This is a genomic window from Vibrio sp. RE88, from assembly GCF_013113835.1.
Classification (GTDB): domain Bacteria; phylum Pseudomonadota; class Gammaproteobacteria; order Enterobacterales; family Vibrionaceae; genus Vibrio.
Map to the genome: position 1 here is coordinate 115,343 of NZ_VTYQ01000003.1, position 54,616 is coordinate 169,958.

General features: G+C 42.0%; 79 protein-coding genes and 3 pseudogenes (2 of these 82 cut by a window edge). 7 read left to right on the forward strand and 75 right to left on the reverse strand.

Features of this window, described 5'->3' with window-relative positions; all coding sequences use genetic code 11:
- Together F0265_RS06430 and hppD are read right to left on the reverse strand one after the other, a co-directional pair.
- Nucleotides 1-548 carry the 5' portion of a homogentisate 1,2-dioxygenase gene (locus F0265_RS06430; protein WP_171748266.1) on the reverse strand. It extends 592 nt beyond the left edge of the window, so 548 of the gene's 1,140 nt are visible here — the first part of the coding sequence; the start codon lies at nt 546-548; the stop codon falls past the left edge of the window.
- Entirely contained in the window at nt 541-1,614 is a 1,074-nt protein-coding gene (hppD, locus tag F0265_RS06435) for a 4-hydroxyphenylpyruvate dioxygenase (RefSeq protein ID WP_019275649.1), read from the reverse strand. Before hppD ends, F0265_RS06430 begins: the two co-directional genes overlap by 8 nt.
- A gap of 481 nt (nt 1,615-2,095) precedes the next feature.
- Here hppD and F0265_RS06440 point away from each other — a divergent pair, with 481 nt between their 5' ends.
- On the forward strand, nt 2,096-3,202 hold the full coding sequence (locus F0265_RS06440) for a M20/M25/M40 family metallo-hydrolase (protein ID WP_171340883.1): 1,107 nt from the start codon (nt 2,096-2,098) through the stop codon (nt 3,200-3,202).
- A 200-nt stretch (nt 3,203-3,402) separates the two neighbouring features.
- The gene (locus F0265_RS06445; protein WP_171340882.1) at nt 3,403-3,924 is read left to right on the forward strand and encodes a hypothetical protein; all 522 of its coding nucleotides are present in this window, start codon (nt 3,403-3,405) and stop codon (nt 3,922-3,924) included.
- A gap of 214 nt (nt 3,925-4,138) precedes the next feature.
- On the opposite strand, the gene F0265_RS06450 is transcribed toward F0265_RS06445, so the two are convergent.
- The 21 genes from F0265_RS06450 to F0265_RS06550 form a co-directional block, all read right to left on the reverse strand.
- On the reverse strand, nt 4,139-4,768 hold the full coding sequence (locus F0265_RS06450) for a LysE family transporter (RefSeq protein WP_171748267.1): 630 nt from the start codon (nt 4,766-4,768) through the stop codon (nt 4,139-4,141).
- 89 nt (nt 4,769-4,857) lie between these two features.
- Nucleotides 4,858-5,712, reverse strand: a complete 855-nt coding sequence (locus F0265_RS06455) for a DMT family transporter (RefSeq protein ID WP_171748268.1) — start codon at nt 5,710-5,712, stop codon at nt 4,858-4,860.
- 127 nt (nt 5,713-5,839) lie between these two features.
- Complete coding sequence (locus F0265_RS06460; RefSeq protein ID WP_171748269.1) at nt 5,840-6,469, reverse strand: HAD family phosphatase; 630 nt, start codon at nt 6,467-6,469, stop codon at nt 5,840-5,842.
- A 20-nt stretch (nt 6,470-6,489) separates the two neighbouring features.
- Nucleotides 6,490-6,954, reverse strand: coding sequence for an acyltransferase (locus F0265_RS06465; protein WP_171748270.1), 465 nt, complete (start codon nt 6,952-6,954; stop codon nt 6,490-6,492).
- 102 nt (nt 6,955-7,056) lie between these two features.
- A complete protein-coding gene (locus F0265_RS06470) occupies nt 7,057-7,431 on the reverse strand; it encodes a nuclear transport factor 2 family protein (protein WP_171748271.1) in 375 nt (124 codons plus the stop codon).
- Nucleotides 7,432-7,474: 43 nt separating this feature from the next.
- Complete coding sequence (locus F0265_RS06475) at nt 7,475-7,924, reverse strand: GNAT family N-acetyltransferase (RefSeq protein WP_171748272.1); 450 nt, start codon at nt 7,922-7,924, stop codon at nt 7,475-7,477.
- A gap of 17 nt (nt 7,925-7,941) precedes the next feature.
- Nucleotides 7,942-8,457 carry a GNAT family N-acetyltransferase gene (locus tag F0265_RS06480; protein WP_171748273.1) on the reverse strand — a complete coding sequence of 172 codons (516 nt, stop codon included), beginning with the start codon at nt 8,455-8,457 and terminating at the stop codon, nt 7,942-7,944.
- Nucleotides 8,458-8,462: 5 nt separating this feature from the next.
- The gene (locus tag F0265_RS06485) at nt 8,463-8,972 is read right to left on the reverse strand and encodes a GNAT family N-acetyltransferase (RefSeq protein WP_171748274.1); all 510 of its coding nucleotides are present in this window, start codon (nt 8,970-8,972) and stop codon (nt 8,463-8,465) included.
- Between the two features lie 23 nt (nt 8,973-8,995).
- Nucleotides 8,996-9,220, reverse strand: coding sequence for a hypothetical protein (locus tag F0265_RS06490; RefSeq protein WP_171748275.1), 225 nt, complete (start codon nt 9,218-9,220; stop codon nt 8,996-8,998).
- Nucleotide 9,221: 1 nt separating this feature from the next.
- On the reverse strand, nt 9,222-10,001 hold the full coding sequence (locus tag F0265_RS06495; protein WP_253809363.1) for a nucleotidyltransferase domain-containing protein: 780 nt from the start codon (nt 9,999-10,001) through the stop codon (nt 9,222-9,224).
- Nucleotides 9,985-10,539, reverse strand: coding sequence for a GNAT family protein (locus F0265_RS06500; RefSeq protein WP_171748276.1), 555 nt, complete (start codon nt 10,537-10,539; stop codon nt 9,985-9,987). Before F0265_RS06500 ends, F0265_RS06495 begins: the two co-directional genes overlap by 17 nt.
- Before the next feature lie 9 nt (nt 10,540-10,548).
- Entirely contained in the window at nt 10,549-11,013 is a 465-nt protein-coding gene (locus F0265_RS06505) for a GNAT family N-acetyltransferase (protein ID WP_171748277.1), read from the reverse strand.
- Nucleotides 11,014-11,141: 128 nt separating this feature from the next.
- Nucleotides 11,142-11,660 (reverse strand): NAD(P)H-dependent oxidoreductase, encoded by a 519-nt coding sequence (locus F0265_RS06510; protein WP_171748278.1) that lies wholly within the window; start codon nt 11,658-11,660, stop codon nt 11,142-11,144.
- 24 nt (nt 11,661-11,684) lie between these two features.
- Entirely contained in the window at nt 11,685-12,086 is a 402-nt protein-coding gene (locus F0265_RS06515) for a DUF2007 domain-containing protein (protein ID WP_171748279.1), read from the reverse strand.
- 15 nt (nt 12,087-12,101) lie between these two features.
- The gene (locus F0265_RS06520) at nt 12,102-12,674 is read right to left on the reverse strand and encodes a DUF6817 domain-containing protein (RefSeq protein WP_171748280.1); all 573 of its coding nucleotides are present in this window, start codon (nt 12,672-12,674) and stop codon (nt 12,102-12,104) included.
- An 18-nt stretch (nt 12,675-12,692) separates the two neighbouring features.
- Complete coding sequence (locus tag F0265_RS06525; protein WP_171748281.1) at nt 12,693-13,169, reverse strand: GNAT family N-acetyltransferase; 477 nt, start codon at nt 13,167-13,169, stop codon at nt 12,693-12,695.
- Between the two features lie 9 nt (nt 13,170-13,178).
- Nucleotides 13,179-13,661 (reverse strand): GNAT family N-acetyltransferase, encoded by a 483-nt coding sequence (locus tag F0265_RS06530; protein ID WP_171748282.1) that lies wholly within the window; start codon nt 13,659-13,661, stop codon nt 13,179-13,181.
- Nucleotides 13,662-13,663: 2 nt separating this feature from the next.
- Complete coding sequence (locus F0265_RS06535) at nt 13,664-14,158, reverse strand: GNAT family N-acetyltransferase (protein WP_171748283.1); 495 nt, start codon at nt 14,156-14,158, stop codon at nt 13,664-13,666.
- The gene (locus F0265_RS06540) at nt 14,158-14,679 is read right to left on the reverse strand and encodes a GNAT family N-acetyltransferase (RefSeq protein ID WP_171748284.1); all 522 of its coding nucleotides are present in this window, start codon (nt 14,677-14,679) and stop codon (nt 14,158-14,160) included. Before F0265_RS06540 ends, F0265_RS06535 begins: the two co-directional genes overlap by 1 nt.
- Nucleotides 14,680-14,722: 43 nt before the next feature.
- Entirely contained in the window at nt 14,723-15,046 is a 324-nt protein-coding gene (locus F0265_RS06545) for a hypothetical protein (RefSeq protein WP_043007740.1), read from the reverse strand.
- A gap of 12 nt (nt 15,047-15,058) precedes the next feature.
- On the reverse strand, nt 15,059-15,445 hold the full coding sequence (locus F0265_RS06550) for a DUF4440 domain-containing protein (RefSeq protein WP_171748285.1): 387 nt from the start codon (nt 15,443-15,445) through the stop codon (nt 15,059-15,061).
- Nucleotides 15,446-15,617: 172 nt separating this feature from the next.
- Between F0265_RS06550 and F0265_RS06555 the strand changes: the two genes are divergently transcribed.
- Nucleotides 15,618-16,139 carry a DUF2058 domain-containing protein gene (locus F0265_RS06555; protein ID WP_171748286.1) on the forward strand — a complete coding sequence of 174 codons (522 nt, stop codon included), beginning with the start codon at nt 15,618-15,620 and terminating at the stop codon, nt 16,137-16,139.
- A gap of 55 nt (nt 16,140-16,194) precedes the next feature.
- Here F0265_RS06555 and F0265_RS06560 read toward each other — a convergent pair whose 3' ends face one another.
- The 8 genes from F0265_RS06560 to F0265_RS06590 all read right to left on the reverse strand — a co-directional run bounded on the left by F0265_RS06560 (nt 16,195) and on the right by F0265_RS06590 (nt 21,508).
- Nucleotides 16,195-17,223: a S66 peptidase family protein gene (locus tag F0265_RS06560; protein WP_171748287.1), complete on the reverse strand. Its 1,029-nt coding sequence runs from the start codon at nt 17,221-17,223 to the stop codon at nt 16,195-16,197.
- Nucleotides 17,224-17,282: 59 nt separating this feature from the next.
- Nucleotides 17,283-17,861 carry a pyridoxamine 5'-phosphate oxidase family protein gene (locus tag F0265_RS06565; protein WP_171748288.1) on the reverse strand — a complete coding sequence of 193 codons (579 nt, stop codon included), beginning with the start codon at nt 17,859-17,861 and terminating at the stop codon, nt 17,283-17,285.
- 201 nt (nt 17,862-18,062) lie between these two features.
- On the reverse strand, nt 18,063-18,272 hold the full coding sequence (locus F0265_RS06570) for a hypothetical protein (protein ID WP_171748289.1): 210 nt from the start codon (nt 18,270-18,272) through the stop codon (nt 18,063-18,065).
- 23 nt (nt 18,273-18,295) lie between these two features.
- Nucleotides 18,296-18,637, reverse strand: coding sequence for an aldehyde-activating protein (locus F0265_RS24565; protein ID WP_253809365.1), 342 nt, complete (start codon nt 18,635-18,637; stop codon nt 18,296-18,298).
- Nucleotides 18,638-18,666: 29 nt separating this feature from the next.
- Nucleotides 18,667-19,428 (reverse strand): SAM-dependent methyltransferase, encoded by a 762-nt coding sequence (locus F0265_RS06575; RefSeq protein WP_171748290.1) that lies wholly within the window; start codon nt 19,426-19,428, stop codon nt 18,667-18,669.
- A gap of 78 nt (nt 19,429-19,506) precedes the next feature.
- Nucleotides 19,507-20,346 (reverse strand): hypothetical protein, encoded by an 840-nt coding sequence (locus F0265_RS06580; protein WP_171748291.1) that lies wholly within the window; start codon nt 20,344-20,346, stop codon nt 19,507-19,509.
- A gap of 230 nt (nt 20,347-20,576) precedes the next feature.
- Complete coding sequence (locus F0265_RS06585) at nt 20,577-21,005, reverse strand: GNAT family N-acetyltransferase (RefSeq protein ID WP_216607804.1); 429 nt, start codon at nt 21,003-21,005, stop codon at nt 20,577-20,579.
- A gap of 77 nt (nt 21,006-21,082) precedes the next feature.
- Nucleotides 21,083-21,508: a hypothetical protein gene (locus F0265_RS06590; RefSeq protein WP_171748292.1), complete on the reverse strand. Its 426-nt coding sequence runs from the start codon at nt 21,506-21,508 to the stop codon at nt 21,083-21,085.
- Between the two features lie 187 nt (nt 21,509-21,695).
- On the opposite strand from F0265_RS06590, the gene F0265_RS06595 reads away from it, so the two are divergent.
- A complete protein-coding gene (locus tag F0265_RS06595; protein ID WP_171748293.1) occupies nt 21,696-22,148 on the forward strand; it encodes a YkgB family protein in 453 nt (150 codons plus the stop codon).
- 65 nt (nt 22,149-22,213) lie between these two features.
- Here F0265_RS06595 and F0265_RS06600 read toward each other — a convergent pair whose 3' ends face one another.
- The 7 genes and pseudogenes from F0265_RS06600 to F0265_RS06625 form a co-directional block, all read right to left on the reverse strand.
- Nucleotides 22,214-22,549: a zinc ribbon domain-containing protein YjdM gene (locus F0265_RS06600; RefSeq protein ID WP_006961967.1), complete on the reverse strand. Its 336-nt coding sequence runs from the start codon at nt 22,547-22,549 to the stop codon at nt 22,214-22,216.
- A gap of 102 nt (nt 22,550-22,651) precedes the next feature.
- Nucleotides 22,652-23,056, reverse strand: coding sequence for a DUF1801 domain-containing protein (locus F0265_RS06605; RefSeq protein WP_171748294.1), 405 nt, complete (start codon nt 23,054-23,056; stop codon nt 22,652-22,654).
- Nucleotides 23,057-23,114: 58 nt separating this feature from the next.
- The gene (locus tag F0265_RS24525; RefSeq protein ID WP_345775865.1) at nt 23,115-23,486 is read right to left on the reverse strand and encodes a DUF899 family protein; all 372 of its coding nucleotides are present in this window, start codon (nt 23,484-23,486) and stop codon (nt 23,115-23,117) included.
- Between the two features lie 23 nt (nt 23,487-23,509).
- Nucleotides 23,510-23,815: pseudogene (locus F0265_RS06610) on the reverse strand (DUF899 family protein); the annotation flags it as partial.
- Nucleotides 23,816-23,879: 64 nt separating this feature from the next.
- A complete protein-coding gene (locus tag F0265_RS06615) occupies nt 23,880-24,620 on the reverse strand; it encodes an SDR family oxidoreductase (protein WP_171748295.1) in 741 nt (246 codons plus the stop codon).
- Between the two features lie 109 nt (nt 24,621-24,729).
- A complete protein-coding gene (locus tag F0265_RS06620) occupies nt 24,730-25,140 on the reverse strand; it encodes a GNAT family N-acetyltransferase (RefSeq protein ID WP_171748296.1) in 411 nt (136 codons plus the stop codon).
- Nucleotides 25,141-25,231: 91 nt separating this feature from the next.
- On the reverse strand, nt 25,232-26,041 hold the full coding sequence (locus F0265_RS06625; RefSeq protein WP_171748297.1) for a TSUP family transporter: 810 nt from the start codon (nt 26,039-26,041) through the stop codon (nt 25,232-25,234).
- Between the two features lie 327 nt (nt 26,042-26,368).
- Here F0265_RS06625 and F0265_RS06630 point away from each other — a divergent pair, with 327 nt between their 5' ends.
- A complete protein-coding gene (locus tag F0265_RS06630) occupies nt 26,369-27,343 on the forward strand; it encodes a DUF1852 domain-containing protein (protein WP_171748298.1) in 975 nt (324 codons plus the stop codon).
- A gap of 28 nt (nt 27,344-27,371) precedes the next feature.
- Nucleotides 27,372-28,406: a methionine synthase gene (locus tag F0265_RS06635; RefSeq protein ID WP_171748299.1), complete on the forward strand. Its 1,035-nt coding sequence runs from the start codon at nt 27,372-27,374 to the stop codon at nt 28,404-28,406.
- A 136-nt stretch (nt 28,407-28,542) separates the two neighbouring features.
- On the opposite strand, the gene F0265_RS06640 is transcribed toward F0265_RS06635, so the two are convergent.
- The 8 genes from F0265_RS06640 to F0265_RS06675 all read right to left on the reverse strand — a co-directional run bounded on the left by F0265_RS06640 (nt 28,543) and on the right by F0265_RS06675 (nt 33,412).
- Nucleotides 28,543-29,007 (reverse strand): GNAT family N-acetyltransferase, encoded by a 465-nt coding sequence (locus tag F0265_RS06640; protein ID WP_171748300.1) that lies wholly within the window; start codon nt 29,005-29,007, stop codon nt 28,543-28,545.
- 100 nt (nt 29,008-29,107) lie between these two features.
- Complete coding sequence (locus F0265_RS06645) at nt 29,108-29,539, reverse strand: GNAT family N-acetyltransferase (RefSeq protein ID WP_171748301.1); 432 nt, start codon at nt 29,537-29,539, stop codon at nt 29,108-29,110.
- Nucleotides 29,540-29,666: 127 nt separating this feature from the next.
- Entirely contained in the window at nt 29,667-29,996 is a 330-nt protein-coding gene (locus F0265_RS06650; RefSeq protein ID WP_171748302.1) for a hypothetical protein, read from the reverse strand.
- Between the two features lie 125 nt (nt 29,997-30,121).
- Entirely contained in the window at nt 30,122-30,640 is a 519-nt protein-coding gene (locus F0265_RS06655; protein ID WP_171748303.1) for a GNAT family N-acetyltransferase, read from the reverse strand.
- A gap of 149 nt (nt 30,641-30,789) precedes the next feature.
- Nucleotides 30,790-31,011 carry a VF530 family protein gene (locus F0265_RS06660; RefSeq protein WP_005472135.1) on the reverse strand — a complete coding sequence of 74 codons (222 nt, stop codon included), beginning with the start codon at nt 31,009-31,011 and terminating at the stop codon, nt 30,790-30,792.
- A 113-nt stretch (nt 31,012-31,124) separates the two neighbouring features.
- On the reverse strand, nt 31,125-31,901 hold the full coding sequence (locus F0265_RS06665) for an aminoglycoside phosphotransferase family protein (protein WP_171748304.1): 777 nt from the start codon (nt 31,899-31,901) through the stop codon (nt 31,125-31,127).
- Nucleotides 31,902-31,929: 28 nt separating this feature from the next.
- Nucleotides 31,930-32,766, reverse strand: coding sequence for a rhombotarget lipoprotein (gene rhlP, locus F0265_RS06670; RefSeq protein WP_065740275.1), 837 nt, complete (start codon nt 32,764-32,766; stop codon nt 31,930-31,932).
- 211 nt (nt 32,767-32,977) lie between these two features.
- The gene (locus tag F0265_RS06675; protein ID WP_171748305.1) at nt 32,978-33,412 is read right to left on the reverse strand and encodes a hypothetical protein; all 435 of its coding nucleotides are present in this window, start codon (nt 33,410-33,412) and stop codon (nt 32,978-32,980) included.
- A 195-nt stretch (nt 33,413-33,607) separates the two neighbouring features.
- On the opposite strand from F0265_RS06675, the gene F0265_RS06680 reads away from it, so the two are divergent.
- The gene (locus F0265_RS06680; protein ID WP_171748306.1) at nt 33,608-34,000 is read left to right on the forward strand and encodes a hypothetical protein; all 393 of its coding nucleotides are present in this window, start codon (nt 33,608-33,610) and stop codon (nt 33,998-34,000) included.
- 131 nt (nt 34,001-34,131) lie between these two features.
- Here the strand turns inward: F0265_RS06680 and F0265_RS06685 are convergent, their stop codons facing one another.
- The 29 genes and pseudogenes from F0265_RS06685 to F0265_RS24710 form a co-directional block, all read right to left on the reverse strand.
- Nucleotides 34,132-34,755: an HAD-IA family hydrolase gene (locus F0265_RS06685; RefSeq protein WP_171748307.1), complete on the reverse strand. Its 624-nt coding sequence runs from the start codon at nt 34,753-34,755 to the stop codon at nt 34,132-34,134.
- A 134-nt stretch (nt 34,756-34,889) separates the two neighbouring features.
- Nucleotides 34,890-35,336, reverse strand: coding sequence for a GNAT family N-acetyltransferase (locus tag F0265_RS06690; protein WP_171748308.1), 447 nt, complete (start codon nt 35,334-35,336; stop codon nt 34,890-34,892).
- Between the two features lie 146 nt (nt 35,337-35,482).
- The gene (locus tag F0265_RS06695; RefSeq protein WP_171748309.1) at nt 35,483-36,040 is read right to left on the reverse strand and encodes a VOC family protein; all 558 of its coding nucleotides are present in this window, start codon (nt 36,038-36,040) and stop codon (nt 35,483-35,485) included.
- Between the two features lie 142 nt (nt 36,041-36,182).
- Nucleotides 36,183-36,608: a bifunctional diaminohydroxyphosphoribosylaminopyrimidine deaminase/5-amino-6-(5-phosphoribosylamino)uracil reductase RibD gene (locus F0265_RS06700; RefSeq protein WP_171748310.1), complete on the reverse strand. Its 426-nt coding sequence runs from the start codon at nt 36,606-36,608 to the stop codon at nt 36,183-36,185.
- Between the two features lie 153 nt (nt 36,609-36,761).
- Nucleotides 36,762-37,025 (reverse strand): hypothetical protein, encoded by a 264-nt coding sequence (locus tag F0265_RS06705; RefSeq protein ID WP_095663894.1) that lies wholly within the window; start codon nt 37,023-37,025, stop codon nt 36,762-36,764.
- 312 nt (nt 37,026-37,337) lie between these two features.
- Entirely contained in the window at nt 37,338-37,820 is a 483-nt protein-coding gene (locus F0265_RS06710) for a tetratricopeptide repeat protein (RefSeq protein WP_171748311.1), read from the reverse strand.
- Between the two features lie 154 nt (nt 37,821-37,974).
- Entirely contained in the window at nt 37,975-38,340 is a 366-nt protein-coding gene (locus tag F0265_RS06715; RefSeq protein ID WP_171748748.1) for an MAPEG family protein, read from the reverse strand.
- A 637-nt stretch (nt 38,341-38,977) separates the two neighbouring features.
- Nucleotides 38,978-39,961 (reverse strand): hypothetical protein, encoded by a 984-nt coding sequence (locus F0265_RS06720; RefSeq protein WP_171748312.1) that lies wholly within the window; start codon nt 39,959-39,961, stop codon nt 38,978-38,980.
- A gap of 623 nt (nt 39,962-40,584) precedes the next feature.
- Nucleotides 40,585-41,643: a hypothetical protein gene (locus tag F0265_RS06730; protein WP_171748313.1), complete on the reverse strand. Its 1,059-nt coding sequence runs from the start codon at nt 41,641-41,643 to the stop codon at nt 40,585-40,587.
- 155 nt (nt 41,644-41,798) lie between these two features.
- A complete protein-coding gene (locus F0265_RS06735) occupies nt 41,799-42,731 on the reverse strand; it encodes a DUF4238 domain-containing protein (RefSeq protein ID WP_171748314.1) in 933 nt (310 codons plus the stop codon).
- A gap of 203 nt (nt 42,732-42,934) precedes the next feature.
- On the reverse strand, nt 42,935-43,312 hold the full coding sequence (locus F0265_RS06745) for a VOC family protein (RefSeq protein ID WP_171748315.1): 378 nt from the start codon (nt 43,310-43,312) through the stop codon (nt 42,935-42,937).
- Nucleotides 43,313-43,516: 204 nt separating this feature from the next.
- Nucleotides 43,517-43,942: an SMI1/KNR4 family protein gene (locus F0265_RS06755; protein WP_171748317.1), complete on the reverse strand. Its 426-nt coding sequence runs from the start codon at nt 43,940-43,942 to the stop codon at nt 43,517-43,519.
- A gap of 152 nt (nt 43,943-44,094) precedes the next feature.
- Complete coding sequence (locus tag F0265_RS06760; protein ID WP_171748318.1) at nt 44,095-44,667, reverse strand: hypothetical protein; 573 nt, start codon at nt 44,665-44,667, stop codon at nt 44,095-44,097.
- 116 nt (nt 44,668-44,783) lie between these two features.
- The gene (locus F0265_RS06765; RefSeq protein WP_171748319.1) at nt 44,784-45,371 is read right to left on the reverse strand and encodes a hypothetical protein; all 588 of its coding nucleotides are present in this window, start codon (nt 45,369-45,371) and stop codon (nt 44,784-44,786) included.
- Between the two features lie 124 nt (nt 45,372-45,495).
- Entirely contained in the window at nt 45,496-45,771 is a 276-nt protein-coding gene (locus F0265_RS06770; RefSeq protein ID WP_039952315.1) for a hypothetical protein, read from the reverse strand.
- Between the two features lie 136 nt (nt 45,772-45,907).
- A complete protein-coding gene (locus F0265_RS06775; protein WP_171748320.1) occupies nt 45,908-46,405 on the reverse strand; it encodes a GNAT family N-acetyltransferase in 498 nt (165 codons plus the stop codon).
- 142 nt (nt 46,406-46,547) lie between these two features.
- Nucleotides 46,548-47,099 carry a GrpB family protein gene (locus F0265_RS06785; RefSeq protein ID WP_171748322.1) on the reverse strand — a complete coding sequence of 184 codons (552 nt, stop codon included), beginning with the start codon at nt 47,097-47,099 and terminating at the stop codon, nt 46,548-46,550.
- A 262-nt stretch (nt 47,100-47,361) separates the two neighbouring features.
- Nucleotides 47,362-47,559 carry a hypothetical protein gene (locus F0265_RS06790; protein WP_253809369.1) on the reverse strand — a complete coding sequence of 66 codons (198 nt, stop codon included), beginning with the start codon at nt 47,557-47,559 and terminating at the stop codon, nt 47,362-47,364.
- A 155-nt stretch (nt 47,560-47,714) separates the two neighbouring features.
- On the reverse strand, nt 47,715-48,215 hold the full coding sequence (locus F0265_RS06800) for a hypothetical protein (RefSeq protein ID WP_345775861.1): 501 nt from the start codon (nt 48,213-48,215) through the stop codon (nt 47,715-47,717).
- A 763-nt stretch (nt 48,216-48,978) separates the two neighbouring features.
- Complete coding sequence (locus F0265_RS06810) at nt 48,979-49,329, reverse strand: nucleotide pyrophosphohydrolase (protein WP_010448889.1); 351 nt, start codon at nt 49,327-49,329, stop codon at nt 48,979-48,981.
- A 166-nt stretch (nt 49,330-49,495) separates the two neighbouring features.
- The gene (locus F0265_RS06820; protein WP_238929556.1) at nt 49,496-50,035 is read right to left on the reverse strand and encodes a lysozyme inhibitor LprI family protein; all 540 of its coding nucleotides are present in this window, start codon (nt 50,033-50,035) and stop codon (nt 49,496-49,498) included.
- Nucleotides 50,036-50,235: 200 nt separating this feature from the next.
- Nucleotides 50,236-51,174, reverse strand: a complete 939-nt coding sequence (locus F0265_RS06830; protein ID WP_171748325.1) for a DUF1848 domain-containing protein — start codon at nt 51,172-51,174, stop codon at nt 50,236-50,238.
- Nucleotides 51,171-51,962, reverse strand: a complete 792-nt coding sequence (locus F0265_RS06835) for a small ribosomal subunit Rsm22 family protein (protein WP_171748326.1) — start codon at nt 51,960-51,962, stop codon at nt 51,171-51,173. Before F0265_RS06835 ends, F0265_RS06830 begins: the two co-directional genes overlap by 4 nt.
- Before the next feature lie 83 nt (nt 51,963-52,045).
- Nucleotides 52,046-52,148: pseudogene (locus F0265_RS06840) on the reverse strand (DUF3265 domain-containing protein).
- Nucleotides 52,149-52,152: 4 nt separating this feature from the next.
- Nucleotides 52,153-52,353 (reverse strand): hypothetical protein, encoded by a 201-nt coding sequence (locus F0265_RS06845; RefSeq protein WP_171748327.1) that lies wholly within the window; start codon nt 52,351-52,353, stop codon nt 52,153-52,155.
- Between the two features lie 81 nt (nt 52,354-52,434).
- Nucleotides 52,435-52,692: a hypothetical protein gene (locus F0265_RS06850; protein ID WP_171748328.1), complete on the reverse strand. Its 258-nt coding sequence runs from the start codon at nt 52,690-52,692 to the stop codon at nt 52,435-52,437.
- A gap of 134 nt (nt 52,693-52,826) precedes the next feature.
- The gene (locus F0265_RS06855; protein WP_171748329.1) at nt 52,827-53,252 is read right to left on the reverse strand and encodes a hypothetical protein; all 426 of its coding nucleotides are present in this window, start codon (nt 53,250-53,252) and stop codon (nt 52,827-52,829) included.
- A 615-nt stretch (nt 53,253-53,867) separates the two neighbouring features.
- The gene (locus tag F0265_RS06865; protein WP_161610295.1) at nt 53,868-54,500 is read right to left on the reverse strand and encodes a DUF1643 domain-containing protein; all 633 of its coding nucleotides are present in this window, start codon (nt 54,498-54,500) and stop codon (nt 53,868-53,870) included.
- Between the two features lie 62 nt (nt 54,501-54,562).
- Nucleotides 54,563-54,616, reverse strand: a pseudogene (locus F0265_RS24710) (DUF3265 domain-containing protein) (it continues 94 nt past the right edge of the window).

Genomic DNA, 54,616 nt, shown 5'->3' on the forward strand with positions numbered 1-54,616 from the left:
GCAGGATCAAACACCGCATGATTACCAACCATACCTTTTTCAGGCAATGAATAAGCGGCATCGGTATTCTCGACCATTAGAATGAACATTGGCTCAGAAGGCTCTAGGCGCCAGTTGGTCGAGCGAGGAATCATCACATAATCCCCTTCGCCGACCTCTAGATGACCATAGTCACAATACAGATCCGCTTTACCCTGATGGATAAACAGCAGTTCATCCCCATCGGCGTTTCGTACAAGAAAATCCATCTTGTCTTCCATACGCCAGATGCGAATTTTACAGTCATTGTTATGCAAAAGATTCGGCACGACCCATGGTGAAACCTGTGCCGCTTTCTCAACCAGATTAAAATTGAACGCGCGAGGTCTTAACTCCCCTTCCCATTCCGTCCAACCTGTTGGTGCATGTTGGTGGTGAAAGTGAGCCGCTGGGCCGAAGAATCCGCTTCGGCCTGCTTCGCGCTCATAAATTGCGTCTTTCGGGAAGTCGGCGTGTGCCTGCTTGGAGCACACTCCCTCCCGGTGAGGGAATGTAATCCATTTATGCATCGCTCAATACTCCTCGACGAATCTGATCTTCTTCAATCGATTCAAACAGGGCTTTGAAGTTACCTTCACCAAAACCTTCGTTTCCTTTACGCTGAATAATCTCAAAGAAAACCGGACCAATTACCGTTTGGGTAAAGATTTGCAACAAGATGCCATCTTTCATCGGCGCACCATCGATCAAGATCTGCAGATCTTTTAGTTTCTCAACATCTTCCGTGTGGCCTTCTACTCTCGAATCGATTTTTTCGTAGTAAGTGTCCGGCGTTGGCATAAAGTCCATACCACGGTCGCGCAATGTTTGTACGGTTTGATAGATATCATCCGTTGTCATTGCGATGTGCTGGATGCCTTCGCCATTGTATTCACGAATAAACTCTTCAATTTGTGATTTGTCGTCTGAAGACTCATTGATTGGGATGCGGATTTTGCCACATGGTGCCGTCATCGCGCGGCTGACTAGACCAGTCAGCTTACCTTCGATGTCGAAATAACGGATTTCACGGAAATTACCGATACGCTCATAGAAACCAGCCCATGTATCCATGTTGCCCTGTTTAACGTTATGAGTTAGGTGGTCAATTTCATACATGCCTACATCCGCTTCCTTCAAGCGAGCTTCAGCATCTTCATAAAAATTGAAATCAACATCATAAATGCTCTGTTTTCCGTAACGATCCACGAAATACAGTAAGCTTTCACCGATTCCGTATACCCCTGGAATACTCAATTCCATTGGGCCGACTTCAGTTTTATACTCTTCTGCCCCATTTTCTATCGCATGTGCCATTGCAACACCGGCATCTTTAACACGAAATGCCATGCCACAAACCGATGGTCCATGAATTTTGGCAAACTCTTCAGCCTGGCTATGGGGCTGAGCATTGACGATGAAACTGATATCTCCCTGGCGGTATAGCCACGCTTCTTTCGAACGGTGCTTGGCTATCTCCGCGAACCCTAGAGAAACAAACAACGCCTTCAATTGCCCGATCCCTTCATCTGTCGCAGCGGTGTACTCGACAAATTCAAATCCATCAGTTCCAAGTGGGTTATATGCTTGAGTCATTGTTCTTCCCTCAGTGATTGGTTACGTCCTTTCTTATTAACTTGAACCAACTTGATGACTAAGGGAATAAAGCTGCTCTAAATCGCTCTGGATGTACTTTTAAGTTATTTTGTAAATAAAACGTAACAGAGCCAGGCCAAATCGTTAAGAGACTGAATAATATAAATTTATCACAAAAATTAGTAACATTTATTTTACATTCAACATATCAATTAGCAACTTCGTTGCCCATATGCACCATTTACTCGGTCAGCACTGCTCCGATTTGATAGATAAAATTAAACACATTGCCTAGCAATAAGTATCAGATTTATCTGAAGAATGAATAGATAAACCGAACACGTATAAATAGTAGAAATCTCACTTTTAGGCTCCCGAGATTTAAGCCATATAACCCCTCATTTATTGATTTAACTCAGAGATCGGAATCTACGGGCAAGGATATGGTAACGGCCTCTGTTCCCAAAAAGGTCAAATAACAATGAGTGAGATAAACCGTGAACGTCTGATAGAGCATTTCTTTCAGCTTATAAAGATCGACAGTGAATCACGTAATGAAAAGCAGATAGCTGAAACACTCGCAGAGCAGCTTGGTGCAATGGGACTCGCGGTGCACAAGTTACCCGTACCGCATCAAGTTTCCAATGGCTTTAACGTATATGCGCGCCTCGAAGGTAGCCTTGATGGCAGCATTGTTCTAAGTAGTCACATGGACACTGTCACACCGGGTATTGGCATTGAGCCTGTCATTGAAGACGGCATTATTCGTTCCAAGGGCGATACTATTCTTGGCGGTGACGACAAGTCAGGCATCGCTGCAATCATGGAAGCTATCCGCTGTATTCAGTCTGACGGATTGCCGCACAAAACCATTGAACTTGCCTTTACGGTTCATGAAGAAGGTGGTTTGTTTGGTTCTCAGCACTTTGACATGTCATACATCACGTCGGACAAAGCGATTGTTCTTGATACAGGTGGGCCAATCGGCACTATCGTCAACGCAGCACCAGGCCAACAAAAGATAATTGCGAAAATTAAAGGTAAACCAGCCCACGCAGGTCTAGCACCTGAAGAAGGGATTAGTGCTATTCAGGTCGCAGCGGATGCTATCAGTAAAATGAAGTTGCTTCGTATCGACAGCGAAACCACTGCGAACATTGGTATTGTGGAAGGCGGAAACGCAACAAATATCGTTATGCCGGAACTTAAAGTCGTCGCAGAAGCCCGCTCTCTAAATAATGACAAATTGGTTCAACAAGTGTCTCATATGATCGAGACTTTTGAGCACACATGCCAGCAACACGGAGCTGAGGTAGAGATTGAATCCTCCCGTGCATACAATGCATTTGTTATCGCAGATGATCACCCGCACATTGAGTCCGTTAAAGCATCATTTGAAGCCATTGGCGCCAAACCTTACACCAAAGGCACAGGTGGTGGCAGCGATGCAAATAACTTTAATGCGAAGGGGCTAACAACGGTCAACGTCTCGACTGGTATGGCAAAAGTTCATACTACTGAAGAATTTATCGCCATCGATGATATGGTAAAAATTTCACAGTTTGTGAAACATTACCTGACTCATTAATAATACCTAAATTAGAGCCAGCTTATATTTCCTGGCTCTACAACAAGCTATTTTGCTCAAATAACGTTCAACTCAATATCGATTAATATCTGATTACTTATTCCTTCATTATTTCGTAAGTGATTTATAGTCAATAATATTGATAGCATAAATATAGATTGTTAAACTGCGCCGTCTCAATAACAATACATTGCATATTAATGTTTATAAGAACTGCATTACTCATCGTCACTTGTGCTTTTTCATCGTTGTCACTCGCCCAAGCTTCAGAGAAAGGTACCACAGAACAAATTTATCATTCTGGAAGTAATTACTTAGCGGAAAGTTATGATGTATTTTCACCGGATAACAAAACATTTGAATTGGTTTTGAAAGATCTCGATTCAGACAAATGCTTGGTGTTCCAAAAAAGTGAGAAGTCAGATTTAGTCCGTGTCTATGCCACTAACCTGAATAAGAGCCACTACGTTACGCGGCCTATATCAGGCAAGATTCAAATTCGCTTCAGCGAAGACCCGAACCTCTATGACCTTACAACAAACAGACATTACATCAGACCAACGCTTACGCGGTTGAGTAAAGAAAGAGATGCTGAGTTGTTTAAAAGTTTAAGCGTACAGGAGATCATGTTTGTAAAGCTCGATGTATTAGGCAAAGAGCATGTATTGAAAATAAATATCGAGGATTTAGAAGAATTACTGAACATGGGGAGTTTTATTTAGAAGATTATATTTCCATCATCTCAGTGAGCTTATATAAAACACCCTATCAAATATAAGCTCTTTATATGAATAGATCCCCACAACGCAATCGTTTTACATTTTAGGCCCTCGAGCATTAATTGATAAAACTATATGTAACTCCAAATAAAATTAAACAATTAAACGAATACGCGCCTCTAAACAAAACTCACTATACTTGCACGCTCTGCTAAAGCTATGAGGCCATGATTTTGATACCAAGGAAAGTAAATAGCCCTCCGGTCACATAATCCATCACCACTGATATTTTCTGATAGACGGATTTCGCAGAACGATGAGAAAAAGCAACGGCTAGAAACAGGTGCCAAACTAACGTAATCAACGACATCGTCATCATGATCACGACCATCATAAGAAGTGTTAATTCTTGTGGCATGGATACCGAAAACAAACTCACGACAAAAAAGCCTGTTTTGGGGTTCAAAATACTGGTTAAGAAAGCTGAAAAGAACACCTTTTTTTCGGAAGGCGGGATGGTGACACCACTATCCAGTTCTTTGCCGCCGCGCTTACGTTGCAATGACTTATATATCTGGCTAAAACCAAGGTATAGGAGATACATCCCACCGATGACTTTTAGCACTGTAAACAGTTGTGGGAAATGAGAAAGCAACAGTACGAGCCCAGATCCACCCATAAGTCCCCAGAGCATTACAGCAGCACTGACCCCTAACGCAGAAAACATTGCCAACTTACGCTCGTATTGCAAAGACGTATTGATGGTCAATAAAACATTGGCGCCCGGTGTGATGACTGCAAGCATCCAAATGACTGCGACATGAGCAATGACTAGCATGTATTCCATCGTTTATTCCTTTCTGTCCAATGCGCCGAATGGCCTCGTTATCCTACTCCCTTAACAACAAGGCCTCAAGGCGTTCAAACGATGCGATGTTAGGTTTTAACCATGGATTTGTTGGGAGAGTAGAGGTTTAGTAAATTCCCGCTCAACATCAATAGAGCACCTAGTAGCAGAGAAGTTTCAAACGATTCCGAGTAAAGCACAATACCGACTGCTGCGATGACTGGTAGCCTCAAGAAGTCCATCGTTACGACCACGCTGGCCTCAGCATGTTGCATCGCTTTCGTAATACAAAAATGGGCGGTCAACGCGGTGATGCCTACAACAGTAATCCATACCCATTGCCAACCTGACGGAAGCTGCCACTCCGAAAGAGACATACCTAGGCCAATAGGAAGCTGAATTAAACACATCAAAAACAGTATCGTTAGCGGATGCTCAGTTGATGATAAGGACTTCGTTGTCGCATGTGCAACGGAGTAACCTATCGCCGCCCCTAAAACAATAATGGCAGCGAGATTAACGATATCGGATCCAGGCTGAACAATCATCCACACGCCTGCGAAACCGAACGTTATTGCACTCACTTTCCGGACATTGAGCTTTTCACCCAGAAATAAACAAGCGATCAATAAGGTCCACAGAGGAACGGTAAATTCTATGGCAAATACTTCGGCTAAAGGTAGCAAGCCGATACCAAAAAACCAGCCATACTGACCGCCAAAATGGAAGATATTCCTCAGCATATGTAGGCCCATACGCTGAGTTCGAAACAACCTAAACTGCCCAGATTTAATAATTAATAAAGAGACAATAATCAAACCAATCAGGCTGCGAAAAAACAGGACTAGAAAAGTGTCAACGTGGCCACTTAATTCTCTGGCTCCAACTGCCATTAAGCTAAAAGAGACCAGAGCACCTGTCATCCAAATTGCAGCCATCGTCATTTGTTGATTCCTTAATCACTCGAGCACACTACCCGACGACAGCTATATCATACTTTCAGGAAGCTCAACAGGAGGAAAAATCTGGCCTTATCAGTCACTCTAGGACATTTGGATCGTCGACTAAGCCCTACATTTCTTGATAAGACTGAATAGTTTTCAGCGCTTTTGAAAGGTTGTTTTTGCCATTGAAGTCATGCACAACCGCGATAACATCACAGCCTGATGCGGTTCCTGCCTCAACGCCTGCACAGGAATCTTCAAACACTAACGTTCGCTCTGGAGAAGCATTGAGCTTGTTCAAGGCAAGTTGATAGGCTTCAGGGTCCGGCTTGTGCTTTGTTACGTGTTCTTGTGTTATCACCACATCAAACATCCCACCTAGCTGTAGGGACAGTAAAACATTATCCACCATCCAAGTGGCCGCAGAACTGACTACCGCACACTGCTTACCAGCTGATTTTAGATTTTCCAAATACGCTTTTGCTCCCGGGTTAAGGGTCAGATTCTCATCCAGCAATCTCTCATAATGAGCTCTAAAGTGCTGGTTAAACTCCTTCAACTCCGGCGCAATGTTCGCATGTGAGAAAAAATGCCCGGTTACTACTGGCCAACTTTCTCCCATCACATCTTTGTAGATATTAAAATCGACTTCGGCGCCGTAATCCTTACACGCTAGAGCTAAAGCTTGGCCTTTAAGTGGTTCTGAGTTGACTAAGGTACCGTCCATGTCGAACAGGTAAACATCGTAATCTTTCAAACGCTACTCCATGTTTGATTTTATGGTAAATCTCGTAATTTCCTCGCAGGGTTTCCTGCATAAATCCCTTTTTCTGTGATGTCTTTAGTCACGACACTACCCGCACCGATCACGGCTCCATCACATATGTTGACAGCAAGAATGGTCGCGTTTGACCCCACTGTCACATGGTTGCCGATGTTTATTCGCCCCCAACTATTAGGATCGGGGTCAGGCTGACCTTCTTTGAACAAGTCATTTGCGAACATCACACCATGCCCAATGAAGCAATCCTCACCAATCTTCACGTACTCGCAAATAAAACTGTGAGATTGAATCTTAGTGCGTGCCCCAATAACAGTATTCTTCTGTATTTCAACAAATGGCCCGACAAACACACCGTTTTTCAATGTGCATCCATATAAATTGGAGGATTCAACAATGGTGACATCGTCCCCAAACGTCACATCCACAACCTTGGCTTGTAATATTCTCGGCACGCTCAAGTTCCTTACTGAAATATCGCATCTTCAATAGGACACCAAAGTGATAGAAAAGGTTCGAACTGTTTGAAAGGAATAATTTTTTTAATTGGCCGGGAATAAGATCTACAAAGCCTCCACCCACTGAGAGCGCCACTCTGGTGCTGGATAATTGTCAGGCCAAAACTCGAGTTGTTTTGCAATAAGCCCGTTCACCACAGTATGAAATGTGATCGCTCTGGCGCTCTGAGTACCATCTGTTATCGACACGTCAGTAACGACCGTCTCACCTTCGCAAACTGTCGAGTGAATCTCAAAAGTCCAGATACCGTGACTTGGATAGTTCGTGTTGAGCGTGGCGAAGTTATCTCGTCCAACAATCTTTTCTGACGATTGCGGCCATACGCCTTCAAAATCTTCGCTTAACCATTCGCTGGCCTTGTAAAAATCATTACTTTGCATCGCTTGCCAAAAAGCGGTCACGACTTCTTTTGCATTCATTTTTTACTCCATTAAAACAAAGTGTGCTCGTGATATCAGGAGATTAGAGTTCGAGGTAGAGTCTCAACATATCCTTGTGTTGGATACCATCTTCAAAAATCGGCTCTGGGTAGTGGTTGAGAAAATGGTCTTTCCATACCGAATCCACGCGGAAACCGAGGCGTTGATAAAACTTGAGTTGATAGCCAAAACATCCTGTTCCCAACTCAACACGCTTTACACCTGAAGACTTAAGTTCTCTTAGAGCAAACGCTAGCAAGTGGCTGCCTATTCCTCTCCCATGGAAGGTTGGCAAAACAGAAGCATTCATTAACTCCACCAGCGATTGGCTGCGTGGCAGCATAACCATGACACCAATAAACTTTCCCTCATCATCCTCGGCAACAAAACATTGAGATTTGCTTAGATACGACTGAATGTTTTCTTCGCTTGGGTCCGCTTCAAATAATAGTGGAACTGGTACATGTTCAGACGCTATCTGTATGTATTTCATAACCGACTGCTCGCTCTCTACAACTGAATCCAATATCTTGCCAAAAGGTTGGGAAACACTTTACCCATAATAATGTTTTCTAATTGACCACCATTCGCTTCAATCACTTTTCGGGATGGCCAATTATCATCATCTGCAGTCACAAGTGCGCTAGATATCCCCAGTTTACGAGCTTCCGCCAAAGCTAACTTCAGCATCATTTTACCGTTACCTTGGCCTCGGAAATTAGGGGCGATGTCATACCCGATATGGCCAGCTTCTGAAGAAAGAAATTCATTTTCAATATGATGACGAATACGAATGGCTCCACGAATACTCTGATTTTCATCAATCAACCAGAAATGGCTACAAGGGACGTAACCCGGATTTAAATCAATGCCCAAGGATTCATTGGAAAGTCTATATACGTAGCGCTCGATATCACTCTCACCTTCCGCATAGTAATCTGCGTTCTCAGGATCATTGTGCTTGAAATCTTGGTAGAATCGAGAAAATGCCTCTTTGAACTGCGATGAAGGGGGGATTAATCTCATCAATTCTATTCCTCACTCTCAGAATTATTTTTTAGATCATATTGATAGAAAACCACTCGATGTTCATTCGTGGACTGTTTTACAAAGCCAAGCTTTTCTAAAAGTTTCAACGACGCAATGTTTGACTCATCAACACCAGCGACGAGCTCTCTCCAACCACTTTTGTTCGCAATGGAGTCAATAAACCCAGCAAGCAGCTCACTAGCCAACCCTTGCCCCCAGTACTCTTCTGCGAGTAAATAGCCGATATGAGCACTACCGCTGTCTTGATAGACAAATACGAAACCTGCTAACGCACCATCGTTAGCTCTCACTACATAAAGCACGCTTTCATCATTCATTTTGCTTAACCAGCTCTCTGCTGATTCATTAGACCTGACTTGGTGAAAGTACGGTGGTAAATTCTCAACGACCTTTTCTGTCAAGGTTGCTTGAATTTCAGATAGAAAATGAGCATTGCGGTCACCATCTTTAAACTGCTTTATGGTTAACCTGTTTGTACGATATGCTTCCACCGGAACCTCCCTTACTCTTAAGCTCATCTGTGTTTACGGTGCTTTTTAGCTAGCCTTTCGTTGCCCCGTTTGTAATTGCCAGTGACTCTCGCCATCAGTTGCTGTTGGTCATGATTTGAGAGCGTGCTGACCTTTGAAGCGAATTCAGATGCCTGTTTTCCACGCAATATGGTAACAATCTTTCCGTTACGCAAAATCCTCAGTTCAGTCCGAGTTTTCTCAAAGGAAAAGCCTAGGTCAGATTCCATATTAGTGCTCCTCAACTTCAAACTGGGAAGCGACTCGTCTACCCCACCCGTTTGCTAATTGCTGAATATCCTCAATACCATAGGGTTGACCTTCAATCATGCGTAGTGCAAGTTCTAAACTCTGTGATTCTTTTGGATAATGGCGTAATACGGCTTTTGCACACGACGTTATCTCCACGTGCCAACTGTTATCCTTTTCTGCGATCAAGGTGTAAGCGCTACGGAGAATCTTCTTAGCCAACATTTTACCGATATACTTTTTGTTTGACTCATTGAGCTCATTACATGCTTGGCTAATGAATGATGAGAGATCACTGTTGAGAGCAAAACCGATTTTCCGGCCTGGTTGTAACCGATTGAATTTCTGGGACAAGTCGTCACCTAACACACAACAACAGCAGTGTTTTAACCAAAACTGCCAGTGATAAATTTCATTTGGAGAAAGAATTGCTTCTAGATGGCCAGGATCGAAGTCTATCTTGCTGAAAATAGTTAACTCTAGCTCTAATTTTGATTTGGTGGCCTTAAGTTTTCGTTCGGTTTCTTGGTCCAAAGGCTTATTGAAAACAATAGATAAGTCTAAATCAGACTCAAGCTCAACCGCAGTGCCCCTAGCTACACTCCCATATAGATAAAGGCTATGAATTTTGTCTGAAAAAGTGTCACGTAAACAGCTAACTACATGGTCAACTGACTGCCTAAACGCGGGCTGAATATAGGCGACTGAACAATGATTAAGAATGTAACCTTGCTCGTCCAACCCGTTATTCATTGGTTTCATCAAGTTTGTCACGCCATTCTTGTTGTAATATTGCCATAACTACCGTGTCCCACCAGCGCCCTTTAAAATACCTGCTCTCTTTGAATACCGCTTCTCTGCGCATACCCAAGTCTGAGCAAAGCTTTAGTGCAGCACGGTTTTCCTTAATCGTTTCAGCGTATATCCGATGCACATTAAGCGTACTAAACCCATAATTTGCCAAAGCCGTCGCGGCTTCATAAATCAAACCACTTCCCTGAAATGAACGTGCTATTCCACATCCCATTGATGCATTATGCTCATCTTCCAATCTCAAGCATACCGTACCAATAAAGATACCTTGCTGTTTATGCTCTATTGCAAGTTGGTAACTGCTTCTTGGTATTTCAGCAGCCTGTTTAATAAACAATTTGGTCAATTGACGGTATTTTTCTGCTTTGCTGTCCGCTTCGTCATAGAAACGTTGATACTTTTCGTCTTGAGATATCGCCACAAACGCGGCTTCATCTTCTAGCGACATGTCTCTGACAACAAGTCTTGCTGTTTCTAGCCTAAACAATTGCTTTCCCTAAAGGTGCTTTTCCATAACAAAATTTGTCAGTACCTGACCACGCATCTCAACCTGTTGCTCTTTCACTACTTTAAACCCCATCCGCTCATAGAAAGGACGAGCAGTAATACTCACCTCCGAGTAGAGGCGGCTGATACCCTTGTCATTCGCAGCCTTTAACACATGCTCCATAAGCGCCCGACCAACGCCCTTACCCTGGAAAGCGTGATGACAAAAGAAATGATCCACTAACCCGGAATGTTGCAAATCGGTATACCCCGCGACTTGCCCGCTCATTTCAGCGATGTAAGGGTTAATTTGGGACATTTTGTTTTTCCACTTTTCAATGTCCCATCCTTCCGGAGCCCATGCTTCAACCTGTTCTTGAGTATAATGTTGGCGATTTACATTTCGGACGGTGTAGAAATACACCTCCCAAAGCGCTTTAGCATCTTCTGGCTGATATCGACGAATAGTAATCATAGCGCTCTCCTTAGGTTGCAGGTCTTTGTTATAACATAAAAAAAGCTCGCTAATCATTAGCGAGCTTGGATCAAACTTTTGCTCAGTTTGGCTAAAGGTAAGTCACAGATTACATAGACTTAGCTACGTCATGCCTTAGAAGGCTCTCGACAAATACTCTCACTAAACCATTCAGCGATGGCACGAGCTCGCCCAAGGTCTTCTTCTTCGCTAACAGGAAGATAAGCAAAGCCTCTAAACTCAAGCTGCATGTAGCGAGCAGTAAGCTTAAAAGGTTCAATAAAACAATCTGGTAATTCATGATTGTAGCCAGTCGAGATAACAGATATTCCCTTACCTTTCAGCTGGCGTCCAAGTTGCTTTTCTATGGTCAACAGATCTGACAAGCGATCGAAGAACACTTTCAGTTGTGCCGACATGGAATACCAATAGACAGGCGAAGCGAACACAATGTGATCATAGGTGGTAAGCATGCGAATCAAAGGAATAAAATCATCGCTGCGATTTTCGTGTAGATAGTCATAATAAGAGAGTTGGTAATCCGCTAAATCAAACACCGTAGCATTTGTCATCTCAACAAATTTATTCACTAAGTGACGCGTATTACCATCTGTTTTTGACGTACCCAAGACCACTGCTACCTTCATTAGAATTCCCTCTAGTTTAGTAAGCTAGGCCGTTTTTTCGGTGAAATGTCCGCAATCGCTACATTTATAACCGTGTTTATAGAAAAACAGCGGAAAGCCTAAAAGAATAAAGACTAAAAAAGCGGGTCGCTTACCTTTGGTAAACGGCTCTAGTTTTAGGCTACCACAGTTAGGGCAATGATCTTGTGAAGTGGAACTTTCTTCAGAGCATAAAGCATCAGAATAGTCGGTATTAATGATAATGGTCGCTTGCTCGGCATCCTCTTCCTGAACCATTAAACGAACTCCGCCAATCGCATTTGAATAGAGCCACTGGGTGTTAACGGTATATTCGTCAGCAATATTGCTTTCAATTCCAGCGGCTTCCAAGCTCGCTTTCGCAATATGAGCCTCATGAGGGAAAGAAAAACGAGCTACAACTACCATACAACCTCTCTTGTGCTAAACCATCACTCTTCGCATGCCATTTTTTTCGGACGTGTCACAGTCAGCTAACTCCAACTCGTACTCTGCTCTGGCACTTTCACTCAAATAGACCGCCATACCTTCAAATAGGTTCCATAGCTCTTGGCCATATTTCAACTTAAACTCTTCGCTTGCTAACACCAACTCAAGTTCATTGGCAACGGTCAACTCACAAAACTGGTGTAACTGCTCTTCCGTCATCTCGAATACCGAGCCCGTAAATCGGTCACGAAACTCGATGAACAATTTAGAATCAAACTGAGGAAACACATAGTCTCTGTCGCAAGAGCAATAGAGATAAACCAGATCTTCTGCTTCTCGACCAATAACCGCGGCGATTTCACTTCGCATTTCCAGTGAGACCATGCTCTCATCAAATCCAGCGGTTCCGTATGCTGCATGGAAGAGGCCAGCGCTCCTGACAGTTTCACTCGCCTGCCATTTTGCCAGCAAGGACTCTGTTCCAACCAAGTGGGATTCAAGCGAACCGTTTAAGTGCTGAAAGTCACCCGCCCCTAGAGATTTCAAACGATCAAAGTGTGTATTCATAATTGATTTCTTTTTAGTTTAATCAGTAATGACCTTAGACATGTTGTAACCAGTGACCACAAATCCCAACTCTTCATATAGCTTCCGAGCCCGCTCATTGTTGAAGGCAACGCGCAATTTAATCTGTTTAATACCGACATCTTTCATTTTCGCTTCCAAAAGCTCGATAGCCTTACTACCTAAACCTTGCCCTCGAAAGGCTTCCATAACGTAAAAGTCGTAGATAAATGTCGACCCTTCTTTTTGATTAACGCAATGCCACAAGTAACCTGCCAATATTGATTCGCCCTCTTTTTCAGCATCGATGCACAGCAGCGACTGGCCGTTTGTCTCAACACCATCGGGAAAACAACGCTTCAAAGCCTGATGAGCGAGCTCAAGAGACTTTTCAGCAGCGTGGCCTTGATTCTCTGCAATATCCTGCGCATAGGCCTCGGCAGCATATTGATAAAAATCCGCAAACTCTTCCGTTCGCATTTCTCTCAGCTTAACCATATTTATCTTTTAACCTCGACCACAAACTGGTGTCATCATGATGTGTTGAGGGCCAACAGGGCCACCTAAGTACAACTCGGTCGTATCAGTGAAACCACTACTCAAATAACATCGATAGGCGGGCTCGTTTCGACAGTTCACCGTGAGATAAAGCGAGTTGACTTGTGGATAGGTTTGACCAACGTACTGGGGAAGCAGTTTAAGTGCATCACGTGCAATACCTTGCCCCTGTAGATTACGATCAATCAACAATGCTCTGATTCCAATACCGCCTTCCGGGCAGAAACTGAATTTCTCAGCATAGCCTATATCAAGAAGAAAGAAGCCCACGGGCTGATCGCCTTTCATAATCACGTAGGGATGTTCACTTTCTTTCAATTCGGGGATCATTTCACCAATGTTATCAACGGTAAACTGAGCTTGTTCAGGTGTAACGCTTAATGCATGTATAAGGTGTGCTTTTTCAGCACTGTACTTTTCTATAGAAATCATAATTATCCGAATAATTTTTCCAACCAAACGGAGCTGATATAGCTTCCGTTTTTCTTTGCATAGGAATCAAAAACACCCACTTCTTGGAACCCAAATTTCTTATGCAAAGCAATTGAGGCCTCGTTTGGTAAAGCAATACCAGATAGCGCACGATGAACACCCTGCAGCTTTAACTCCTCCATAAGTGCTTGATATAATGCAGAGCCGGCACCTTTTCCTTTTGCGTCAGATGAAAGATATATCGTCACTTCTACTGTGTCTGCGAACGCCTCAGATGATCGGTATGGTTGCGAACAGGCAAATCCAACAATGTTTCCCAGATGCTCTGCTACCAATAATTGATGCTTAGTGTTTGGTGAAAATTGTTCAAACCAATTTAAACGGTTTTCTAATGTAAAAGGTCTTTCTTCGAAGCGAGCATTGGTGTTGGCAATGTAATAGTTGAAGACATCGGTGATTGACCGAACATCGCTGTGAAGTGCAGTTCTAATCTTCATTACTGAACCTCCATAGACTTTGCATCAATCGAGAAAGTTACCAAACCATCGCATTCTCCATACAGGTTGATACCAACCTCTCGCTGCATTCCAAGTTTGTTCAAAATGGTGGCCGAAGGTTTGTTCGCTTCCAGAGATACACCATATATTTTCTCATGCTTACCGAGTTTAAAGGTTTCTCGTATCAATGCCTCGGATGCTTCAATGATATACCCCTTCCCCTGATACTCTGGCAGTAGCGCGTATCGGATATCACTGAACTCTGGGTTTTCACATACTTCAACGCCTGCGTACCCCATCTTTCTAGTTGGATTTTCTCTGTAACAGATGATGTAGGAACCAAAACCATACTGCCTCCAGTGCTCTACTCTGTTGGCGTGATGCTGCAGAATTTCTGGTTCTGAATAAGCCGCTCCCTTTGGCAGGAACTTGGTTAAACTATCTGAACTTAGTACTTGCCTGTAGACATCAACATCTGTCTCTTCAACTGGCTTTAATATCAAGCGTTCCGTATACAACATATTCCCTTTACCCTGACATATTTGATTCGAGCGCTCAGCTCAATCAAAGATCAAATTCAGCATTGTGTAGTTTGAGCACATTCACCAGAGGTTCTTCCCACCCCAGACAAAGCTTAAGCTGTTCGACAATAGGCTTCACCTGAGCTTTATCAACATTTATCTCTATCTTAAGCAAGTCATAATTCTCTACTCGACCTTTATCGCCGAACACCGGGTTAGCACCGTCCAGTGCACGATGAGAGCCCGTCATGGCGCCAAACGCCCAACAGTGGTCGTAATCACCAATCTTATCGACACCAGATTCATGTAGTGTGCTCAGAACTTGTGCCTTTTGGGCAGGTTGGCAAAAGATTTCTAATTTATACATCTTGTCATTCTTTTAAATCGTGGATTCCACTTCAATCCTAAACGGCTCACAAGGCGTGCCTTGATGGTACTTCAACTGCCATTTTTCACCCGTAAACACCCAAATTGACGAACGTTTGGTATACAAACTTGCGCTTCCCTTAGAATCAACCCAAGCAGATTTATACAGCAGCAATTGAACAGAAGGTTCAAGCGCAATACATTCAAATGATTGTGAATGTATCTTGCCTGTTGAAGGCTCCTCGTTCTTCATCAGCTCTAAGATCGATTGCAGATCAAAGCTTCTGCCTGAGCGCCCCACTTCAACGAAATCAGGATGGAGTAAACGCATAACCTCATGTTCGTTCTGGCGGGTTTCATATTGTTGAAGCAAGAGTTCTTGTTCAATGAGGCATTTCATCTGCGTAGTACCTGTCATCACATGCCTTTCAATAGCCTGAAGATATCACTCCAGACTGCCATATGAAACACGTCAATTGATAAAGAAAACTTAACGCACATTCTTCACATACCTTTATTTGCAGGCCCCGTCCCTATAAAATACGCAAAACATTTATCAACACGGATACCCCATGGCAAAACTGACTCTGCAAGAACAAATGCTGAAAGCTGGTTTAGTGAATGAAAAGAAGCTAAAGAAGGCCAAAAAAGGTTCAAAAAAATCACGCGTACAAGCTCGTGAAGTAAAAGCCGCAGTCGAAGAACAAAAACGTCAACAGCAAGAGCGTGATAAAGAGCTAAGCAACCAACAAAATGAGCAGCGTCTGAACAAAGAAATTCAGTCGCAAATCAAACAGTTTATCGAGATGAACAAAATCGATCAGAAAGATGGTGATATTAAATACAACTTCACCGATGGAACGCTCGTCAAATCCCTTTACGTTGAATCGATTATCCGCGAACAACTTATCAAAGGTATTCTTGCTATCGCCCGTCATGAAGATGGTTATGCGGTGATCCCCGGGGTTGTTGCAAACAAAATTGCACAACGTGATGACCAGGTCATCATTGAGCTCAAAGAGCCAGAATCAGACGTGCCAGCCGAAGACGATCCATATGCAGACTATGTAGTCCCAGACGATCTGATGTGGTAAAGAAAAAAGCCACTCGGTAACCGAGTGGCTTTTTAACTGGCGTTATGCGAGCTATTTATCGCAGGGTTTGTACTATTTTCCCTTTGCCATCCTTAAAATGAACTTCTGCGTGCGCGCCGTTAAAGAGTGCCAAGTTAGGCGGTAGATGACCTATATCCACGTCATATAGAACAGGCACATTTAAGTCATTGGCAACAGAAAGGAAAGCTTCACTAGACGTTATTGCTTTTCCACAATTATCTAAAACCGCGTTTCTTCCAAACAACAGTCCACTAATCTGTTCAAAAACACCTTGGTACTTTAACCCTTGCAAAGCGCGCTTTAACACTGTCGGTGGCATCTCTGCATTCTCTAAATACAGAATCAAACCGTCATTTGGATAGCATTGTTTAAAGCGCTCAAGATCGAGATACTCTGTCCCAATCAGGTGAACCATAGTATCAAAGCAGCCTCCTATCAGACGGCCACTAAAACTCAACTCTTCAACATCACCTACCGCTTTCCACTGAGTTCTCTCTGTTTTATTTAAGCAGCAATTCGGCTGAGTTTCGAAAGACTCACCAGCAACCTGATAAAAATCAGAAGAGAGCTGCGTGATTTCAGCCCCAGCTTTGGCTGTCATAACATTCAAGGTGTTTGCGGTGAGCTCGTCAGTTTCAAGTGGGTTTAACTCCATTAAATTGGAGCCATGTAAAGTCGACCAACCTAATTGCGTGGTAAGCACTGAGCTGATAGTACTCACGTCAGAAAAGCCAAATACCCATTTTGGCTTAACCTGCTTCAATTTTTCAAAATCAAGGAGAGGCAGAAGATCCATCGCAAATTCACCCCCCCAAGGTGGAGCAACCGCCGAAATGGAGTCATCGCACAAGAACTTCATCAACTCTTCTGCTCTCATTGATGGAGTCGCACTCACATGCTTTTCGTTTTCTCTTAGGCAACGGCCTTCGATTACACTATATCCAAGGCTTCGAAGGTGTTCCAAGACGAGGTCTAAACGTTGGTGACACCCTGAAGGAACACCCGAAGAAAAAGCGGTAACAGCGATCTTATCCCCTTTCTGTAGAGGCTCTGGGTATTTCATAGTATTCCTATTTTATTATTTATTTTTTCTTGCCACTAAATATAAGAAAATTGATCAAACTAAAAAGACTCATCAGAGACTTCACTCAAACCTGAGCGACTGGCGATCTCCGATGCAAAACCGTCGATGCTCTTTTGGTTCTTCTTCAGCCAATACTTTTCAATCCCCTCAGTCCCCTGCTTTTCGGACCATTTTGCCAAATCTTCTCTGTCCCCTTCGTAACTAAAATATGGCACGGACATACCGCACGAAGATTGAACCATATTGATATCAAGGATAAATATCTGTCGAGCAGCAACGCTTTCGGGAAACAAACTGGCGTACTTTTCCCAATCCGCATCTTTGTTATGCAGCACACTTGCTTGGCCGTAGGCTCTTAAGATTAATGGAGCGCCTTCAAATGCACAAAACATGAGGGTCATGCGTGGATTATTCAGCACATGTGCAGCCGACTCATTACCGCTGCCGGTGAGATTAAGCCAAGCGATTTGGGTTGGGCTGATGACTCGAAGTGAATCACCGCCTTTTGGCGACAAGTTCACACTGCCACTATCCGCTGCAGTGCCAACAAAATAGAGTTTTTGTTGCTCAATAAACGCGATGTGTTTATCCGATAACTCTGAAAACTGTTTTCCCATGTGCTTCATCTCCAATACGTGCGTTCGACATCAGAATACACTAATGTGATAAAGCACTGGAAACAAGAGAATATCGAGCACAATCAGCTCAATACCTTATATATTGAGCGCTGATAGTAGGACGTGTTTTCGCGTTTAATATGGGGAGTAAAAAGTAACCGCTACAAGTTTATCATCACTTCTTTGGCATCTTAACTAACGCTATTTAAGATACTCGATCACTTCTGTTTTGATTTGTTCCAGAATTGCCATTCCCCCTTCTGACTCAGTGTTTATTTCGACCCAGCCATCTGTACCCATAAACTCAGCTTCTTCATAGTTAATTTTTTCATCGCTGTTATAGGCAATAAGCTCACCACGTAATCGAAAAGTACCTAGTGACGTTTTTAACCGCTTAATCGCAAATTCCATTTCACTTCCTTTTCTGTAGACGTCTAATAAGACGAACCGTCGATTTTTCTTATTGGAATGTCTTGGAGTATAACACCTTCCGCCATACACATATTGATGGCAATGATTGCCTTATCGCATTTCGGCGTTGTCACATAGTGTGTTATACATCCGCAAAGTTGACAGCGATGAAACTCGACACATTTATCTCCCCAAATATAGTAAATGGTCGGCTCTTCAACACATGTAACGGCTACCTCAGAAGGTGAATAGTAAGCCCACAGTGCAGCGTAACGACGACAGATTGAGCAATTACACTCTCCCATTTCCGATGGGACGCTCTGGGTAGCTAATTTCACATTCCCACAATGACAACTGACTTCCATAATTTCGCCCTTTCCAATTCAGTGTGTATTTATAAGCGCTGATAAATGACGGTATGCGACAAAAATAGCATTGAATAACGTTCATTAATTCTAAAACGATATTCAAATTCTTGATCATCAAGCTTTTGCCACCTTTGGTCGAAGTAGCCATTAATGTCATCAATACCTTCTGACGGTGTTTTTAGATGTTTGTCGTTCCACTGATAAGTGCAAGACAGAACCAGCACACCGCCATTTGAGACTCTCGACATCAGATAATCCACCACTTGCTTGGGGGATTCACATTGATCAAGCACATTTAGGCAGACCACCAATTCGCATTGAGGGATAGCTAACTCATCAGAAGCTGGGGTGTTAAAGGTTTCAACAACCAATGGTAAATACTTGTTAGATAAAGAGGTGGTATCAAGCTCCAAGTCAACACCTTCAGTCGCCAACGCCCTAAATCGACTTACCCCTGGCGTCAGCAGAATATCCGTGAAGGCATCAAGCAAGCGACGAGATGGCTCAACAAGATAAACTCGCTTTAACTCTTCACATGATGAAACCAGCTCATAATTAGCGCGCCCACACGCTGGCCCCACTTCCAATAAACTTTCTGGGGTTATATTGTGTTTAGATAGTTGTTTGACGACGGCCTGCGCTGCCTGAATGCTGTAATTCGATTGAATGAATTGCGTAGGTACATTTTGACTTTTTGGCCTCTTAGCCTCTGCGCCTAAACACTTGTCTATCCATGAAGCTTCGATATAGGAAGCCAGCCATTTTTCCGTAAGATAAAAATCGTCCATTATTTCACTTATTCTTCGACTTAATATGAGATGCACCTGACCGTACCATGCGATTCAAATACTCAGTTTTTTATAGTATTAGGCGAGTTCGAGGTCTCTTTGCGAAATGTATTGGTCATGTATGTCGATCACGGTTTGCACATCGTCATGTGGCCTGTGCTCTCCGTACGAGGTGAGATATTTCGCCGAGGTCGCATTAGCAGAGGCAGCATTGTATTTTCCAAGCCATTGTTGGAATTCATTAATACTGGATTGCTCTGATCGTGGAAAGCGACTCGCTGGTCTAGGCATACCAATTCGCCATGGCTTTGGTGTCAGCCGCGCTCTAAAACACTCTTGTTTCTTGCATAGACGCGTATACAAAGGGTCTACATGCAGGTCACTAAACAGAGTGTCGACAAACGTGTCTTTCGGTGCATAGGTTTTGTTTGTCAGAATGAATCGCAGGCCTGAATGCGTTTCGTAGACTCTAAAAGAAAGATCTGGGTGGCTTCTCTGGTAGGCTTCTATCGTCGCCAAATAGTAGTTTTTGTCCTTTTTTTCACGACCGAACATCTGCAAAAATCGATCAACAAAACTTGGAGCGAAGACATCAATATCACCGAAAACAACATTACTGGTATTTAGAACGGCAGCACCGTATCCGTTACGGCTGATGATCGCTAAAGGCTCCCCATTCTTACCTTGGCGCTCTTCTAAGATTTCTTCTTTAACCACTCCCGTCCAGTATTCGTAATCGTCCCCTTTTTCATGATGACCTTCGAAAAAATCACTCATTGAACGCAGTCGATCTTCTGCGTTAATCGCTGCTTGCTCTGGGCTCTCATTAGATGAACCCCAAACGGAAAGCTTCTTTTGCCAAAAGATGCCCGTCTCATTGATGACTTCTTTTTTTTCCCAATATCTAGCGAACTTCATCTTTGCTCCGTTGATAAATATCTACACCTACATGACGTCACTCTCTTCGTCTTTCTGCTGAAAAAAGCCAAGAGTGATTGGTCCTTTGCTAGACACTTATATGAAACTAAAGCTTTCTCTACAAGTAGTTATATTGATTTATAGGCTTGAATCTCAAATTATCTATCGGACTGAAAAGACAAATACGTATTTTTGAAAAGGCCTAGCTTCAAAGGAGTTATCCCACTGTATTACTGCAAAGTGAGTAGGTAGTAACCTCCGAGAGAATCTTCGGCTTTTGATTGACGGACAAATCCTTGGGACTGATAAAATTGCAGCGCAGACTCATTGCGTGACATGCATTTTAGACTAAGTGTGGGGTAGCGGGTTTTAGCCAGTTGCAATAGATGAAAGCCAACACCTTTTCGGATATGCTCTGGTGAGACATAGAGGTGGTGAATAAAATTTTCGGGTTCCCATATTGAAATAAAACCTGCGATATCTTCCCCGATTATCGCGACCCAGATTTGCTCGCCTTCGACATCATTGTCGAAATCTGACAATTGATAGCCATCGGTGGCTAACCAAGTGAAACTGGCTTGTCGTGATTTAAGATAAAGGTTTCGAAGTGCAGGAAGAAACGCGTCCTGATAGGGCTCAATTAAGATAGGGTCTAACAAACATTCTCTCCAATCCCCAGAGGCTATGTACAAATAGTAGACACAGTTCTCCAACCGCGCCTACTCGATTAACGTGGTTACATTACACATTCTTGAGCTGTTTTCGCTTGCTCAATGCCTTTTTCAATCAAGGATACCGCGCCTTCACTATTCACTGACGATATCAACTTATCCATCAACTCAGACGCAGTAGACTCCGATGATGCTTCGACTAAACAGCTGTATGCATTCGCGATATGCTCTTTGGCATCAACCAATGCTTGTGGGTTGCTGAAGTCAACTGTCATTGCTTCTTCGACAGACACCGCCATTGCCTTTGCTGATTCTGTTGCGTCACCAAATTGCTCTAGATTGAGCTGTTCTAAATCGAAAGACTCGACTTGCTGCTGAATATCGTCCACCGCTTTATTCGCAGCTTTTTGCGCCTGATCGATCGCTTTAGTTGCGTCATCACATCCAGCTAGGGCACCAAGCATCATCATTACGGTCAGCGTTTTTTTCATGTTTTACCTTTAAGAATATTCAGTTACAGGGCAATTTTAAAACAGTGATATTCGACTGCAAATAACAATAAAGTAACGGATTGTTGATGAACCTAATCTGAATTAAAAACGGGTGAGCGCCACTTCGGCGAAATTTTCTCTACAGATGCTCGGTCATATCCACGCATTGTTATTTTGGAGTCCTATCATGCATGTAGAAAATAAAGAATTAAAACAAAGTAATATTGGTTACAATCTTGGCGTTATTGGCGTCGCATTAGTGTTGGCTTGGATTGGTATTTACAAGTTTACCCCGACAGAAGCTAAGTTGATTGAACCTTTGGTGGTCAACCATCCAGCGATGAGTTGGCTTTATGACATCATCTCTGTACAAGCGGTTTCGAATCTTATCGGTGCCACCGAGATCATCGTGGCTATTGGCCTGATTGCTGGCTTTAAAAATGCGAAAATCGCGTATGTGTCCGGAATTGCAGCCGCTGTAATTTTTGTGGCAACACTCAGCTTTCTTCTAACGACGCCAAATACTTGGAAAGTGTCTGATGGCATCCTCGTGACCAATTTCTTTTTAGTGAAAGATATCCTGTTCTTGGCGATTTCAATTAGCGTCATTGAACGCAACAAGCCTTTAGTTCAAGCTTAAACGAGCAAGGGCCCGCTTTCTCAGCGGGCCCTTGTTGTAAGAAGATTCGAGTTAAAGTGTCACCATTAAGCTTTCTTAACAAATTGTGCCGTCACCATCATTTCACCTGCACCATCAACTTTGCAGTCCAACTGATGGTCTTTACCATCGACAATTCGTCGGATCACAGCTTTAGTGCCTATTTTTAGGATCAGGGAGCTGCCTTTAACTTTAAGATCTTTTGCCAAAGTCACTTTATCCCCTTCTGCGAGCAACGTGCCGTTGGCGTCTTTAACATTGGGAGTTTCGGCTTCAAGTGCCTCATCAGGGTTCCATTCATACGCACACTCTGGGCATACCAAGTGGCTCTGATCTTGATAAACATATTCGGACTGACAATTTGGGCACGGTGGGAAAGACATATATTCACTACTTGTTGAGATTGTTTGCCATATGATACTGCGCTTAAAAGCCCTATGCGAGCCATTAGATATAAAAAGCTACACCGCCGCTTTGGGTATAGATTATGCGCCCAGTAACGGCAGATGTTTTATCTTGTGGTAGGTCATGCTCATGATGAGACAATGTCTGATAGCGTCTTTAGGTAGCGGTTTTGATAACTCAAGGACAATCGCCCTGTTGCCCTGACAATCCAACACATCACCATAGAGTTCTCGAAAAGTGTCCACCAGCATAGTCTGGCAATGAAAGAGCAAATAATACTGATCCGGAGTCGTCGACTTCCAGTCAATTCTGACTGGGCTTCCTGACTTAACACTGAAACTCGGCTCACCCCATTTTAAAGATTCACTCACAACGCCTAGGCTCAACTCTTCAGCCAGCTGAAAAATCATCGCTCTTAGATTGAGAAGTTTGGTTCGTACGTCTTCAGGGTATTGGTTGAAATGCGCTTGCATTGACGGTTCCATCACACACCTTTTAAGAGTGTTGGCTACGAGCTTCAAGTGGAGTATTCATGAGTTCAGCCTATTTCTCGTATTCATCTTTTCGGCGTAACCACGACATATTGTTTCCACCTTCATCCCGGCCTTTAGGCACCATATCGAGCAGATCGTAAGTCGTCATGACTTTCTCCAACCCTCGCCCATACACAGAATAGGTGTGATAAATCTCGTCATCTCCGACACGTTTAAACACGCTGATGCCAGGTGCTTCTTTGCACGGAAAAGAAGTATTCTCTTTGTAGTTGTAGGTAGCCGATTGAGCCGCTAATTCACTGTCGTTGAAAGACACATTGAAGTCTCGATTAAACTCAGACTCTGCGGACGACACCCACTGAAAGTCCCACTCCATACGTTGCTTATACCTGAGGAGCTGTGAAACCGGAGCAATGGAAATCGCGGCGAAAGCGACGTCTTTTCAGCCAGATGAGTCAATGCCGGGTTGATGTGATCGGCCATAAAAGAGCAGGATTTACATCCGGCCTCCCAATCTTCCTGAAACATGAAGTGCTGCACAATTAACTGGGATTTATCTCCGAACAACTCAGAGAAGTGAATAAGCCCCTGTTCGCTCTTGAAGGTGTAGTCCTTCTCGACCAATACCCAAGGCAAAGCCAGCCTTTCTTTAGTTAACTCATCGCGAAGCCTAGAGTACTCTTTTTCTTTCTTTAAAAGCGCAAGACGAGCCTCTACCCATTCACGCTTTGAAACCACTTTGCTATTCATGATATATACCCTCGGGTGACTAATTTATGTATAGCACTTTCCTCAGAGTAAACCTGTGTGTCGTCTAACTCTGAGAGAGACCGCCATCGACCACTAAAGTATGACCAACGACATAGCTTGCTTGATCTGAGCACAACCACTCAATCGCGCTCACAATTTCCGCGGGCTCAGCGAAACGGCCAATAGGCACCACAGACTCGACTTCAGAACGAATATCAGGACTATCAGACGCTTGGCGCTCTTCCCACCTTGGTGTCCAAGTAACGCCTGGCGCGACGGAATTAATTCTGACGCCCTCTTTAATCGCCTCCAGCGCCACCGAGCGAGTCAAACCTTCCAAGCCATGCTTTGTCGCGCTGTACATTGACACGTTGGGCGTCGGGCGAACGCCATTGACGGAGCTGACATTAACAATCGACGCGCCTTTAGACATCAGTAGTAACTCGTGCTTCAGACACAGAGTATGAGACCATAAATCATTGACGAGGGTTTTGTAGAGCTCATCAGAGTCCACTCTGGAGAATTGGCCTTTAGATTCTATCTTCGGAGAAGCATTATTGATCGCGATATCAAGCTTTCCATACTTTGAAGTCAGGTATTCAAACAATGCCTCAACCTGCTGACGATCCGATACGTCCACAACTTGAAAATCCACATCAGACAGCTCTGGATTCGTTTTCGTAACTTCCTCCCAAGTTTCGATAGTTCGAGCACACGTGACCACCTGCTCTCCTTTTGAAGCGTACAATTTAACCGCTTCCAAACCAATACCCTTGCTACCACCTGTGACCAGGACTGTTTTCATTGTTGATTCCTTTCATATCACCTCGACCATTTCGCCTGATGCTAAAGCATGTTCCACTCACTTATGCCGTGCATGGCTGTCATTATTGACCTTTTCACTTTAATACAAATTAAACGGAGGGCTTAAATTTTTTCGTCATGCCTTGGCTAGCTGGAGCAACCAAACGATAGCCAAGTTTTTCATAAAAAATGGGCTCATCCGCAATCATTGATACATAAGAGCCAGCCAAGGCAACGGAAGACAGATAGCTGTCGATGTATTCCATAACCTTTCTCCCTAGCCCTTTGCCTTGGTAATCCGGGTCGACGGCAATATCAACAACTTCAAAATTGCACCCGCCATCACCCACGACGCGCCCCATCGCAATTAGCTTATCTCCATCCATAACGGAAACACCATAAAGTGAGTTTGGTAATCCTATTTTGGCGGCTTCAAGAGACTTAGGCGATAACCCCGCAGTGACACGCAAAGCACAATAAGCTTCAGGGCTAGGCACACTTTGTACAACGACATATTCCATTCAATTCTGCTCCTATCATCATCTATTTGACGGAGCATACACCAAATAACTGTATAAAAAAACAGTACCCATGCCAATCTATTCTACTGGCTTAATTGATCACCATATTGGCAGCCATGACCAGTAAGAGAGCAGCAAAGATCTTCTTAATCGTTGGGACAGGTAAAGAGTGTGTCGCCTTAGCACCTAGAGGCGCTGTAAACCAAGACGTACTTACAATGCCGAATAAAGCAGGTAAATAAACAAATCCGGCAAAGCCATCGGATAACGCATAGTGACCGCTACCTGAACTGATATAGCCAATGGAGCCAAACAGTGCGATCACAATGCCACAAGCAGACGCACATCCAATCGCTTTTTTCATATCAACGGAGAAAAACGTTAATAAAGGAACTAAAAGTGCGCCGCCACCAATGCCTATCATTGCCGACAAACCACCTGTAATCGTTGTAAGCACAGTGAGGAAAGGTCTGCTTGGCATTGGTTGATCGTTCGCTGAATCACTTTTACTGCTGAAGATCATTTTCAGTGCAATAAGAATAACGCTGACTGCAAACACAGCCCGAACCACTTGCTCGGGCAGCAACGCCGCCATAAAACCGCTAATCAATGCCCCTAGCGCAACACCTGTCATTATCCATGGTGCGAGATTCCACGGAACATTACCGTTTTTATGATGAGCGATGGCTGAAGAAGTTGAAGTAAACAAAATGGACGCCAATGAGGTAGCAATCGCTGCAATCACTATCTGCTCACTCGGTAACACACCAAAGTGGAGTAAAATAATGCTGAGTATCGGAACAATGACTAGGCCACCACCAATACCCAACAACCCAGCTAAGAAGCCAACACCACTGCCTAATAGTGCGCAATATATGATCAACAACACCAAATCACTCACTCATTTCTCCTTTTCATTTTGTTGGAAATATTGTGTTATAAAAATGCTTCATGTTCCCATGAAGCACACTAATATATCTCTTTCATAAATAATGAAACATGAAATCTCTTCATGTTGATAGTGAAGTAAATCCATTGTTATTTATGTGTCGATCAACGTTATAAATAAATCTCTGCTCTTAACTACAGCTCATTTTATTCAGATCTCTGAGGTTAAATGGAAAAAGCAGTGGTGGCTCAGATCTGGGATTATCAAAAACAAAAAAGAAGCCCGGAAGAGCAAGGAATGAATCAGCTTTCATCTTAGGAAATAGGATAACAGATCACCATGAATACAGACTTCACATTTACTATCAAGAGCCTTAGCCTCGATGAGAACTATCGCCCTGCTGACAGCACACGTATTACGACCAATTTTGCCAACCTAGCGAGAGGCGAAAGTCGACAACAAAACCTACGCAATGCACTACAGATGATTGATAACAACTTCAATGCATTAGCACATTGGGACAACCCGAACGGTGATCGTTATTCTGTTGAATTGGAAATCGTATCCGTCGATATGGATATTGAGGCAGGCGGTGAGAGCTTCCCTTCGATTGAAGTACTCAAAACTTACATTGTCGACCATAAAACCAATGAGCGCATTGAAGGGATCGTAGGGAATAATTTTTCGTCTTATGTACGAGATTATGATTTCAGTGTTCTTCTACTTGACCATAATAAAGGCAAACCTCAATTCAGTATTCCAGAAAATTTTGGTGAGCTGCACGGCAAACTATTTAAGCATTTCGTCAGCTCAGAAACATATAAGCAGAACTTTAAAAAGCCACCAGTTATTTGTTTGAGTGTTTCGGATAACAAAACGTATCACCGAACTGAAAATCAACACCCGGTATTAGGTTTTGAATACGAGCCGAATGAGTCTTCTCTCACGGAACAATATTTCCAGAAAATGGGGCTACAAGTTCGTTACTTTATGCCGCCAAACAGTGTTGCACCTTTCGCATTTTATTTCTTTGGCGATTTACTCAACGATTACACCAACTTGGAGCTGATTAGTACGATCAGCACGATGGAAACGTTCCAAAAAATCTATCGCCCGGAAATCTATAACGCGAACGCTGCAGCAGGTACCTCTTATCAGCCAAGTTTGAAAAATAGTGATCATTCATTGACGCAAATTGTTTATGACCGTGAAGAGCGTAGCCGCTTAGCTATTGAGCAAGGGAAGTTTGCTGAAGAGCACTTCATCAAACCATACCAGACCGTTCTTGAACAGTGGTCAGCAAATTACGCTTAACAACTAACGAAAACAAAAAGCACTTACTATGAAAACACTATTACCAACTTCAACGGCGGGGAGCCTGCCAAAACCTTCTTGGCTGGCACAACCTGAAACACTTTGGTCACCTTGGAAACTACAAGGCGATGAACTGACGGATGGCAAACACGATGCTCTACGTCTGTCATTACAAGAACAACAGCATGCCGGTGTGGATATCGTCAGCGATGGTGAGCAAACACGTCAGCACTTTGTTACCACCTTCATTGAACACCTGAGCGGCGTTGATTTTGAAAACCGCCAAACGGTTAAGATCCGTGACAGATACGATGCAAGCGTGCCAACTGTTGTTGGCCCTGTCAGCCGCCAAAAACCTGTATTTGTTGAAGATGCGAAATTCTTACGCCAGCAAACAGATCAACCGATTAAATGGGCGCTACCTGGCCCAATGACGATGATTGACACGCTTTACGATGATCACTACAAAAGTCGCGAAAAGCTCGCATGGGAATTTGCAAAAATACTCAACCAAGAAGCCAAAGAACTCGAGGCCGCTGGGGTGGATATTATCCAATTTGATGAGCCTGCCTTTAACGTCTTTTTCGATGACGTCAACGACTGGGGCATCGCATGCCTAGAAAGAGCCATCGAAGGGCTAAAGTGTGAGACGGCGGTCCATATCTGTTACGGCTACGGTATTAAGGCCAATACAGACTGGAAGAAAACGCTGGGCTCTGAGTGGAGACAATATGAAGAGGTTTTCCCTAAGCTACAGCAATCCAACATCGACATTATCTCACTGGAATGTCATAACTCTCGGGTACCAATTGAGCTACTGGAACTCATCAGAGGCAAAAAGGTGATGGTGGGCGCTATAGACGTTGCAACCAATACCATTGAGACACCCGAGGAAGTCGCAGAGACGCTAAGAAAGGCATTACAGTACGTCGATGCCGACAAACTTTACCCTTGCACCAACTGTGGTATGGCTCCACTGCCACGTGATGTATCAAGCGGCAAGCTCAATGCCTTAGCAGCTGGCGCAGAGATAATCCGCAGAGAACTCGCTGGCGCGAGCTAGAGGCGGTAAGGGCCGTTCTCAAATCACAAAATAAGGTGGCAATTGATGCCACCTTACGTCGTTACTAAGCCGCTATTTTCGAGTGTTCGGTTCAACCCCAAGATCACTTATTGCCGAGAATCCTGAAAGTACGTTCCTAAAGTTGCTTTTCCATTGGAATACAATCCAAGCTAATACCTCTTGGAGAATGATAAGTTGAGAGACTATCTCCGACAAACCCACACGAGCGATAAAAAGGCGCGGCATTTAAAGTTGAATCCAACTTTAACGTATGTAAACCATGTTGCTTAGCTAGCTCTTCCAGAAAAGCCAGCATTTGTTTTGCGGCCCCTCGCCCAAAGAAATCTGGTTCGACAAAAATGGCATCAACCATACCTGTTTCGGTATTCAGTTTGCCGCTTCCGATGACTTGACCATCTATTTCTGAAACGTAAAAGGTATTGACGACATCTTGGGTAAATCCATAGGATACTTCTCCTTGAGTCCATAGAGAGAGCTGCTCTTCAGAATAAGAGCCAGAACATTTTTCAACAATAGCTCGCTTACGGAGTCCAAAGATCACCTGTGTATCAGACTCAATCGCTTTTCTAATGGTTACCATCCACTTCTCCCTGCTACCTTTCGTAAAATGCTGATTTAAGAGTGAAGCAGAGCAACATTGACCATACTAAAAGCGTCAAGAGCTCCTCCTACAACCCTCGTTAACTGTTCGAAACACCGACGATTGAAAAGTGATGACTTGCGATATTAAACCCTTCACGCAGATAAAACTTATGTGCAGGGAAACGTTGAACACCCGAATCTAGATGAATTTGCTCACAACCGTGTTCAATTGCGTACGACTTAAACCAATTGATTAGGAGTTTACCAACACCACGAGAGCGAAATTGAGAGTTTGTTACTAAGTCTTCAATGTAGATATGCTTACCCCATGCAAGCTTTTCTCCCACACTAAATCCCGCGACAGCAAGTACCCCTTCAGATGATTTCACATAAACAACCTGATAGCCATTCAGTTGCTGTTTATCAATTTGTGCCGATAAGGAATCTAAATGGTAATTGGGGCGAAGTTGCATCAGCACCTCAAGCACTGATGTGTAATCGGCGTTTTTCTCTAGAAACTGGACTTCCATGTTTTCTCCATCTAATCGGCTATACATGTTAATAGCTAAGCAATATTCGTTATCTACACCCAACCATTGCACTACACCACTTTCAGTAGCTGTTTTTGCGAGCGATTAAGCCGCTACCATACCAAGGCTACTTAAGGCGTTCTTGCCATTTACCATTGTTTTCATGCTTGCACTTTTCTTCGGTGTCAAAACGAACATGTCGTCGTATATCTTTGAGGTTGATATCGATTGATACCAGCTTCTTCTTGATAAGAGAGCACATGTCGTCGAGGTCGGCTTTGGCTAGGTTTGCATCAGTATCGTAAACACAAATCACCGACAGAGATCCGGGGAAAGCATCATAATTCACTAGGTGTGTTAACCACATGAATCCTTCGGATTCCTCTTGTGCCACATCACATGCCTCGGTTAGGGCGATTCTGATAGCGTTATCTCGTTTCTTATCTGTCTTTCTCATTGTTACTTACCTTAAAAATGCTTACCGCTTTATTACGTCATGCTCAAAGCTGTTCCCATACCTAAACCGCAGCCTCAGAATGACATCAAAACAACCAACAACATGAGCTACTAATAAAGGCTTTGTTATGTAGCAATATTGTTCTTGGTATAGATATGGTCAGCATATAATCTGTCACCAATTTTATACGCATCTGGAACAATTTCTTTAAGCGAAAAGCCACTTCTCAAAAGCACTTTTTCAGAGCCTATATTCCCTTCAGTCACTATTGCGCTAAATGATTGAATACCCAGCTCTTCAACAGCCCAGATTATTAACGCGTTTAGTGATTCAGTTCCAAACCCTAGGCCATGATATTGCGGCAAAAATAGGTACCCTACTTCGGCCACCCCATCGACTAAACGAAAGCCAGTGACTCCTACTTTTTCACCGGTCTCACGCAGGGTGATTGTTAAGCACAACCATTGCTCCGAATTCCTATTCCAGGCCGGTAGCCTAGACTCAAAACTTTGCTTTATGTCTTCAGGTGAAGGCTCATCAAAACATAAGTTTATTACTCTAGGCTCCCGGTTCAGAGACTGAAATAACTCCCAGTCGGAATCCTTAATTTGAGCCATATCTAACCTATTAGTTTGTATTTTCATTGATCGTACCGCCCTTATTGCAATAATACTGCGCGAAGATGCCAGCAGTGTCTCCTCCAAACTTAACTTATTGGTTATAAAAGCGAAAGTAGGCTCGATATAAAAATGCTAAGTGGGATAATTCATCTTATGAAGCTCTGCTTTGCGTGCTACTTGCAGAAAGTATCAATGTACAGTGCTTCGACCTTGTCTCTCGCCCACTGAGTACGACGCAAAAACTTTAAAGACGATTTAATGGAAGGATTGTTGTAGAAACAATTGATTTGGATTTCTGCATCTAACCCTTCCCATCCGTAGTGTTCTTGTAAACGTACAAGGATTTTTTCAAGGGTCAAACCGTGCAAGGGGTTATTGGGCTGTTCCTGGCTCATTTGAGGAAATTCCTGAGTGCAAATATCTAGAGCAGAGTTTACCAGATTAAGGCTTACTGTTTTTCAGTTTCCTCCAATATGGGCCTCTGCCAGCTGAAATTCACTCTAAATGCTTATTCGCTGCACAATGCGCGTTGAATTCTCTCTTTGTTCATCGAGATGTATTCGATGTCATTTAGGTATGCCTGAAGGTGGCCTTCCTCGATGTTTTTAGCAAAGGTTTCATTGCCATTTTCCGCCTCTTTAACCATAAAAGAGACTAAAGCCTTTAAGCGATGGACCATAACATCAGCCAGTTGTGCCCTTTCCGACTCTGTCGCTCCATAGCTATCACAGAAGAGCTTAGCTCTAGATATTTGATCTTCAGCTGTACCCAACTTATCAGCCTTATCCGTTTTAAAGGGAGACCAACAATAAACCGAATAAGCCAAGTCCCATACTCTTGGTGCAGGATGTGCAGTGTCGAAGTCAAAAGCCCCGACCACTGATTTTCCACTAAGAGCAACATTGTACGGAGTAAAGTCACCGTGACAGATAACCTCAAATGGTTCTCTAGGCTCCAGCATCCACTGCTGATTATGGACATCAATCTGACTTAGCAATGAGACGGTCGAATCATGAATTTTACGCAGCAATTTACCCGCAGAAGTGAGTGCTTCTGCGGAGGCTATAGCCCCAATCATAGGGTAATTATATGTATCACCAGCGATAAAACTTAGGACTTCTTGATTATCTTTGATACCTATAAATTTGGGGCACTCAGGCATATTTGAGTGTTCAAAGTGCGTTAACAGTTGATGAACCGTTGCACTCCAAGGTTGAAGGGGTCGATAAACGACATCTCCATCTCGATAGATTGCGGACTCACGTCCGCCTGATAATTCTTCCATGATACTCCTGTTGTAACACCGAAAACCGTTAGCGTTGAGAGCGACTACTAAGCATTTTCTTATTTCTTCTAACAAGATAAATAAGCATCAAGCCCAATACCGTTAGCCAACTAAAACTACTGCCACTATAGTTGCTCTTATAACTCACATCCGCGACATTTTCTTCCTTCACGCGGACCTTGAAATTGTCCAGTTCTTTGTGAAGATTTTCAATCATGTCTGTTACTGCGTCAGTATAACCTTCGCTTGAATTTTCATAGAACGTATCCTCAACACCGACTGCGGTAGACAACGATTCGACGCTACTTAACCCCGGAGCCCTAAACAGCATTTGAGTACTTTCAATATCAAAAACGGCGGTATCAACAAAAGTTTGAGTGGTATTTTCATTTCCAGGAATCAAATACATGCCGGCGATTGTCCAGTACAGCAATGCCGCATTATTTTGTGTGCTTCGAGTGACTTGGTCATACGACACTAAAGCCATTACCTGCACATCATACAGCCTAGACAATTGCTTCAAATTATCAAAACCGCCGCCTTTTTGAAGGTATTTATCTGAAATAATCTCTATCCTGTTGACATAACTTAAATCTGAAAATTTGGTCTTAACTTTTGAAAGCAGCTCATATTTTTTCTTCTCTGAAAGTGCAACTTGGTTAAAATCGGAACTGGGGACGAAGGCAATACCGACATTAACTGGAAGAGATAAGTGAGGAATCGAAGGCTGATGTTCTCGATAATTATCGGAGTCAGGATAAAGAAAATCGACCAAACTACTAGAAGCCGTTGTCTCATTTTGAATTAAACCACTGCAGCCAGATAGACTGATTAGACTTACCAATAACAACGCTATTTTTTTCATATAAAATCCATTTATTTGTTGATACTAATGTAGAGCTAGCCCTACATTAAGGTGATATATTTTCTTAGCAAGCGATAGGACTCGGCTTTCCAAGAGTCTCGCTAATCTCTTCCAATAAAACTACTTCTTTCAGAATGCTTACTTGATTAACTGACACCACATAAAGGTATAAGTGTCTCTAGTATCCACTCTAAATGCTTTGATATGAGTGTTATTCGGTTTGGACGGCTAATTTCTTAACAACGATTTCGTATTTACTTGTTAGCTTATCTTTTTTCAATACATAGTTAATTGCTTGCATAGCTTGTCCGCTGAAGTAACCAGCCATCCATACTAATACCAATTGAGCATTGAATAGAAACTTAGGACTTTCGAAACCTGTCATACTTGGAAAGGAGTTCACAAGCATGACCGCTAACAAAACGATTATAATAGAGAACAATTGCTTCAATTCATACGCAACAAAATATACTACTGAGTTGTTATACCTACCAATTTTTTCTAGTTCATACTCTGCCAATTTGAGCTTAACAATCGCACGCCTGTGACTGACGTACTTTACACCTATTCGCAACTTATCCCATGCGCCAACAATGGCTAAAACGAAGCCAAAAATTGGCAATATCACTTCAAATACGACTTCCATATGGATAACTCTCTCCTAACACCTAACGCCGAATTACGGGGTAGGCTGCGCTGCTACAAATTTAAACCATTGTGACATAAGCACTAACGCCAAACCAAAAACCAAAACTGCCAAGTGTTGAGAGTCCTATTGAACGACTTGTTATGTTGCTGATAAAAGGTACAATCGCTAGCCTTATAACAAGGACTAGACCCAATGCTATTTAACAACGATATCGATGAGATGATTAGCTATTTAGAACGTTTCTGCAAAGAACCACATGTAAAAGCACTTGATAGCGTCTCAGTTGAACAGATTAACTTACTTCTGGATTTCTTAGCACTAGCCCACAAGTTGAACTGTGATCTCTACGCTACGAGAAACCTAAAAAGTTCACACTTTATTGGTATTGGTGTCTTCGCTTTAACACAAGATCGAGCACCACATGGAAACCTGTTTCTCAAAGTCGAACGAGACCAACTTCACATTACATTTGAACTCGATATTTGTAATAAAGACAACTTATTAACACCAACCCGAGTGATTGATGCACTAACCTATCTGTCTGAAAGTTCAGGACACTCTCTTCTACCTGAAGACTACAACTAGTGAATGCCACATAACGCCGCGTTAAGTGGCGAGCAACGCCTGTCTCACTACCTAATCCATTGTGACATAAACACTAATGCCAAACTGTGACACAAAACTGCCAAGCGTTGACTGTCCAACTGAACGCTTGGTTATGTGATAATTTCGACCAACTCCAACATGTTTTGTATTTGAACTGCTTCGAAGTGGTTTTGCTCTTTAATTTTAGGTGCGTAGTAAACAGCTTTCATTTTTGCATTGATTGCAGCTTCCAAGCCCAACAAGCTATCCTCCACCACGCAGCAGTCTTCAGGGTTGAAACCCATTTCATTTGCTGCATGCAAAAATAGGTGTGGCTCAGGCTTCCAAGAACCAACCTCGTAAGAGCTAAAAATATTGTTATCAAAGTAACCACCTAAACCAGTAACGCTTAGAGCCCTGTTGATTTTTTCTCTAGGTGCGGACGACGCAATACAAAACGGTATAGAAAGTGATTCTAAGACTTCTTTAACACCAGCATTGGGCTTTAAATGTTCATCGAAGAGTGCGCTCACTTTGTAGCGATATTCAGACTCAAACGATGCCGGTAAAGAAATAGAAAACTCAGATTCCAAACTAGCAAATATAGATGCCAATTTGTATCCTCGAAATTTATCGAGTAACGCCTTAGCTTTGCATTCCACACCAATTTCAGCTAGCTGACGCTCTAGTGCTAAATTGCACAGGAATTCACTATCAACTAAAGTTCCATCAAAATCGAAAATGACTAGCTTCATGACTCTCCTTATCACATAACGCCGCGTTAATGGGCAGACAACGCTACCACGAAACCTAACCATATCACCATAAACATAAAACCCAATGATGGAATCAAAACTGCCAAGTATTGGTTGTCCAACTGAACACTTGGTTATGTGCGCACTAACGACATGGGCACAAAACGAACTCCATTAAACTCCGCTTCATCACCTGTTTTAAGAAAGCCATTGCCATGGTAAAAATCCACAGCGTTAACTGATGAACGCAAGCTTATTTCATTGGCATCGCTTGATGCCAACAAATGTTCAAGCAATTTACGGCCTAACCCCGTGCCTTGAGCCTGTTTTGACACAAAGAGATGGGTTAGATAGTTACCATCACGTAATGCAGCAAAGCCTAGCAAATTGTCATTTGAGACTGCCTTAATCGCCAAAAAGTTTTTTCCGCTAAACACAGTATGCAAATCTGGGACAATTCGTTCATGAAACTGTTGCTTACCTTCCTCATTAAACAGAGGAAGAATATCTATAGCTGAAACTTCAGAGACAAGATTCAGCACAGCATCGATGTCATCCGTTGATATGTTTTGAATTAACATGTTACCTCCAAGCACCATAACGCCGCATTAAAGGGGAGCAACGCAGCCCCAAAACAAAACCTTACCACCATAAACACAAAACCCAACGATGACACCATAAACACCAAGCGTTGGGAATCACTCTTAAATGCGTTGTTAGGATATAACTAATCAAGCGTACCTAAATTATTTTTATGGACTATTTTCCAATCACTTTTTGGAGAAAATCCTTGCATATTTCTAATCTCATTCTTTGTGAATTTAATCAGCTCTTCTACAGATAATTCTAAATTTACAGCAAACTTACAAGGTTGATTAACGTGCCATGGTGTATCTGTGAAAATTTCAAATCTGTTATTTTCAGGATCACGAAAATATATGGACCAAGTAGTGCCGTGAGATACGGTTTGCACACTGATTCCAGAAATTGAGTTTAATGATGAATTGAAACGCTTCAACTCATCGATATCTTTCACTCTAAAAGATATATGATCTATTGGGCTTTCAAGATTCCTGCGCGATTGCATTGGACTTAAAACAATTTGATGGTGCTCTTCCAGGCTACGGCTTAAAAAAACCATACCATTTTGCCCTTCCCCTCTATCAGTGACAACAAAGCCTAATTTACTCGTATAAAAATTTTCCATCCTAGCTAAGTCTTGAACGTATAATTCAATATGACTCAACTGCATGTTTGGAAAAATAAATTCATCCTTAGTTTCCATTTTCATCCTTACCCTAACGTCGCGTTAATAGGCAGGCAACGCTGCCGTAAACATAAATTATCGTGACATAAACACTGATACTAAACTGTGAGCAAAAGCTGCCAAGCGCTGGCTGTCCAATTGAAGGCTTGGTTATGTGCCGTTATGACTTCCCCAAATACGGCGCTAAGAAGCCATTCACCTGCTCACTACAGAGACCAACATCGACTTTTACACCTGCCTGTTCAAGAATAGCTATGCCCTTACCACTATTACGTTTGTCTGGGTCGAGTATGGAAACCACAACATGTTTGATGCCCGATTTAACTAGAGTAGTTGCGCACGCGGGAGTACGACCGACAAATGAACAGGGTTCTAGTGTCACATAGGCTACTACCCCTTCCATTGGACCATCGTAAGCATTGAGCGCTTGCACTTCGGCATGGTTCCCACCAATAGCTTGGGTATAGCCCTCAGATACCACCCTATCATCTTTAACAAGAACACACCCTACAGGTGGGTTGGGAATACAATTAGGCAAAGCACTTTCAGAGATTTCTAAAGCCCTTAGCATATATTTTTCTGGCATTGATTCGCACTCCTTGCTCTGTTACATAACGCCGTGTTAAAGGATGAACAACGCGGCCACCCAACCTAACGCATTGTGCTATAAACACTTAAGTTGAAATAGAACCCAAAATGCCGAGCGTTGAGAATCACTCTTGAACAGCTTGTTATGGTTTTATACACCTTTTAGCCGCCCCCATAGTTTACCCCAGCGCTCTAACTTTTCACTCGGACTTAGTAATCGCGGCTGAATTTGAATTGGCTTACCTAGTTGATGGACATCTTGGAGTAAACTCGCATTAACAGCGCCTCGTCTATGACCATCTATATCACACCCGACTGCTAAGAAATCACCACAACAATCGCAATGGAAAAATGTTGCTAATTTATCTCCATTTTGAATACTCGAGGCTTCACCACCAATTAATTCAATTACCATCCCAGGTTCACTGAGAATTTTTGATGGGTTGCTTTGGCAATAACTACAATCACATATTCTTGGATTGAGCGCTTCCAATGGTTTGTGTACTTGTATTTCAACCTGCCACCGACTGCAGTGGCAAGAACCTTTGTATTTTATAACCATATAAACCTGCTCATCGCTAATTAAAAAACACAACGCCGCATTAAGGTATGAGCAACACTACCACGAAACCTAACCATACCACCTTAAATACAAAACCCAACGATGGAATAAAATGCCAAGCGTTGGGGATCATTCTCAAATACTTTGTTATAAGCGTATTTCCTTTTACCACGTTCTATCTAAATCTTGTGCGTATAAAGAAATAGCTCGCTGATACTCTTTAATTGCATCACTGTTCGTGGTTGATACTAAAAGTTCGAGTAATAATGATGTTGCTTCTTTATGACGTCCCAAGTTGTAGAGACACATGGCATAGAAAGGCTGAACTTCAATAGAACTAGGGTACTCTCTTAGAGTTTGCTCAAAGTAGCTTAACGCCTCCGAATACATGCCAAGGCTTCGATAGGTGCTCGCTAGCCCAAACAAAGCATCGAACCTTTCTACTGACGACAATAGACCTAAAAGAGATGACCGGTAATGGGTAATCGCTTCTTGCTCATTACCTTCATTGTCGTATGACCAAGCAATTTGCAAGTGAGCCTTAGCAGAATAAGTTTCATCGTTTAGCAGCGTTTTTAGCAAAGCTCTCGACTCTTGATACTTATCCTCTTTCCGCAATTTAATTGCTTGTTCGATGATACTTTCCATAAACTCCCTCGAAACTTACAACGCCCTGTTAAGAGGTAAGCACGCAATGACTAAGCCTCTGCACGGCACTTCAACACCGAAATAAAACGCCTACCTAAAATGCCACGCGTGCTGAATCTCTCTTGAACTGTTTGTTAAAATGACGTATTCATCACTAACTCGCAATACATTGCCCCATAATGGCAAAAGAACACCCTATCGCAACAGCCCAAGAGACTGAGCGAAAAACACCTACATTTAGTAAATAGAGAATGTGGTAGATAACCCTGAAACCAACGTGTAGAAGTGCCAAAAGCTCAATATTTTTGCTGATGATTCCTGTTGTTAATGCTAACAATATCGCTATGGAAAAAATAATAAGCGACTCAAAAGCATTTTCATGTGCTGCAAGAGCCCGAGCGCCGAAACCATGTAATCTAGCCTGTTGTTCTCGGGGGTAGTTGTTATCGTAACCACCCTCTTTATGCATCGCGAGTGCTAAAGGTATTTTCGCGATATACGGAAGTAAAGCCGCTGCAATAAACTATAAATTAACGTATTCAATATATTGCCTCTGCTTGTTATCAAATAATCATTTAATGCCGCATTAAGGTGTGAGCAACGCTTGGCTATACTTGAGCGAAGCGAAACCGCCAAGAGTTGACTATCCAGTTGAACGCTTGATTATAACTACACTCTCCTTAATGGTTGACATGCTAGTAGAAAGAAACAGAACGCAAACGTGCTCACTGCCGCTGCCAAATAATTGAGTTCACAGTAGTTTACCAGCAAAGACATAACTGTAGGGGCGATAAAAATTGCTGCATATATGAACAACCTCACCAGTTTTAGTTCTTGCGAACACTTCTTACATGTTATGTACTTATCAAGGTTTATAGTTAACTTGGCACTAATAGGAATGAGTGCACTACAATTTGGACATTTAAACATATGTACTATCATCTAGTTTTCAATGTCGTACTAAACTAGCTACAAAAGTCGAACTGTGCAAAGAACTTGGAAGGTAATTCGAGGGGACTCAAACCAGACGGTAGTTATAACGCCCAATTAAGGGGTGAACAACGCTACCACCCACGCCTAAAGCATTGTGCCATAAACACTAAATTTGAAGTAGAAGCAAAAGTGCCAAGCGTTGTGAATCCCTCTTAAATTGCTTGTTAGGGGGCTAATCGTTGCTTGAGCATCTGGTTTGTTTCATAAGGTTTTGATTCAGTTTCCAAGCGCCCCATTATTCCATCAAGCTCTAACTCTGTTAGAACATAATCAAATCCTTTGTTTATCAGCCACTTTTTGACTAAACCAATATTTTTTACATCTGAGTTTACAAATTCAATATTAAATTTTGGTTTAAAGTAATTTATAAGTGTAGATTCAAAAATTTCTGTGATTGCCCCTTTGGGGAGATTACTCGAGCCACGAATATGAGCATTAACACCTATAAAATTACGACTGACAATTTCAGCTTCATCAATCACAAAGAAATACGCAAAATAATCATAATTTTCATTATTCTCTGAACTTAGAGTTGGCCCCCATTTTTCATGGTTCTTTAGCCTCTCAAATGTACTTACATTTGACTTCCCAATATAACAGATTTCCAGATTACTCAGCAGATCCATGTCGAACTGGTTGATAATCTGATATAGATGCAGGTCGGCATAAACTTCACGACCATGCAACCCACTTCTGATTGGGCACTTAATTTTCAAAACTTTATCGTTCGATTCAGACAATATGAGTTCAGAAAGGCTTATAAATTTGTCTTGATTTGATATAGATATGCCACTTGGTGATACATACCCCGATAAGCCACACCTAATAAAATTCTCTAAAGTCTCAAACTCACATCGAAGCATCTCAGATAGTTCACTTTCGCCATTGAACCAAAACTTAGCTAAATTAAATATTACTTCATGTGTCTTTCCATTTGCTTCAATTGTTCCTCGGAAGCAATAATTATTTGTCGGATAAAATGACTCCGGGATGAACTTAGCCTTAGACACTCTCACAATAGAGTAGATACGTGATTCGTCGACTATCTTAAATTCTTTTAATAACCTAACCGTATCTGCATCGAAAAGACGATGATGAGGCTGAAACATATATTGCTTAATATAAGAACTAAAATACCTAGTTTTCACTAATACCTCCTTGCCCCCTAACGCCGCGTTAATGGGCAGACAACGCTGCCACATACTTAACCCATTGTGACATAAACACTAATAACAAACTGTGAGCCAAAACTGCCAAGCGTTGGTTGTCCAATTAAACGCTTGGTTATGGAAACCTAAGACAACCAACACACTCATCGCAAAGCATGGGCTCATTGTGACCACTAAACACAACAAACCAGTATGCAGCAACCCAATGAAGCCCAAAGAAGAAACCTAACAACAACGATACAGCCAACTAAAACAAAGAAGGGCCGCCCCACTAAAGCCTAGGTTTAGCTAATTGCCGCAATACAAAATTTACTTGGGAGCCAAATGCAAACGGCAGATTAGCCTTAACGAAATACCCAAAGCGGCGTTTCACCAGAGATTTAAATTTGGAATCAACTGGGCATGTGGAAAGTACTATGAAACTCGCAACAGACGCAGAATCAACAAACCAAATAAGAACCAAATCTTGCTGCGCCATAACGCCCTGTTAAGGGGTGAGCAACGCAATACCAAAGCCGCCGCATACCACCTTAAACACTAAAACCAACGCATAGTGAAAATGCCACGCGTTGCGAATCCATCTTAAACAGTTTGTTATGCAGCTAGTCACCCCATCCAACCCGACCATCACAAGCAACACACCCGCTCGCAAAACTAAACTCTAAGTCCCCATTGTTTAAAGCACTACACCAGCCGCATTGAGCAACACCATCAGTAACAATTAAGCAGCTAGTACATAAAAACTCGTCAGCTTCTGTTCTTACAACCGTTTCATACCCTTCGCAAAAACTACAATGACCAAGATCCCAAGAGTTATCGCCTTCCATTGCCGCAATATGTGCAGCTCCATCATCTATCAATAGCTCAACGACGTCACTGGGTTCATATTTTTTATTGCAGGTTGGGCAAGTACCAAAACCTTCATTAACGAATATTAATTCGCCTTCACAATCAGAACAGCTTACCGCCAAATGCTTTTCGTCATGTCGGCAAACTAAACAAGAGCTCTCTTCGACTAACCCGCCCGATTTTGTCTCGTGCATAGATTCAAAACCACAAGAGGAACAAGTTGTTATTTTGTCCCCTTTCTTCTTGAGTATTTCTATATTTTTCTTCTTTTGATCATAAACAACCTGCAAATAGCTGTTTAATGACCTTAGCTTCCAGTCGATTGAAGCAAGCTCAGCTTCCCAACCCGCAAATACTTGATTCCATCGAGTACCAATTAACTTGTGTAAAAACTGCCAAGCAGACAGTTGTTGCTTGACGATATCTTGCACATTCTTTTTATTGTCAGCATCACTATGCGCTTCGTGGAAAAAGTGGACTACTTTATTCCTGTGGCTAGTTACATCTTTAAATGACTGTAGCTCTTGTTTTGTAAGCCCACTACATACAACCTTGTCAAGTCGCTCTGTTGCCGTTGATAATGAAACTGATTGAAAGTTTCCAGAGGTAAATTTATTCCAATCAGGTTTCTGATTATCGGAGATAACCAGAGTCCAATGCTCGTGCATTAGCCTAGCTTTAAGGAATAACTCCAACGCAGCGTGAAAGTGAATAATCGAGTACTTAGGACGCAGCTCTATGTCTTCAACTGACCTTTCTAGAAAGTCGAAAGCATTTTCAACCAATCGATCAAACATTTTTTGTTTAGACATCGAGTCTCCTTACTATCCAGTGCTGCATAACGCCCAATTAAGGGGTGAACAACGCTACCACCCAACCTAAAACATTGTGCCATAAACACTAAATTTGAATTAGAAGCAAAAGTGCCGAGCGTTGTGAATCCCTCTTAAATTGCTTGTTAGGCTCGCTATACCAACGTGTTGCCCAACTGCATGGCGCCACCCTTGGCTATATAATTAAAGTTACTTTTTGATGCAAGAACACGTTGATAGCTGTTTGCGATAATTTTGCTATTCAGGATAGCCACTAAGTGCTTGTTTGCTTCTCTCACACCATCCTGTCTATTAAATTCACCAACCAAAGCTAAGCTCTTTGATACAGGAAAATAAACCATAGTATCCGGCAAGCCAAACCCTGGTGAAATAAAAGTAGCTGACGCTGGGTCATGCCATGTGAGGCTAACAGGGTTATCAGTCGTAATAAACTCTCCAGCCCCCTCACCTGTTTTTAACAACACCCAATTTCTCTGATGAAGCAACTCGGTTATTCTTTGCATCCCGAGCAACTCCATATATATCTGGTGCTCCTTAGATACCGACACTTCAAAGGCACCTCGTTCAAACATCTCTTTCATTTCTTCAAAGGTTGTACCATCTGCAATATCTTCTCCTGTGTCTTGCTTGATTTGAGCAACCTGAGCTTCCCATCTTTCCTTGGACTCAAAAGTCATTGCCATTATATGGTTTGCGATCTGGATTTGAGGTTTAGCCAAATGCTCTCGCATCTCTGGAGACTTGATTGCTAACATACCAATCAGTTCCAAAATCACATCTTTCGTCTCACCAGAGAAATCCGACGTTTCTTCAAGCTTCTTTAGTGCCGTAGCGGCTTTACCCTCGAAATCAGATTGTGTTTTCTCAACAATTTCAGGATCTACACCTTCAATTTCCACACGATTAAAGTCGCGCATACCACCAACGTTCCTTGGAGTTGTCTCAAATTTCTTTTTGTTTTTTAAGTCTAAAACTGTGAGTTTTGATTTTTTAGCACTGCCTTGTGTGAACCCCTTTAGGTAACACTGAGATAGATAATGATGATGCCTTGATGTACTCAACTTCATACTCCTAAGTACAAATATTGGAAAGAGCCTAACGCCCTGTTAAGGGGTGAGCGACGCAATACCGAAGTCGCCGCATACCACCTTATTCACTAAAACCAACGCATAGTGAAAATGCCACGCGTTGCGAATCCCTCTTGAACAGTTTGTTATGTTGAAACTCACCACGTGTTTTACATTAAACCTTTACTGCATTTTCAACTGCATCAAGATTTCCATGTATCAAAGACAGCCTCAATATTATGACCATCTGGATCATGAACGAAGCAGGCATAATAGTTCTCGGTATAGTGAGGTCGTGGTCCTGGAGCTCCGTTGTCTCGCGCTCCTGCTAAAATAGCCGAGTCATAAAACTCTCGAACCTTTTGCTGGCTCGCCACACGAAAGGCAATATGAAAGCTCGTTAAAGCCCCCTCAGTCTTAGCACTACAGATCTCGAATAAGAAGCCTTTACCGAGGTCGAAAGCCCAAAACTTACCTTTTTCACCAAACACAATTTTGTACCCTAGTGGGCTAAAAGCTTCTTCATAAAACTTCCTGCTTCTTTCCAAATCACTAACGGAAATTGTAACGTGATCAATCATATATATACCTAAGATATTGTGTGGAAGAAGAGATTAGCTGAATACGTGTGGGCTTTGAAGCCCTATTCAACATAATACCCTGTTAAGGTGTGAGCAACGCAATACCGATGCTTCCGCATACCACCTTAAACACTAAAATAAACGCATAGTAAAAATGCCACGCATTGCGAATCACTCTTAAACAGTTGGTTATGTTTGTTCGAGTCACTGTTTATGAGCTTCTATTGCTCTGCGGATGAAGACTTCAAATGAGTCATTTGAAACATGATATGAATCTGAAAAATCATGATCTTCCCCATAGATTGCCCAATTTTTTGAAGGCACAAAATAGTAATAACTATCACCGAAAAGCCCAAATACTATGGCATCCGTACCTTTTAGCTCCGACGCCATTTCAGAAACCTCACTGCTCACATCTTCAGCAAAAGACGGTGAACTATGCATATCAATGCAACCATCAAAATACAAGCCAGCACCAAGTTCTTTTAAGAAATCTAGATAACTCTCCGGAATGCCTTGATACTGATTGCGAATTTTTTCTATGTTTTGATCAGACAAAGGCTCCCGGTAGTCTAATTCAAAATTACTCAAGTCTTTCAAGAAAGGGGATAAATCTGTATACCTAGCCATTAATACTCCAATTTCCGACTAAAAACATAACGCCCAGCTAAGTGGCTAGCAACGGATAGCACAATACTTAAAGCAGCCGCCGTAAACACTATACCTGGCTAGAACCAAAATTGCCGAGCGGTTGATAGTCCGTCTTGAGCAGATTGTTAGGTTTATTTACAAAGCACTTTAAATGAGTCTTTACGCTCATCGTAATGATGATAAGGGATTAGTAAAGGAAGCTTTGACAACTCTAAGCCTTCTGACTTATTCCCCCACTTGACAGCTCTTCCCGTAATATCGTAGTAAACTTGATTTTCATAGTTGATAAACCCAGTATTCCACTCGTTGCCAAGAAAGCTGATGTCTTTTGACTTATCGTACCACTCAGGGCCGATTAATGTGACAACACTATTATCTATTGGGCTTCCATCCCAAAATACAAAATACTCTGGAACCATTGAGCGCGAAGGACTAGATACAAACTTTATGGGGTACTTATACTGGGGCCACCAAGTTGGAAACAAGTTATCAGTAATGCTTCCTATCTGTTTCTCCGCTAGTTTTATTTCATCTTTAGTCCGCCTGTAAAAATTAATGTAGAGCTCACCTTGCTGCACACTAACCATTTGTCCAGGTTCTAGTTTGTAAACAGGTACAGTGACCTCTGAACAATGACTTGAATCTACCTGTCCACCAAGCGATTGGAAAGTAGCGACAATCAAAAGGCTGAATATTTGTCTCATAAAATCCCAATTAAACCTAACGCCGCATTAAGGTGTGAGCGGCGCTTGGCTATACTTGAGCGAAGCGAAAACGCCAAGCGTTGCGAATCACTCTTAAATACTTTGTTATACATTTTTTACCCACACGGATCCGACAACCCAGAACTCCATGCTTCAATAACACTTCCAGGGTTCTCTATTTTGTAGCAAGCCATAAGACTTGAAGGAGATTTGATGCCTAGCACTACCCCTTTACCCTCTACTTTCCCGAAGCTGTCTCGATAAACCAATAAAGCAGGTTGAATTATATTTTTCCAGTAAACATCGACCAGCTCGCTTTCACTCGTATATTTAAGGCTTTCGGATAACTTACTGGAACAAAACAACGTGTAAAATGTTACACCACCAGATGACATAACCGATGACTCTAGTGAGCAATTAAGAAGATTACTTTCACCTACTGAAGTCAAAAATGGTTCCAACTCACTTCCAGCGGCACTTAGCTCTAGCTGAATATAGGTAAAAGGTACTAGTGTCGTGACAACTAAGAGCAAGCCCATACGAAGCTTATTACCTGTGTAATTTTTAAACGCGTGATAATAAGTGAAAGGAAATAGGAACAGCCCTAAGAAACCCAACCATATCTTTTGCTTAAACATGTCGACAACGACTGTAAAATACAAAACTATCCCTATAAAAATCAGAAAAATAGACAAACTTAACATAATTGCGATTTACTTCCTTTTTAATGTATAACGCCGCATTAAGGTGTGAGCAACGCTTGGCTATATTTGAGCGAAGCGAAAACGCCAAGCGTTGCGAATCACTCTTAAATGCTTTGTTATATATTCATTCTTCTAGTTTACCGACCACCCATTGTGAACCCAAAGCAGAACGCCTTGCACAGGTACCTGGTTCCAGTGCCGTCAAATCATTAATGGTTGCATCCTCAGCCACTAGGTGCCCCACACCAATATGATGGGGGCGACCGCTTTCGACGCAACCGTCAATACCACACAGAAACTGCCAGTCTCCATCAAAATCTCTTACAGAAAAGAGCACTGGCCTAGTTTTCTCAAATACATGCGTGCACACAAACACGCCATAATCGTTTCTAAATTTCATAAAAGCCCTAGAATATGTAACGCCCAATTAAGGGGTGAACAACGCCACCACACAACCTAACGCATTGTACCGTAAACACTAAATTTGAAGTAGAAGCAAAAGTGCCAAGCGTTGTGAATCCCTCTTAAATTGCTTGTTAACTGGCTGACTCAAAGTGGATAAAAAACATGACAAGATCCACGTCATTCGCTTTTGACAACGTATAGTCTTTACCTACGATATTGGAAACAGCGGACTTCCAGAAACTTAGTGCCCCTGAATTTTCCAAAAGAATTCGGATTTGCCATTTACCCGGAAAAGCTTTAACGACTTGCTCCAAAACAAGCTTTCCTACGCCCTGACCTTTAAACTTACGTAGAACAAAAAATTGGGCAACGTCGTAAAATGTTAAGTCACTAGGGTAACGACGAATCAGAACAAAACCTGCAAGTTCGTTAATCACCTTTATGAAATATGGAGTATGATCATCTCGATTCCAATAAGGGTCGAACTTTGAGACATCGTACCCTCCGAACGTACCATCTTTAGCTGGATTCCATTTCATATACTCTGACATGTCGTATACGTAGTAGCAGAACAAATTCTCAAGTACATGCCGCTCTTCTCGTTCTATTTTTACTAGCTGAACTTCCATTTTTCTCCTTGCCCAGTTAACGCCTTGTTAAGGTGTGACAATACCGAGGCTCCCGCATACCAACTTAAACACTAAACCTAACGCATAGTAAAAATGCCACGCGTTGCGAATCACTCTTAAACAATTTGTTAGGTTTATGATTTTACGATGTAAGTGACAGTATTCTTTGAATATAAGCTGCTTTAGCCTCAGGATAATCTTGCCTACTGACGCCATTTGCAACTAAGCCCTGTTTGAGGACATTGTACTCAATTAGCAACTCTCGGTTTTGAATGTGAGCATCTCTAAGTTGAATATGTTTTCTTAACTTTGAGTCGCCGTGCTTATAAGCATGAACATGGATATAATCGAAGCGCTCGTTGTCGTTGTAATATGTGAAGAAACAACGACCTTCAACTCCCCGTTCTCCTTTGCAAGTAAAGCCTAGAGATTCGAGCGCTAGAATGTTTTGCTGCAAAGTTAAAGTGTCATTATATGCGATACCTATATCTATTATCGGTTTTGCAATTGAGCCTGGAATCGCTGTACTACCAATATGATAAATAGTCACACCACTCAAGCTAGGCGCAATCACGCTGACAATTAGCTCATAGGCTTCAGACCATTTATGGACGTAGTCGGTTAACTGGACTGTAAAACGCTCTAGCCCTATACCTAACTCTTCAAGTCGCTTTATCAACTCAGTTTTATCCACTTTAACTTCCCATGTTAACTCGTAAACCTAACGCCTTACTAACGGGCGATAACGCGATACCACCCAACTCGAATATTGTGCCATAAACACAGAGCCGAAATTGCGACTGAAATCGCCAAGCGTTAGGAGTCCCTGTTGAACAATTTGTTATATTGATGCTACCAAAACCAATTTATTGATTTAACTGGGATGCGAGCAACAGTAGCGAAAAATAGCAAAGCTGTACCTGAGATCATTCCTAAGTTTTATCAACCTCTTATTATTAATCTTTGCCGAAAAGCATTGGGACAAATAAGAACATACCAAAATGGAACACTACGAACGGTGGAGCCCCTCTAGAGCGCCAATGCTCATTCTCCATTTCATTCCATTCATCATAAAAACTCTTGCTGGATTTTATAAGCGGAAACAATGAAGCCAACACCGCACAAACCACCAGAGTGTTAAATAACTCACCCATTTCAATCTCTGAACTTGAAAAACAATATAACGCCCTGTTAAGGTGTGAGCAACGCAATACCGAAGCTCCCGCATATCACCTTAACCACTAAAACCAACGCATAGTAAAAATGCCACGCGTTGCGAATCACGCTTGAACAGTTTGTTATGTGAAAATTAATTTGGGCAGAGAAAAGAACCTACTAGCGGTTCCTCCACAACCTCACACTCTAGCGTTCCACTTACTGAAAGTTTCAGAGGATTCAAAGGTGTACAACATTCATTTTCAGGCGCTATTGAGTTTTCAACTTGGTACTTAAAAATGTTGTCGTTATCTTGCTGATAGGTAAACTCACACCCCGAAAACTCACCATTACTGTCGCCAAGAACCATACCATAACGTGTAACTATCTGAAATTTTTCTTCAAATTCGGTAAAAGCTTGAGAGACAATTTCAACATTCCCCTCGTAGCATTCGAATATGGTCTCTGCAAATTCATGTTCGTTCAAAGCAGCACTTATATTTATTGGTCGAAAATAAATATAAGGGCGGCAAAGGACACTATTGTTGTAGCGAAAGACGACGCCAAGCTCGTCTTCCTCTATGTACTCGTAATCATTTCTATTCAAAGTTAAATGCTGCGTAAAGTACGCTAACTTGAGCATTATATCTTTCACTATCCAATACCTTTCTTAGAACCGACAACGGCTTCTGGAGAGTTTTCACATAACGCCTTGCTAACGGGCGATAACGCTATACCACCCAATTTGAAACTTGCACCCTAAACACTGAGACTGATTTGTATGAAAGTGACCAAGCGTTAGGAGTCCCTGTTAAGCGACTTGTTATGCAAATATCAACGAATGCGAACTTTACCAATAGCATTAACTCGGCTGTATCTGTATTTGGGGTAATAAACCCAGAATGTGTTGTCATTCTTTGAGTCCTCAGCTATCAACAGCTCGACCTCACCATTGTTAACAACGATCCGCACTTTATTTTTAGTTAGTGGTTTCGTCCTATATAATGTCACATACTTTTTATTTTTTATTGCATCCAAGAGCTTTGATTCATCAAAGTCTACATCCGATTCAATAACAAAGCTGTAATCACTTATTTTTCAGTGAGTACTGTTCTGATTTGATGCCTCAGTAAAGTATCTGAGAGCATGACTAAGAATACCATCCCTACAAATACTACTATGCATTCTTTACCTTTACTCAAGCATCCAAACCAAAAAAGTAATAACAAGCAAAGGACAAAAATTATTTGAGTAACAGAAAGCCAAATGTCTAAGTAATTATCCATACTCCCTCATTTGCATAACGCCCTGTTAAGGTGTGAGCCACGCAACACCGAAGCTCCCGCATACCACCTTAAACACTAAACGCAACGCATAGTAAAAATGCCACGCGTTGCGAATCACTCTTAAACAGTTTGTTAGTTTTTACTATTTCCACTGAGCTCAGCAATGACGTCATCTGGTGTGACAACACGTGTTAGCAAATGAGTGATGCCTGGATCTTCAATAGGTTCGAGAGCATAAACTGGCTTGCCGAGACCTAAAGCGTAACCAATATCCATTGCTACACTTTTTCCAACATAACCACCAAAGTTTAGAATGTAAGTAATTTCGGCTTCTCGAATACGCTGCAAGCAACCATCAATACCATTAGCTTGAAGAGGCTCAGAGATAGTAGTTTCAATACCTGCATTGACCAAAGTTTCTCGTATAGCCAGCATCTTTTCTAGATTTTTGAAACTACCAGCAATATAGACAGATTTACTCATACAACTACCCTATTTTTGCGTAAATTTTGATGTAAACACTAACGCCCTGTTAAGGTGTGAGCAATGCAATACCGATGCTTCCGCATACCACCACCTTAATCACTAAAACCAACGCATAGTAAAAATGCCACGCGTTGCGAATCACTCTTAAACAGTTTGTTAGGGCTCAGTTACCCAGCGATACTAGTTCGTCTAGCTCACTCTGCAAGCGAGCAGTTCGTTCAAAAACTAAAGTTTCGAGTTCCGAGTAATATATCAATGGGTATATAGAGCCTCCTTTGTACATATCAGCTACTGATCTCGCATGGGCTTCGATATACTCGTTCCACTTTACCTGTGCAGACCCGTATGCTTCGGTGCGGTCACTATCTAGCTTACTCATTAATTGAGCGTAAACCTCGTTCATTTTAACTAATGAACGATTATAACTATCCGAAGCCATTTGGTTCATTTCAGTTTGAGTAATATGCTCAGTGCTACTCGTCTGCATATGAGAAACCGATTTAGTGTTTAAATCTAAAACATGACTCTGCACCGCACTACTTTTTTCTGTGAGCATAGAAGCAAACTGGTTTAAGCCTGAGATATCTAAACCTTGCTCACTCATTTTTTTATGTATATCTAGAACTTTTTGATGCTTATCCAAAATTTCTAATTCAGGTTTTGATTCGATTTTTCGCTTTATAAGATAACCAATGCCCGTCATGAGAGCTCCTAGTAAAACGAAGCCCAACTTTTCTATCATTTCATTCATTTACACCGAATCATCCTATGAGCCCTAACGCCCTGTTAAGGTGTGAGCAACGCAATGCCGAAGCTCCCGCATGCCACCTTAAACACAAAACGCAACGCATAGCAAAAATGCCAAGCGTTGCGAATCACTCTTAAACAGATTGTTATACGATTTTATAGCAATGAATTTTGGATGGGAATCGCCTCCATAAAGTGCTCATACCCATCACCACTACCAACAAGAAAAGGACTGTTAGGGTCATGCTTTTTGAAATTATTCAGAGCCCCGTTCTTCTGATAAGTCGCGTAGCAATAAGTACAGCCATGCAAACATGTATTATAAACACCTATATCGACGCTCTTAACACAGCCACATTCTAACCTTTGACCTTGATCTTTGGTGTTTGTAACTTTGATATTAAACAAAGATTCAATCAGTCTATCGTCGATACACTTACCATGTTCGATACCTGTGCTTTCCAAGTTTACTTCTTCAGCACATGTAGATATTGACATACCATACTTGGTAGCGATTTTTTTTAACTCTTTACAAAGTTCATTGAGCAAGCCTTCATTCTCTAAGATGTCACAATACTCGAGCCCGTCGACTTTATTTAGGTTTACCTCAGTTTTTTTATATAAATCAGCAAAACTAATTACCACGTGGTTAGTATAGTCTGAAAGTAAACCAGCTATTTTTTCAAACAACCTTATGTGTTCAGATACTGGAGTTATATTTGAAAGAATTATAGGATCATAGCGCCATATAACTTTATCTCGACCAATATTTCTTGATAGTTCTTGAAATATTTCAACAGCTTTTAAAGGGTGTAAAGTATTAGTTTCAAGCTTCTTGTTGTATCCAGTAATCGTATACTGAAAGTAATAACGATAACCTAAACTATCCAAGAGCTCTAAATGAGGGAATAGCTTCTTGGGATTCCTTGTCCAAAAAACGATCGCGTCGACATCTTTTGGTAGCAAAGAAACACGCTTTACTTGATTCGCATTGAACGGGTTTTTTACCAGCAAAAATCCGGACTTTACCCTATTTACAAACCAATCACTATAAAATGCCGGAATGTCTGTTCGCCTACTAGCGCTTATAATCATAATTCACCAACATACCTAATAGAGCTTGTACTAAACTTCGGTTGCGCACTTTTAACTATCTTGTCATCAAAAGAAAAATCACAGTGCATTCTGGAACTATCAGATACATACTCGCAGCCTAGTAGTTCATAAACCTTTTCAATCTTTTGCGTCACTTCAGTTTGATTTCTATCGTTAATCACAATTGTTGCATTTTTATTGATATTCTTTTTAATGTTCTCAACCACTTTAGGAATATCTTCATCTGATATTTCTGATAATAAGTAAGAAGCAATAACCAAATCTATTTTTCCACCAACTTTAATTTCATGTTTAGCGACATCATGATTTGCTTTAATGTATTTTACCCTTATATCATCAGGAAATGCATGAGTAATAATGCTTGGTGAAATTTCATTCCATTCTTCACACCTGTCGACTCGCACAATATTAACTCTCGTGACGGATCTCTTGTTGAACAAACGACAATTTACTAACCACTTATTGAACGCTGCGTTATCCGTTCCCGGCCCACCACCTAAACACATTACATTCAGTACTTTCTTATCAAGCAGCATGTTTTCACGTTTAGACGAAATTAGATCCAGAGCACTTCTAACCTCTTTTACATGAACAGGTAAATACCTGACAACATAAAGCTTTCGTTTATTTTCACAATCGTAGTCTATTTCAGTTGCTTCAAAGTAGTTATCTCTCAGGCAAACAACACAGTCACTCTTGTCTGCTTCACACTCATTAAATGATTCAAAGTCTACTTCACCGAAAAATTTATTGATGATTTTATTCATTACATTACTCTCTGTTTTTCCGATTATAAGTACAATGAACAAAATTTCCTTGATCGACGCCAAATAAGTCGTATAATGCCCTGTTAAGGTGTGAGCAACGCAATACCGAAGCTCCCGCATACCACCTTAAACACTAAAACCAACGCATAGTAAAAATGCCACGCGTTGCGAATCACTCTTAAACAGTTTGTTATACCTGTTCTATTAGCTTCACGGTGCCCAAACCATCAATGACTACACGCCATTGCTTATTTTGGCAATCAAAGTAGAAACCTTTTAAGCCTGCAAATTTCTCGAAGCTACCAACACTATGAATTGAGTCACAGCGAATAAATACAGCGTCACTCGCTTCTGTTTCAGTAAGCAGCGCTTCAACAGACTTTACGAACAAGACTTCTTCAGGTAATGAAATAATCCGATGATTTCGAGACAGTAACTTGTGAAGCTTTACGAAGTGTCCCTTTATACGAGACTATTCTTCGATAGACTCCCTTACACGCTTGTGTGTTTCCGGAATAACAAAACCCACCAAGCCTAGAACTGAAAGAACTTGTATTACTGTAACTGGGTAATCAGCCCCCCGACCAATGTTGCTTTCTCGAATTGAAAGCTCAATTGGTAGAGCAGATTTGCTAAGTAACTCTCTAATTGAGGCTTCAATGCCATCAGTTTGCTCATGCCAATCAAGACCATAAGCAGGATCTTTGTAAGTACCTAGTACAATGTCCATTTTTCCCTCTAAAGGTATAACGCCCAATTAAGGTGTGAAGCACGCTACCACAGAACTCAATTTGACTACCGTAAACACTGAACTAAACCCAAACCAAAAATGCCAAGCGTGCTGAATCACTCTTAAATTGCTTGTTATGTTTTGCTCTCTTTCTCAAACCACTGTTCGTAAATGGAATAATGCTTGGACTGCTGCTCTACGAACCGACTTTCATCAGAAGCACGCCTCTCACGCTTTGCAATTAGCCTTAGCTTATCGAAAATCATGGCCTTATGCAGATGAACAAAAGCTTGGATTGTTTCTTCATTTCGCTGACTAAACATTATTCTGCAGTTTGTTTCTACTGCAGAGAATAGATCGTTTATGCAGTATGTTTCAGCTTGATCATACAAGCCTGCTTTTTGGAAATAAGGAATAATTTTACAGAACGCAGAGTGTGGATAACCTCCAACCCTTCCCATCTCCTTCACTACGGTTTTCAGCAACGAAATTGATGCTTCAAAATTCCCTGCTTTTGCTAATGCAGTGGCATCTTTTAGCTTTTTGTCGATAAGTGTCATTTATCCCTCTGAGAAACATAACGCCGCGTTAATGGGCAGACAACGCTACCACAAAGCTTAAGCCATTGTGACATAAACACTGATGCCAAACTGTGAGCCAAAACTGCCAAGCGTTGACTGTCCAATTAAACGCTTGGTTATGGAAGCCTAAGACAACCAACATACTCACCGCAAAGCAAGAGCTCTGTGGCCACTAAACACCACAAACCAGCATGCAGCAACCTAGTAAAGTCCAAAGAAGAAACCTAACAACAACGATACAGCCAACTAAAACAAAGAAGGGCCGCCCCACTGAAGCCAAGTACCAGCTAATTGCCGCAACACTAAACCCACTTGGGAACCGGATGCAAACGGCGGATTAGCCTGTGCGGAAGACAGAAAGCGGCTTTTCAACAGAGATTAAAATCTGGAATCTTGTGGATATGCAGAAACTACCAAGAAACTCGCAGCGAACGCTGAACCAACAAACCAAAAAAAGAACTCTATCTTGCTGCACCATAACGCCCTGTTAAGGGGTGAGCAACGCAATACCGAAGCCGCCGAAAACCACCTTAATCACTAAATTCAACGCATAGTAAAAATGCCACGCGTTGCGAATCTCTCTTAAACAGTTTGTTAGCTTGTTAAGCGTTTAAGTTGTTCATTTATATCACGAACCCATTCCCGCTGCTTTTCTTTTGAACGAGGTAACGGGTGGTAGAAAAGACCTTTTTTACTCTTGTTTCCAGCTATTCGATACGCATCAAACTTAGAGACTGCTCGGGATGTTAGAAAACGTAGTTTGTAATTAACCCCACTAGCAAAAACAACTGAGGATGTCTTACATTTTTCTAAAATCTGATCCAGTTCTTCGCTCCTATTCTCGGAGAAGATCGAGTGCCTGTCGCCAAACGAGCCAAATGAAAGCCCCTTTAACTTTCTTGTAAACAGACTACTTTTCGATTCTCTTACATCTGATAAATTTATAACAATAGCAGTGCGAAAGTTGTTATCGGCCATGACCTTCATAATTTGAGATTGAGTATTATCTGGCTTTGTCAGCACACATGATTTTGAGAATATTGTGACTTTAACATTCTGGTCTTTTGGTTCAGAACTACCTGGATTCATCATAACCATTAGTAAATCAATCTGGGTGTCATCCGAAATATCATCTAAGTCTGTAATTAGGAGCACATCCCGAAAATTTAGTTCACTAGATGAGTAGAAATGCCCATAACACTTATAATTCATATTACTATCACTCATAAAATTGATTCTAATTTTGACGCGAATAGCCTCAAATATTGACATCGCAAGCTAACGCCCTGTTAAGGGGTGAGCAACGCAATACCGTAGCCGCCACAGACCACCTTAAACACTAA

Coding starts and splice junctions, on each gene's coding strand:
- hppD (WP_019275649.1), bottom strand. CDS start 1,614: ATGACTCAAGCATATAACCCACTTGGAACTGATGGATTTGAATTTGTC.
- F0265_RS06440 (WP_171340883.1), top strand. CDS start 2,096: ATGAGTGAGATAAACCGTGAACGTCTGATAGAGCATTTCTTTCAGCTT.
- F0265_RS06445 (WP_171340882.1), top strand. CDS start 3,403: ATGTTTATAAGAACTGCATTACTCATCGTCACTTGTGCTTTTTCATCG.
- F0265_RS06450 (WP_171748267.1), bottom strand. CDS start 4,768: ATGGAATACATGCTAGTCATTGCTCATGTCGCAGTCATTTGGATGCTT.
- F0265_RS06455 (WP_171748268.1), bottom strand. CDS start 5,712: ATGACGATGGCTGCAATTTGGATGACAGGTGCTCTGGTCTCTTTTAGC.
- F0265_RS06470 (WP_171748271.1), bottom strand. CDS start 7,431: ATGAATGCAAAAGAAGTCGTGACCGCTTTTTGGCAAGCGATGCAAAGT.
- F0265_RS06475 (WP_171748272.1), bottom strand. CDS start 7,924: ATGAAATACATACAGATAGCGTCTGAACATGTACCAGTTCCACTATTA.
- F0265_RS06480 (WP_171748273.1), bottom strand. CDS start 8,457: ATGAGATTAATCCCCCCTTCATCGCAGTTCAAAGAGGCATTTTCTCGA.
- F0265_RS06490 (WP_171748275.1), bottom strand. CDS start 9,220: ATGGAATCTGACCTAGGCTTTTCCTTTGAGAAAACTCGGACTGAACTG.
- F0265_RS06495 (WP_253809363.1), bottom strand. CDS start 10,001: ATGAAACCAATGAATAACGGGTTGGACGAGCAAGGTTACATTCTTAAT.
- F0265_RS06505 (WP_171748277.1), bottom strand. CDS start 11,013: ATGATTACTATTCGTCGATATCAGCCAGAAGATGCTAAAGCGCTTTGG.
- F0265_RS06510 (WP_171748278.1), bottom strand. CDS start 11,660: ATGAAGGTAGCAGTGGTCTTGGGTACGTCAAAAACAGATGGTAATACG.
- F0265_RS06515 (WP_171748279.1), bottom strand. CDS start 12,086: ATGGTAGTTGTAGCTCGTTTTTCTTTCCCTCATGAGGCTCATATTGCG.
- F0265_RS06520 (WP_171748280.1), bottom strand. CDS start 12,674: ATGAATACACACTTTGATCGTTTGAAATCTCTAGGGGCGGGTGACTTT.
- F0265_RS06525 (WP_171748281.1), bottom strand. CDS start 13,169: ATGGTTAAGCTGAGAGAAATGCGAACGGAAGAGTTTGCGGATTTTTAT.
- F0265_RS06530 (WP_171748282.1), bottom strand. CDS start 13,661: ATGATTTCTATAGAAAAGTACAGTGCTGAAAAAGCACACCTTATACAT.
- F0265_RS06535 (WP_171748283.1), bottom strand. CDS start 14,158: ATGAAGATTAGAACTGCACTTCACAGCGATGTTCGGTCAATCACCGAT.
- F0265_RS06540 (WP_171748284.1), bottom strand. CDS start 14,679: ATGTTGTATACGGAACGCTTGATATTAAAGCCAGTTGAAGAGACAGAT.
- F0265_RS06545 (WP_043007740.1), bottom strand. CDS start 15,046: ATGTATAAATTAGAAATCTTTTGCCAACCTGCCCAAAAGGCACAAGTT.
- F0265_RS06550 (WP_171748285.1), bottom strand. CDS start 15,445: ATGAAATGCCTCATTGAACAAGAACTCTTGCTTCAACAATATGAAACC.
- F0265_RS06555 (WP_171748286.1), top strand. CDS start 15,618: ATGGCAAAACTGACTCTGCAAGAACAAATGCTGAAAGCTGGTTTAGTG.
- F0265_RS06560 (WP_171748287.1), bottom strand. CDS start 17,223: ATGAAATACCCAGAGCCTCTACAGAAAGGGGATAAGATCGCTGTTACC.
- F0265_RS06565 (WP_171748288.1), bottom strand. CDS start 17,861: ATGGGAAAACAGTTTTCAGAGTTATCGGATAAACACATCGCGTTTATT.
- F0265_RS06570 (WP_171748289.1), bottom strand. CDS start 18,272: ATGGAATTTGCGATTAAGCGGTTAAAAACGTCACTAGGTACTTTTCGA.
- F0265_RS24565 (WP_253809365.1), bottom strand. CDS start 18,637: ATGGAAGTCAGTTGTCATTGTGGGAATGTGAAATTAGCTACCCAGAGC.
- F0265_RS06575 (WP_171748290.1), bottom strand. CDS start 19,428: ATGGACGATTTTTATCTTACGGAAAAATGGCTGGCTTCCTATATCGAA.
- F0265_RS06580 (WP_171748291.1), bottom strand. CDS start 20,346: ATGAAGTTCGCTAGATATTGGGAAAAAAAAGAAGTCATCAATGAGACG.
- F0265_RS06590 (WP_171748292.1), bottom strand. CDS start 21,508: ATGAAAAAAACGCTGACCGTAATGATGATGCTTGGTGCCCTAGCTGGA.
- F0265_RS06595 (WP_171748293.1), top strand. CDS start 21,696: ATGCATGTAGAAAATAAAGAATTAAAACAAAGTAATATTGGTTACAAT.
- F0265_RS06600 (WP_006961967.1), bottom strand. CDS start 22,549: ATGTCTTTCCCACCGTGCCCAAATTGTCAGTCCGAATATGTTTATCAA.
- F0265_RS06605 (WP_171748294.1), bottom strand. CDS start 23,056: ATGGAACCGTCAATGCAAGCGCATTTCAACCAATACCCTGAAGACGTA.
- F0265_RS06615 (WP_171748295.1), bottom strand. CDS start 24,620: ATGAAAACAGTCCTGGTCACAGGTGGTAGCAAGGGTATTGGTTTGGAA.
- F0265_RS06620 (WP_171748296.1), bottom strand. CDS start 25,140: ATGGAATATGTCGTTGTACAAAGTGTGCCTAGCCCTGAAGCTTATTGT.
- F0265_RS06630 (WP_171748298.1), top strand. CDS start 26,369: ATGAATACAGACTTCACATTTACTATCAAGAGCCTTAGCCTCGATGAG.
- F0265_RS06635 (WP_171748299.1), top strand. CDS start 27,372: ATGAAAACACTATTACCAACTTCAACGGCGGGGAGCCTGCCAAAACCT.
- F0265_RS06640 (WP_171748300.1), bottom strand. CDS start 29,007: ATGGTAACCATTAGAAAAGCGATTGAGTCTGATACACAGGTGATCTTT.
- F0265_RS06645 (WP_171748301.1), bottom strand. CDS start 29,539: ATGGAAGTCCAGTTTCTAGAGAAAAACGCCGATTACACATCAGTGCTT.
- F0265_RS06650 (WP_171748302.1), bottom strand. CDS start 29,996: ATGAGAAAGACAGATAAGAAACGAGATAACGCTATCAGAATCGCCCTA.
- F0265_RS06655 (WP_171748303.1), bottom strand. CDS start 30,640: ATGAAAATACAAACTAATAGGTTAGATATGGCTCAAATTAAGGATTCC.
- F0265_RS06660 (WP_005472135.1), bottom strand. CDS start 31,011: ATGAGCCAGGAACAGCCCAATAACCCCTTGCACGGTTTGACCCTTGAA.
- F0265_RS06665 (WP_171748304.1), bottom strand. CDS start 31,901: ATGGAAGAATTATCAGGCGGACGTGAGTCCGCAATCTATCGAGATGGA.
- rhlP (WP_065740275.1), bottom strand. CDS start 32,766: ATGAAAAAAATAGCGTTGTTATTGGTAAGTCTAATCAGTCTATCTGGC.
- F0265_RS06675 (WP_171748305.1), bottom strand. CDS start 33,412: ATGGAAGTCGTATTTGAAGTGATATTGCCAATTTTTGGCTTCGTTTTA.
- F0265_RS06680 (WP_171748306.1), top strand. CDS start 33,608: ATGCTATTTAACAACGATATCGATGAGATGATTAGCTATTTAGAACGT.
- F0265_RS06685 (WP_171748307.1), bottom strand. CDS start 34,755: ATGAAGCTAGTCATTTTCGATTTTGATGGAACTTTAGTTGATAGTGAA.
- F0265_RS06690 (WP_171748308.1), bottom strand. CDS start 35,336: ATGTTAATTCAAAACATATCAACGGATGACATCGATGCTGTGCTGAAT.
- F0265_RS06695 (WP_171748309.1), bottom strand. CDS start 36,040: ATGGAAACTAAGGATGAATTTATTTTTCCAAACATGCAGTTGAGTCAT.
- F0265_RS06700 (WP_171748310.1), bottom strand. CDS start 36,608: ATGCCAGAAAAATATATGCTAAGGGCTTTAGAAATCTCTGAAAGTGCT.
- F0265_RS06705 (WP_095663894.1), bottom strand. CDS start 37,025: ATGGTAATTGAATTAATTGGTGGTGAAGCCTCGAGTATTCAAAATGGA.
- F0265_RS06710 (WP_171748311.1), bottom strand. CDS start 37,820: ATGGAAAGTATCATCGAACAAGCAATTAAATTGCGGAAAGAGGATAAG.
- F0265_RS06730 (WP_171748313.1), bottom strand. CDS start 41,643: ATGTCTAAACAAAAAATGTTTGATCGATTGGTTGAAAATGCTTTCGAC.
- F0265_RS06735 (WP_171748314.1), bottom strand. CDS start 42,731: ATGAAGTTGAGTACATCAAGGCATCATCATTATCTATCTCAGTGTTAC.
- F0265_RS06745 (WP_171748315.1), bottom strand. CDS start 43,312: ATGATTGATCACGTTACAATTTCCGTTAGTGATTTGGAAAGAAGCAGG.
- F0265_RS06755 (WP_171748317.1), bottom strand. CDS start 43,942: ATGGCTAGGTATACAGATTTATCCCCTTTCTTGAAAGACTTGAGTAAT.
- F0265_RS06760 (WP_171748318.1), bottom strand. CDS start 44,667: ATGAGACAAATATTCAGCCTTTTGATTGTCGCTACTTTCCAATCGCTT.
- F0265_RS06765 (WP_171748319.1), bottom strand. CDS start 45,371: ATGTTAAGTTTGTCTATTTTTCTGATTTTTATAGGGATAGTTTTGTAT.
- F0265_RS06770 (WP_039952315.1), bottom strand. CDS start 45,771: ATGAAATTTAGAAACGATTATGGCGTGTTTGTGTGCACGCATGTATTT.
- F0265_RS06775 (WP_171748320.1), bottom strand. CDS start 46,405: ATGGAAGTTCAGCTAGTAAAAATAGAACGAGAAGAGCGGCATGTACTT.
- F0265_RS06790 (WP_253809369.1), bottom strand. CDS start 47,559: ATGGGTGAGTTATTTAACACTCTGGTGGTTTGTGCGGTGTTGGCTTCA.
- F0265_RS06810 (WP_010448889.1), bottom strand. CDS start 49,329: ATGAGTAAATCTGTCTATATTGCTGGTAGTTTCAAAAATCTAGAAAAG.
- F0265_RS06820 (WP_238929556.1), bottom strand. CDS start 50,035: ATGACGGGCATTGGTTATCTTATAAAGCGAAAAATCGAATCAAAACCT.
- F0265_RS06830 (WP_171748325.1), bottom strand. CDS start 51,174: ATGATTATAAGCGCTAGTAGGCGAACAGACATTCCGGCATTTTATAGT.
- F0265_RS06835 (WP_171748326.1), bottom strand. CDS start 51,962: ATGAATAAAATCATCAATAAATTTTTCGGTGAAGTAGACTTTGAATCA.
- F0265_RS06850 (WP_171748328.1), bottom strand. CDS start 52,692: ATGGACATTGTACTAGGTACTTACAAAGATCCTGCTTATGGTCTTGAT.
- F0265_RS06855 (WP_171748329.1), bottom strand. CDS start 53,252: ATGACACTTATCGACAAAAAGCTAAAAGATGCCACTGCATTAGCAAAA.
- F0265_RS06865 (WP_161610295.1), bottom strand. CDS start 54,500: ATGAGTGATAGTAATATGAATTATAAGTGTTATGGGCATTTCTACTCA.